This is a genomic window from Pseudomonas sp. GM102 (assembly GCF_000282555.1).
Lineage (GTDB): Bacteria > Pseudomonadota > Gammaproteobacteria > Pseudomonadales > Pseudomonadaceae > Aquipseudomonas.
In genome coordinates this window covers 1-57,671 of sequence record NZ_AKJB01000059.1, presented here as the reverse complement: position 1 = coordinate 57,671, position 57,671 = coordinate 1, and the positions used below count along the sequence as shown (strand labels likewise).

The window sequence follows — 57,671 nt, the reverse complement described above, 5'->3', positions numbered from 1 at the left end:
CAGACTTCAATGGCCAGCGGCAGTTCGGCTTCGCTCAGTTCGAAACTGTCGTGGCTGGCCATCGCCCGTTCGACAAACAATTGCAGCGCCGAAAACGTCAGGGCCTGAGCGCGGTCGAGCACGGCGATGGGCGGTGGGCAGTCCAGCGATTCCAGGCGCTGCACGAACTCGCCTTCGGCCCGCAGGCTCTCGCGGCTGGTGGCCAGAATGTGCATTTGGGGCGCCGCGCGCAGGATGCTTTCACTGAGCAACGCAATGGCATCGATCAAGTGTTCGCAATTGTCGATGACCAGCAGCATCTGCCGTTCGCGCAGGAACGTGGCGAGACCGCTCATGGGTTCGGCGTCGTGCAAGGATAAATCCAGCAGCGTTGCCAAGTGCGTGGTGATCATCAAAGGGTCGTTGATCGGTGCCAGGTCCAGCAGGCGAATGCCGTCTCGGTAGCGGCCGATCAATTGCTCGGCGACGCGCAGCGCCACCGTGGTCTTGCCGATTCCGCCGGGGCCCACGAGGGTGATGAAACGCTGCCGCGTCAATTGCGTTATCACGCTGTCGACCAGAGCCTGACGACCGATCATGCGGGTCCGACGGATTGGCAGGTTATGCCGGCTCGATCCATTTTCGGCGCTTTTCGGGCTTTGCTCGATGTGCTCCACAGAGAACGGCGCGACAAAACTGTAGCCGCGCTGAGCAACGGTGATGATGTAGCGCTGGCCGGCCTGACCATCACCGAGGGCCTTGCGCAGCGCCGCCATGTGCACCCGCAGGTTGATGTCTTCCACCACGCTTTTGGGCCAGACCCGGGCGATAAGTTGCTGCTTGCTCACCACCTGCCCGGCGTGTTCCAGCAGCATCAACAGAATGTCCATGGCTCGCCGACCCAGGCGCAAGGGCTGGTCGGCCTCCATCACCAGGCGTTGTCCGGGGTAAATCCGGTAAGGGCCGAAATGGATGGCCTGTTCGGGAGAAAGGGTCAACGGGTCACTCCTGCTTGCATCCGTCTATCGCACGGTATCGGGGCATATTCCTCAGGTTTTTTCGGCAGTGCAATGCTCTGTCGTGCACCTCGTCGGTGTGTGCATCGGCTGCTGGATTCCCGTCAGCGCTTGTCGATCCCGTATTTATTGGGTGCGGTGTTGGCCGGGTGCGTGGGCGCCCCGTTGAAAATTAACAACGTTTAACTCGTCGTGTGTCCGGTCTACGCTCAAAAATCCATCCCTTCAAGTTCAACCGAAGGCACCGGCCTTCTTGCACCAAAAAGCGTGCCGCAAAAAGGATGAACCCTTCTGGAGGAACCGGAATGAGCAACGTGGTGGTGGTCTATCACAGTGGCTACGGGCACACCCGGGTCATGGCTGAGGCCGTGGGCCAGGGTGTGGAACGGCACTTGGGTAGCATCTGTAGGCTGATTCCGGTCGAAGAAGTGGACGATCACTGGGAACGCTTACACCGTGCCGATGCAATCATTTTTGGCGCCCCGACCTACATGGGCAGTGCTTCGGCAGCCTTCAAGGGCTTCATGGACGCTACCGCCTCGTTCTACCTGGCCCAGCCCTGGCGCGACAAACTTGCCGCCGGCTTCACCAACTCAGGCTGCCTGTGCGGCGACAAGCTCAACACCTTGCAGCAGATGGCAGTGTTCGCCGCCCAGCACTCGATGATCTGGGTCGGCCTCGACCTGCTGCCGGCGCGCAGCAGCATTGGCCTGTTCGATGGGCAGTTGAATCGGCTCGGCAGTTCGCTGGGGGCCATGGCCCAATCGAACGTCGAACAGTCCCCCGACCTTGCACCGCCGCCCGAAGACCGCCGCACTGCCGCGCATTTGGGCGAGCGGGTGGCACGCCTGGCTGAACGAATGGTCCGCACCTCTTATTAACCGCCACAAAAACCATGCATGAGGAGACATCGCCATGAGCACCTTTACCACCCGAGACGGCACCGAGATTTACTACAAGGACTGGGGCACAGGTCAGCCAATCGTCTTCAGCCACGGTTGGCCATTGAACGCTGACAGCTGGGAGTCGCAGATGATCTTCCTGGCTTCGAAAGGTTACCGGGTCATTGCCCATGATCGCCGTGGTCACGGTCGTTCGAGCCAGCCATGGTTTGGCAATGAGATGGACACTTACGCCGATGACCTGGCGCAGCTGATCGAGCATCTGGACCTGCAGAACGCCGTGCTGTTCGGCTTCTCCACCGGCGGTGGCGAAGTGGCGCGCTACATTGGTCGCCACGGCACTGGACGCGTGGCCAAGGCCGGGCTGATTTCCTCGGTGCCGCCGTTGATGCTCAAGACCGAAGCCAACCCTGGCGGCTTGCCGCTGGAAGTGTTTGACGGTATTCGTCAGGCGTCCCTGGCCGACCGTTCGCAGCTGTACAAGGATCTGGCCAGCGGTCCGTTCTTTGGTTTCAATCGCCCGGGTGCCAAGCCGTCCCAAGGCATGATCGACTGGTTCTGGCTGCAGGGCATGATGTCCGGCCACAAGAACGCGTATGACTGCATCAAGGCGTTCTCCGAAACCGACTTTACCGAAGACCTGAAGAAGTTCGACGTGCCGACCCTGGTGGTGCATGGCGACGACGACCAGGTCGTGCCGATCGAAGCCGCCGGTATCGCTGCGGCAAAACTGGTCAAGGGCTCCATCTTGAAGGTCTACCCGGGAGCACCCCACGGCCTGACCGACACCCACAAGGATCAACTCAACGAAGATCTGCTGGCGTTCATCAAGGGCTGATCAAGATCAAAAGATCGCAGCCTCCGGCAGCTCCTACGCGGTTATGTGAACGCCCGTAGGAGCTGCCGAAGGCTGCGATCTTTTGATTGTGAGAGGGGGAAGAGAACGCACCGTTCGGCAACGCCAGGCGAACGGTGTGATGCCTTCGCTGCGGGTGAAGATATGGGAGAAATGTGCCTGATCGCAGAAGCCACATTCCAGGCTGATTTGCGTCAGGGTCATGTCGGTGTTCTGGATCAAATGCTTGGCCCGGGCGATGCGTTGCTGTCGGATCCAGTCCTGCGGTGAAACACCGATGCTGCACTTGAATGCACGGGAAAAATGACTGCGCGACAGGGCACAGGCCCGTGCCAGTTCGGTCACTTCCAGGGGGGCGTCGAGGTGGTCGAGGATCAGTTGCTTGACCAGAGTTTCACGCCAGGGGCTAAGGCCGCCCGTGGTTTTTTTTTGCGTTTCAATGGCACACGCCTTGATCGCGTTTTGCTGAATGAGAGCCATGGCCAATGTCCGTGTCGATGGGCGCGCGCGGGTGCACTGCACGGTGGGTCAGCACGTTCCCTTGTCTGAAAAACAAGTCTGCGTAGAAGGCTTCATTCTTGGTCGCGAGGGCTTTGGCTTGCGAGTTAAACGTTGTTAATTCCTCGATCCGGGCGGGCCGTCTCGAGTAAAGTCAGATGCTCGTCAACCTTCGTGCCTGGCCGAAAACACCATGGGATTGTGCATATGAACCGTAACGATCTGCGCCGCGTCGACATGAACCTGCTGGTGATTTTCGAAGCTCTGATGTTCGAAAAAAACCTGACTCGCGTCGCCGAGAAGCTGTTCATGGGCCAACCGGCGGTGAGTGCTGCGCTGGGACGGCTGCGTGATTTGTTCGACGATCCGTTGTTGCTGCGCAATGGTCGCGGCATGGAACCGACGGCGCGGGCGCTGGCGATTCTCAAGGAGTTGCAACCGGCGATGGACACCATTTCCGGAGCGGTCAGCCGCGCCAAGGAATTCGACCCAACGACCAGCTGCGATGTGTTTCGCATCGGGCTGTCAGACGATGCCGAGTTCGGTCTGTTCCCTCCGTTGTTACGGCAACTGCAAGAAGAAGCGCCGGGAATCGTGGTGGTCGTGCGCCGCGCCAATTATCTGCTGATGCCGGCGTTACTGGCCTCCGGCGAAATCTCGGTAGGCGTCAGCTACACCACCGATCTGCCGGCCAACGCCAAACGCAAGAAGTTGCGCGACATTCCCTGCAAAGTACTGCGCGGCGACGATCGTCCAGGGCCGCTGACCCTCGACGAATATTGCGCACGGCCGCACGCGATGGTGTCGTTCTCCGGTGACCTGAGCGGCAACATCGATATGGATCTGGCCAAGGTCGGCCGCTCTCGCCGCGTTGTATTGGGCGTGCCGCAATTCAGTGGCTTGCGGGCGTTGTTGGCCGGTACCGAGATGATTGCCACGGTGCCGGATTACGCTGCGTGTGCGCTGGTCGAGGGATGTACCTTGCGCGCCGAAGATCCGCCGTTTCCTATCGACGCCGCGCAGTTGTCGATGGCGTGGAGCGGGGTGCATGACAACGATCCTGCGGAGCGCTGGTTGCGTTCGCGGATCAGTCAGTTCATGTCGGTGGCGCTGGATATTCCGGTGGTTTAAGGCTGCAAATACAGGTTTCGAAACTCCTCAAACACTGTGGGAGCGGGCTTGCCCGCGATGACGTCGGCACATCCTGCATTGATGTCGACTGGCAGACCGCTATCGCGGGCAAGCCCGCTCCCACAAGAATCTGTGTCTGTCTGACAGATTTGTTGAATAGTGTTGAAGATGATTTCCGGGAAGCTACAGATCCTTGCGCCGTTGCCTACGACTGCGCCAGAATCCGCCGGCTTGTGTGCCTAATGGCCGGGCTCTATTGTTTCCCGGTCGCTGACGAATCAGCGATCGGGTTTAGCGACCCGAACCTTTGTAGGCGCAACAGCGCTCCAAACTCTCTTGCAGATTGTTCATGTCTGCGATTGATGTCATGGCGGCTGTGCGCGGGAGATCTTCGGGTCTGCCGGGCGCCTACACCCGGTTCGCTAACCTGCGTGCAGCCGCCACCCTTACCTGTTTAGCGACAGGTCTTGGTGGCTCCATTTCTTGTAGGAGATTCACCATGTTCAAAGCCACACCTAACCCGCCAGAAACCGACGACGTTTCCCCCTACGATCCCCTCGATCCCAAAAAACTCAACGAAGCCGCCGAGCGTGCTCTCGATCACTACTTCAAACCGTCCGACCCCGACGGCGCCAATCAGCCCCCGCGCAAACCGAGCACGATTTACACCGTCGCCCCGGGCATCGACATCGAAGAGCTACTGGCCAATGCCTGCGAATCCTTTGCCTCGGCCAAGGTGATCGCCAGTGACTGTGCCGGGTTTCTGGAGGGGCCGCAGCGCAATACGATACTGGGCGTCGCGCAGCTCATCATGCTGGGTGAACTGGCTGTGAGCCGGGCGCTGGATAGTCTGGAATTGAAGGCAGCCCCGGCCGTCTGACCGGATTCAATACGAAACGGCCTTCGGGCCGTTTTTTGTGCTTGAGCAGTAAGTGAACACGCACAAAACCCTGTGGGAGCGGGCTTGCTCGCGAAGGCGGTGGTCCAGTCGACAACACCGTTGAATGACACACCGCCTTCGCGAGTAAGCCCGCTCCCACAGGGGAATGTGTGTTGATTCGAGGGCTGTGTTTAATGGTGTTTAGCGTTACTTCCTGAAAGCTACAGATCCTTGCGCCGTTGCCTACGACTGCGCCAGAATCCGCCGGCTTGTGCGCTTTGGGCCTGGTCTTTATCGTTTCCGCATCGCTGCCAATCAGCGATCGGGTTTAGCGACTCGGACTATTCAAAGTGCATCAGTGCTCCAGACTTCATTGCAGACTTTTGACGTCTGCAATTGCGTTATGGTGGCTGTATGCGGGAGACCCTCGGGTCTACCGGGTGCCTTTGACCGGTTCGCTAACCTGCATACAGCCGCCACCCTTATTTGTTTAGCGACAGGTTCTGGTGGTGCTATTTCCCAAAGGAGATTCACCATGTTCAAAGCCACACCTAACCCGCCAGAAACCGACGACGTTTCCCCCTACGATCCCCTCGATCCCAAAAAACTCAACGAAGCCGCCGAGCGTGCTCTCGATCACTACTTCAAACCGTCCGACCCCAAGACCCCGCGCAAACCGAGCACGATTTATACCGTCGCCCCCAATATCGACATCGAAGAGCTACTGGCCAATGCCAGCGAATCCTTTGCCTCGGCCAAGGTGATTGCCAGTGACTGTGCCGGGTTTCTGGAGGGGCCGCAGCGCAATACGATACTGGGTGTCGCGCAGCTCATCATGCTGGGTGAACTGGCTGTGAGTCGGGCGCTGGATAGTCTGGAGCTGAAGGCCAACCCGGCCCTATAACCTGAGGTCAAACGCTGATCCCTGTGGCGAGGGAGCTTGCTCCCGCTCGGCTGCGCAGCAGTCGTAAACCCTGTACACGCGGTCTACCTGATGTAATTGGGTCGAATGGTTTTGGGGCCGCTTCGCAGCCCAGCGGGAGCAAGCTCCCTCGCCACAGATGCCCGCGGTACAAAGAGAGCACGTACATTCAATTTTTCCCTACCCCTTGGCGGCACTATTCAATCCAATGATTGAACAGGGGTGAGTCATGAACGCTTCGCAATGGGATGAACAGGCGCGGGAAATCGGGCTGCTGTTTCTGCGGGTCAGTGGCGCGCTGTTTCTGCTGGGCGTGCATGGCTTGCCGAAGTTGCTCGATTACAGCGCCGAATTGCAACGCATCGAAGACCCGTTCCACCTCGACGCTCACCTCACGCTAATCCTGGCAATCTTCGCCGAAGTGCTGTGCCCATTGCTGATCGTCGCCGGCGTATTTGTGCGTCTGGCGTGCCTGCCCATTTTGTTTGTGCTGCTGGTGGCGCTGTTGATCGTGCATCCGCAATGGAGTGTGGCCGAAGGGCAGTTCGGTTGGCTGCTGTTGATTCTGTTCACCAGCATTTTCATCGCCGGGCCGGGACGGCTGGCGCTCAATGCTCGTCTCGCCGGAGCCCTCCGTTATGCCTGATTCCAATCGTATCGATGAGATCGTGACACTGATCGTCAAGCACCGGGTCAAGGCCGGTTTTGAAGCGGACTATGAAGCCTGGCTGCGCAACATCGTCAGCGTGGCCGGGCAACGCGAAGGACACTTGGGTGTGGATGTGATTCGCGGCAAGAGCGGTGGCCTCGACCTGTTCACCTGCGTGCTGCGTTTTTGCTCCACTGAGGCGATGCAGCGCTGGCTCGACTCGCCGCAACGCCAGGCGCTGGTCGATGAAGCCGCGCCGATGCTGGCCGACGGCGATCAGACCGAGGTCAATCCGGTCAATGAATTCTGGTTCTCGCCGCTGGTTGAGGCCGGCTCGCCACCGCCGCGCTGGAAGCAGGCCGTGGTGACGCTGTTGGTGATTTTGCCGCACACCTTGCTGGTGCCGCTGCTTTGGGGGCCGCTGTTGCAGCTCAATGCCTTTCTGTCCAACTACGTGGTCGCCACTTTCCTGATCACCCTGACCATCGTCCTGTCGGTGGTGTACGTCTTTATGCCACTGGCCACGCGTTTGTTCGCGCCCTGGCTGGAAGCCGGCCAGTCCCATTCCACACAGCCTTAAGGAAACGCGATGAACGCCGATCTGATTCTGTTCAATGGCCAGTTTCATACCGTTGACCGTGAAAACCCCCTCGCCAGCGCCGTGGCGATCAGCGACGGCCGCTTCGTCGCGGTTGGTACCGATGCCGACGCCATGGCCCTGCGCGGTTCGGGCACGCAGGTCATTGACCTCAAGGGCCGTTGCGTCATCCCCGGTCTCAACGACTCGCACTTGCACCTGATCCGCGGTGGTTTGAACTACAACCTCGAATTGCGCTGGGAAGGCGTGCCGTCCCTGGCCGATGCGTTGCGCATGCTCAAGGATCAGGCCGACCGCACGCCGACGCCGCAGTGGGTTCGGGTGGTGGGTGGCTGGAACGAATTCCAGTTTGCCGAAAAACGCATGCCGACCCTGGAAGAACTCAACCAGGCCGCGCCCGATACACCGGTGTTCGTGCTGCACTTGTACGACCGCGCCTTGCTCAACCGCGCCGCGTTGCGAGTTGCCGGTTACACCCGCAACACGCCGAACCCGCCGGGTGGCGAGATTGTGCGTGATGCCAACGGCGAGCCGACCGGCATGCTGGTGGCGCGGCCCAACGCGATGATTCTTTACTCGACCCTGGCCAAGGGGCCGAAGTTACCGCTGGAATATCAAGTCAACTCGACCCGCCAGTTCATGCGCGAACTCAATCGCCTTGGCCTGACCAGTGCCATCGACGCCGGCGGTGGTTTCCAGAATTATCCGGACGACTATGCGGTGATCGAGCAGTTGGCCAAGGACCAGCAACTGACCGTGCGCATCGCCTACAACCTGTTCACGCAGAAGCCCAAGGAAGAACTGACCGACTTCAAGAACTGGACCGGCAGCGTCAAGTTGCATCAGGGCGACGACTTCCTGCGACACAACGGCGCCGGGGAAATGTTGGTGTTCTCGGCGGCGGATTTCGAGGACTTCCTCGAGCCGCGTCCGGACCTGCCGCAAACCATGGAAGACGAGCTGGAACCAGTGGTCCGGCATTTGGTGGAGCAGCGCTGGCCGTTCCGTCTGCACGCCACTTACAACGAATCCATCAGCCGCATGCTCGACGTGTTCGAGAAGGTCAACCGCGACATTCCCTTCAATGGCTTGCCGTGGTTCTTCGACCACGCCGAAACCATCACCCCACAGAACATCGAGCGGGTGAGGGCGCTGGGCGGCGGCATCGCGATCCAGGACCGCATGGCGTTCCAGGGTGAGTATTTCGCCGAGCGTTACGGCGCCAAGGCTGCCGAAAACACGCCACCGATCAAGCGCATGCTGGCCGAGGGTGTACCGGTGGGGGCCGGCACCGATGCGACTCGAGTATCCAGCTACAACCCTTGGACCTCTTTGTACTGGATGGTCAGCGGTCGCACCGTCGGCGGGCTGGAATTGCACAGTGAAGGGTTGACCCGGCAGACCGCGCTGGAGCTCTTCACCCACGGCAGTGCCTGGTTCTCGTCGGAGCAGGGCAAGAAAGGCCAGATCAAAGTCGGACAACTGGCCGATGTCGCCGCCCTGAGCGCCGACTTCTTCAGCGTCGAGGAAGAAGCGATCAAGTGGATCGAGTCGGTGTTGACCGTGGTTGGCGGCAAGGTGGTGTACGCCGCCGGTGACTTCGAAAAACTCGGCCCGGCCAGCGTGCCAGTGCTGCCGGACTGGTCACCGGTGGTCAAGGTGCCGGGTCACTGGCGTCCGGCTTCACCGATGCAGGCGCAGGTTCACCAGTGCAGCGGGCCGTGCGCGGTGCATTCCCACAGCCATGAGCGGGCGCGTTTGTCGAACGCGCCGGTCAGCGATTTCCAGGGGTTCTGGGGCGCGTTTGGCTGCTCGTGTTTTGCCTTCTAGTGATTAAACAATGCGCCGGTCTGGTGTGTCGGCGCCCCTGAGGTAAGTCCATCCCCCGAGGAGTTTCACATGAGCAACGTTCCTTACAAACGTCTGAACAAAGATGATGCAGTGGTATTGCTGGTTGATCACCAGACGGGCCTGATCTCGTTGGTGCAGGATTTCTCGCCTAACGAATTCAAGAACAACGTGCTTGCCCTGGGCGACATCGCCAAGTTCTTCAACCTGCCGACCGTCCTCACCACCAGTTTCGACAGCGGCCCGAATGGCCCGATCGTGCCGGAGCTCAAAGAGCAGTTCCCGGACGCTCCGTTCATTGCACGCCCGGGCCAGATCAACGCCTGGGACAATGAAGACTTCGTCAAAGCCGTGAAGGCCACCGGCCGCAAGCAGCTGATCATTGCCGGTGTTGTAACTGACGTGTGCGTGGCGTTCCCGACGTTGTCGGCACTGGCTGAAGGTTTTGAAGTGTTTGTGGTAACCGACGCTTCCGGCACCTTCAACACTACGGTGCAACAAGCGGCGTGGGCTCGCATGTCGGCTGCCGGTGCGCAACTGTTGAACTGGTTCTCCGTGGCTTGCGAGTTGCAGGGCGATTGGCGCAACGACATGGAAGGCCTGGCCAACCTGTTGTCCCAGCGCATCCCGAACTACCGCAACCTGATCAACAGCTACACGACGTTCACCGCGAAGTAAGTGGTATGGCTGCCGGTCTCGGCCGGCCGCTTTAAAAGATCGCAGGCTTCGCCAGCTCCTACATGATTGGGTACACCCGTCTGTACTCAGTTCCCGTAGAAGCTGGCGAAGCCTGCGATCTTTTGATCTTTAGATTTGGGGAGTCAGAAACGAAAAAAACGGCTATAAAGCGTTTGGCTGTCAACCAGGGCGCGACAATGAACCCGTTCGAAGATATGCGTATGTTTTGCCAGGTCATGGACTCCGGCAGCTTCACCGCGGCGGCTGATCAACTAGGGTTGTCCAAGCAGTTCGTCAGCCGCCGCCTGATGCAGCTGGAAGAGCGCCTCGGCGTGCGCCTGCTCAACCGTTCGACCCGGCGGTTGGACGTCACGCCGCTGGGGCAGAGTTATTACGAATCAGCCCTGCGCCTGCTCAGCGAAGTCGAGCAAGTGGAGCAGGGCATCGCCGGCCAGACCACCGAGCCTCGCGGCACTATTCGCTTGAGCGCGCCGTTGTCGTTTGCCGTGGCGCATCTGGGTTGTCTGTTACCGGAGTTTTTGCAGCGTTATCGCGATGTCACCGTGGAAGTCGATCTGAGTGATCGACCCGTGGATTTGCTCGGTGAGGGTTATGATTTGGCATTGCGCATCGGCGTGCTGGAAGACTCGACACTGATCGCCCGACGCCTCGCCTCCATCGAGCGGCTGTACTGTGCCAGCCCGATGTATCTTGCCGAGCGTGGCACGCCGCTTAAACCTGAGGATTTGCACACCCACGATTGCCTGCCTTACGGCCACGGTCGTCAGGTGCAATGGCGTTTCGAGGGGCGGGGAAAGCCGCAGAACGTCAACGTCACTGGGCGGATGCGGGTCAACAATGGTGAATTGCTCAAGGACGCGGCCATCGCCGGCATGGGCATCACGTACTTGCCGACCTTCATCGTCGGGTCGGCCCTGGAAGACGGCCGACTCGTGCCGGTGCTGGATGATTTGCGCCCCGAGGCGCTGACCTTGTCGGCGGTCTACCCGCAGCATCGCCAGAGGTCACGACCGGTGCAGGCGCTGATCGAGTTCTTGCGTGAGCGGTTGAATCAAGGCGAAGAGGGTTCGCATCACCGGTGATTACAAGATCGCAACAAAGCTCGAATGGTAGTTTTGTTGACACTGATCCAGACTCTTGCCGGCCAATCAAAGGCCCGAATTCTGGAGCGTGCAATGGAAATGCCGACAAAAGAAAAAGCCATCGCCAGCAATCGCGATGCGTGGAATGACTCCGCCCAACACCACAAAGACGCCCCTGAGTGGCGGGCCTGTTTGAGTGCCGTGAGCCATGGCGATTTTTCCTGCCTGGATGACACCCTCAGCGGGTTGCTTCAACAGGTCGGCGTCGCCGGCAAGGATGTGGTGCAGCTCGGCTGCAACAACGGACGCGAAAGTCTTTCACTGTTTGCGCTGGGGGCCCGCCGTGTCGTGGGCATTGACCAGTCGGAGGCCTTTCTCGATCAGGCCCGGGAGCTGGCATCCCGTTCGCCCCATGAGCCCGAATTCATCGAGGCGGACATCCATCATCTGCCGACTGATCTACACCAGCGCTTCGACGTGGCGCTGATTACCATCGGCGTCTTGAACTGGATGCCCGACATCAGCGAATTCTTGCGCCATGTCGCGCAAACCCTCAAGCCCGGCGGCAGCCTGGTGGTGTACGAAACCCATCCGTTCCTGGAAATGTTCGACCCCGAGTCAGCCGATCCCTATCGCCCGGACAGCTCGTATTTTCGCAGCGAACCTTTCGTCCAGAACCAGCCGATCGTTTACGAGGGCAAAGTCGAACAGCCGGCCTCAGCCTCCTACTGGTTCGTCCACACCCTGGGCGCCATTCTCACCGGTGCCGTCGAGGCGGGGTTGCAAATCAGCCACTTCAAGGAATACCCGCACTCCAACCGCGAAGAACTCTACGATCGGTATCAGCAGCAAAAGGCGCAGTTGCCGTTGTGTTACACGTTGGTGGCGGTGAAGCGCTGAGTGTCGGATCTGAGAAATGAGCTGCACTGACTGACGCTATCGCGGGCAAGCCCGCTCCCACAGGGAGGTGCGGTCAAATGTGGGAGCGGGCTTGCTCGCGAAGAGGGCGTGTCAGTCGATATTAATGTTGTCTGGCAAACCGCTTTCGCGAGCAAGCCCGCTCCCACATTGGTCTGAGTCGGACGCAAAACCCATCACGCCTGCGCCGCAGTCACTGTCTGCTGTTCCGGTTTGCGCAGCGCAGTCAGCCGCGAGCCGCTGTAGTAGGTTTCGCGGAAGAAGCGAAAGCGGCCGAACAGGTCGTAGACGTGGGTGATTCGCCCCTGTTCCTGGTAGTCCATGCGCAGGTGCATTTTCATGGCCTGGATGTTGCGGACATCGCAGACGTCCATGACCTTGTCGCAACCTTGGTCCCGCATCGCACCCCAGATATTGTACTGGGCGTCCACCGACAGGCTGGAGCCGAAGTAGAGAGGGATCATTTCACCGCCGAACTGGAAAAACTCACCGGGTTTGACCCGGAACCAGCAGCCATAATAATGCTGGTCAAAGTAGTCACTGAGGCTGCCCCAGATGAATCCGATGGCATCACCTGCCTCGTCCACATACATGTGCCCGGTGTGACCTTCGGAGGCGATCTGGGCCATGGCCTTGACGCGGTTACCGTAATACTTGGTGAAAGCGATGGCGTTCTCCCGGGTAATCGTCACCCGCTTCAAACCCGTATAGGGCCGTAGTTTGTGCGGCGCCACCGGGGTGACCAGATCGCGCCCCAGCCACAACAGTTCTCGGTGAAAGTACACATAGCGCTTCCAGAGCGTCTGGAGCGTATGCAGCAGGCCTTTTTGTTTGATTCGTTCGCGAAGCTTGGCGATGGCGCTCATGAAGTCCTCCGTGGCTGAAGCCAGGGTTGGGTGGGGAACGTTTTTTTCAATGGCGGTTAATCAAGGTTGCAACGTTCGTAGGTCAATCGAGTACTGCGGTTCCTCTTCGAACGTCCTAGGCACTGCGGCATAGGACACCCTCGGAATGCCCGGAAGACGCAGCTCCAGCATGTGAGCCAGAGACTCTCCGGGGTTTAAATAGATATCGCCAAAATCGGCGCCGATATGGGTCGGGTGGACGACGATTTCCAACAGGCCGTCGATCGGCATCGCCACGTTGCGCAGGTCTACCGGGGTGCATACGTACTGGGCAGTCGCTCCGGCCAGGCGGTTCAATCGATGGTTGAGCAATGTCTTGAACATCCGCTTGGGCACACTCAGGTTATTTCCCAGATGGCGCGCCAGTCGCACGGGCACCCCTTGGTAGGCGGCAAAGCGCGCGACGATTTCGCCGATGGGCCAGATGTTGTGCACGTGCTGATGGGAATCGATGTGGCTTGGGAGAAGGCCGTTATCCAGGCAACGTTGCCATTGAGCCTGGAGTTCCTCCAGCACCGCTTCGCGATCCAGGCGGTTGAGCCAAAGGCTGTGGCGGGGCAGGTCGAGATCGAACATGCCCTGGCTGTCGCAGAACGTCGAACGCGCGAGAATCGACGGGCTCAACGGCCGGCCATAGGTGAGGTTGAAGTGCAAGCCGATTCGCCCCTGGAGCAACGGTTGCCGGGCCAGGACGCAGGCCTCCTCGAACGCCGGCATGTTGGCCATGGCGGTAGCGGAACTGATGACCCCAGCCTGGAAGGCACCGAGGATCACCGCGTTTTCGCTCAGGCTGAGGCCGAAATCGTCAGCGTTGACTATGACTTGGCGAGGCATGTTCACCCTCCTTGGTTTTTTCAATGGGCGCAGGGCCTTTGTCGGCGGGCGCGGGAGTAGGAGTGGTGACAGGAACAACCAGCGCCGCTGCACGCCAGTCCCGCCATTTTTTCAGCCAGGGTTTTACCCGGTGCCAGAGCCGCATGGCTAACCCCAGAGCGAGGCCACTGGGGCGCCAGGAGTAGAAGCTCCAGCGCCAGTGCTCCAGTTGCCCGGTCATGCGCTCCTGGAGTTGATGGCTGGAGTTCATCAGGCTGACCCGCGAAGCGTCGATCCAGTGCCAGTTGTCGTCCAGGCCCCAGCGAATCCACTCTTCGAGCAACACACGACCGCTGCCCAGATCGGCATATTTGGGCAGGAACGCCAGGTTATAGTCGTACAGCCGGCCCTGTTCCAACAACCCGAGTCGGTAGCTGATGCAACGTCCGTCCAGCTCCAGCAGTACCACTCGCATCAGCCCCTGTCTGGCGAGGGCGGTGAAGGCCAGGTTGATCCATTGTCGGCTTCGGTTGCTGGTGAAAATCCCCAGGCCTTCGACACCTTTCCAGCTCTGCGCTTCGACTTCGCTGAGGGCCTGCAATAAAGGCCCGATAGTGGCCGCGTCAGGGGTGACGCGTCGGACCTGGGCACCATAAGCCAACATGCGTTTACGCGCCCGGCGCAGTTTGTAGCGCGGGTCGCCGGAGACTTCCTGGCGGTCGATATCGCTGATCAAATGCACCGGCACCCGGCAACTGATGCGACGCTCGCCGGTGGAGCTGTGAGCCATCCATGCGGTCAGCGTGCTTTCTTCGCCGATGGGTTCGGACAATTCGTTGAGTTGCAGCATCGCATGGGGCAAGTGACGGCGGATGATCACCAGCGCCTTGCGCATGCTGTCGGCATCGAGGCAGGTGAGCAGGGCCAGGCGATCGGTGAGGGGATAACCGAGGTGACGCAAGACCCGAAATGGCAGCTTTCCAAAGCGCTCCACGGATGCTACCAGCGGCAGGCACAAGACCAGTTCATCACCTTGCCAGCCCAGCAGAACGTGCAAACGTTCCCCGGCGGTCAGTGCCTGTTCCGATGCGCACAGCCAGGCGAGGGTGTTGAACGGCGTATGGTCCGTCACGCGCCTGCGCAACCCCTCATAAGCAGCTGCCGGAAAGTCCGGGGCGCACAGCGAGGTGCGCCATTCGAATCGAGCCATCATATTTTCACGCCACTGACTCAGGAACAGGTGAACGGGACGGTTTGCGTAGCGCATCCAGGCGTGAGTCGCTGTAACGGGTCTCATGGAAGAAACGCCAGCGACCGAATAATCGATAGACGTGCTGGATGCGTCCTTGCTCTTGATAGCCCATGCGAATATGCAGTTTCAGCGCCGGTACATTGCGAGCATCGCAGACATCCACGACCGTGTGGCAACCTTGGGCCTGCATGGCTTTCCAGAGTCGCAGTTGCAGGTCCACCGAGAGCGTGGTGCCCCAATACGCGCGAGCCAGTTCGCCGCCGAATTCGAAGAATTCGCCTTTTTTTACCGGGAACGTGCAGCCGTAGAAATGCCGGTCGTGGTAATCCCGGGTGCTGCCCCAGATGAAAGCCACCGCGTCGCCTTTGCCATCCAGATACATGTGTCCGGTGTAACCCTCGGTGGCCAGCTCTTCCATGATGTTGACCCGGTCGCCAAAGTGACGGGCGAAGGCTGCGGTGTTGTGCACGGTGATGGTCTTCAACTGTAGCGGTGGGTAAGGCTTGAGCTGATGGGGCGGGACCGGGCTGACCAGGTCACGCTTCATCCACAGAAGTTCCCAGTGAACGAACATGTAGCGCCTCCAAAGGAGCCGGACCGTTGCACGCAGGCCTTTTCGTTTGATGTGTTGGCGAAGTTTTTCCAAGGCATTCATATCATTGCCTCCTGACAGAGACCGGTCATCGCGGGCGTGGTGGAACGCGCGGTCGAGAGCGGCACGGTCGTGGTGATGCAAGTTGGCGGCGTTCATGAGGCGCTCCAGCTCAAGGCGAACAGGGTTTCGCCCGGTAGGTCGAAGCTGACACGACCGTCGTGACAGGTGAACTGAGCGCTGCGACTGCGGTTGTCGGCACCGAAATACACCAGCGCTCCCTTGGCCAGCGGGCACGTCGCCCCGCCCAGATCGACACGCTGCAAGCGCACCCCCTTGTTGACCCCCAGTAAACTTCGCTGGCGTTCGGTGGCCATGGCCAGCACATCGACTTCGAAAGCGTCGTTGTCCAGGCGCATGACGTTTTTCAGCCAGTGCTGCTGGATAAATTGCTGGGCCAGGCCCACCGGCTTGAGTTCGAAACGATCCCCGCCCAGCACCCGCACCATGCCTTTGGGGTAGGTCGGCTCGTCGGCGGCCTGGAACCAGTTGAGCATGTCCAGCAACCCATCCTGCGCCGAATTGATGACCACCGAAGTCCACCACATCGAGGCAAAGTGGGTTTCCTGATCATAGGGGCTCAGGCTTGAACCGCTGGACAGGTTGGTCTGATCCAGCAGCAAGGCTTTGCGTGGCCGGCCTTTGGCATCGAGGCCCACTAGCTCGGCGGCACGGCGCACGCTGTCGCGGTAGACCCGCGTCGCCAACAGGTCGCGAATCATCCATTCGTGCCAGGCGAGGGCGTCGATCTGCTCACCGGATTCGGCCAATAGGCGCCTTGCCCAATCGATGCCGCGCTTGTCGGCGGCGTTGTCGGCGAACGGGCCGTTGACGAAGCGCGACGTGGCGGGCATGGCGATGCGCACACCGGCCTTGGCGTTGGCCGGATCGCTGCGCACCTGCCGGGCCATGCTGTTGAAAATCGACTGGTAGTCGGCGTAGCTCGGGTAGTTGAGGTTCGGCTCGTCGGCGAACGCGATGTAGTGCGTACCGGTGCCGCCGAGGGCGCGAGTGGCGGCGAGCCAGGCGTCGAGGCCGGCGTTGCTTTGAGTGTCGGCGCGCAAATCCGCCTGACGCTGGCTGCCGGCCAACAGCGTGAGGTCCTGCGTGATGCCGAAGCGGTTCTGATAGAGCTGGCGGAACGCATCTTCGTGGTGCGGATTTTGCGCGGTGACGTCAACGAAACTGTAATAGGTGCCCGCCTGAGGCTTGAGGGCGTCGAGCGCTGCGAAACTGGATTGAGGGGGCAGCACGTAGGGCAAATAAATGCCCAGGTTCGGGGTAGGGCCGAGCATCTCTTTGTGCAGGGTCAAGCGGGTCTGGCCATCGTCCTCGCGCAGCGGTTTGAGCTGCTGCGGTTTCTGGGCAAACAGATTCGCCGTGCCATCGAGCCAGAACGCGACCTTGCCGCTGCCTTGCAGGCGCAGGCGCCAGACCTGTTCGTCCTGAGTGACGGGCAATGCCACCTGATCGAACTGCCAATAGGCGCGATGGGGTTTCAGCGCCAGGGACAACTGTTTGTTGTCGCTCACGCGCTGGGCCTGCAGGGCGTTGATCCCACCATGAAACTTGCCGGCCAGTACAGCGTGTTCCCTGGGTGCGACCTTGAAATACAGCTCATCGCCGCCACGGGTTTCGGCGCTGAAATGCACCTTGGCCGGGGCGAACAACGCCACGGTGTGTTCGTCGTGTTCGATCGTGTAGCGGCGGAAACTGTAGCCCGGAATTTCCAGTCGATAACTGGCGGCACTCGGCGCTAGTGGCCAACTCTGCTTGCCTCGGGTTTCACTGGCGGCGATCAGGCGCTCGCCCTTGAGGTTGCCGTTGCCGTCGAGCAGGTACAGGCGTTCTTCGTTGGCATCGGCCTGCCACGCCGGAGCCCAGCGAACAGTCAGCGTGTCGGGGCGATCCGTTTGCAGGTACAGGCTGCCGTCACGAATATCAGCCCAGCGCATGGGCGCCGCCTGGGCGCTCAAACCCAGGCCCAGGCTCAACAGCAGCATCAGGCGTTTCATGCCGATTTCCGTTGCAGCATCTGAAGCATCGGCGCCACATCGCTGGGCAGGATGATCAGGGTTTGCCAGACCGGTACGCCACTCAACCGGCAATACATCACCAGCAGCGCGAGGGTAACCGCCAGGTAGACGATGGACGATGCAGTCGCGGCGCCGACGATGCCGTAAATCGGGATCAGCAACAGGTTCAGGGCCAGGTTCAGCAACGCGCCGAGGCCCATCAACAGCGAAATCGTGCCGGGGCGGTTTTTGCCCAGCAAGTCCAGGCGCAGGATGCTCGCATAGCAAAGGCCGAGCAGCCCGGGCAGCAACGCCAGCAATGCCGGGTAAGCCGGCTGATAGGCAACACCAAACAGCGTGACGATCAGCCATTCACCGATCACCGCCATGGTCAGGCAGGCGCCGAGCATCACCGTGGCGGTCAGGCGCAGGGCCAACGGCGTCAGGCGATCCATGCCTTCGTCCTGTTGCAGCAGGCGTTTCATCAGCGGCGTGGTCACCGCTTCCGGGACGATCAGCAGCAACTCGGCAGCGGCGCTGGCCATGGCGTAATGCCCCAACGCGGTGCTGCCGAGCAGGGCGCCGATGAACAGGTAATCGGAGCGCAGAATCACTTGCTGGAATAACAGGTCCGGATGGCTGCGAGCGCTGTAGCGCAGCAGTTCATTCTGGCTGGCACGGTCCCACTGCAACTTCAAGGGCTGAGCGCGCTTGAGCCAGAACCACCCGGCCAGCACCACCAGGCTGAGGCCGGCCAGCCAACTGATCAGCGCCGCTTCCAGGGCTGCGTCTTTCCACATCCAGAACAAGGCCAGAAACAGCAGCAGTGGCGCCAGGGATTCCACCAGCCGCAAGGCATTGAACGCCACCACACCGCCCGACGCATTGTGCAAGGTCAGCAGGCCGCTCTTGAGCACGGTCAGCGGCACCGCCAGCAGTAACAGCCAGGCGAGCAATCCCAGTTGCGTGGTGATGTCGAGTTCACCACCGAATTCCCGCACCAGCGCCACCACTAGCAACGTCAGCAAACCCGCCAGCAGACAACCGAACACCAGCACCTGGCTCAACAACAATCCCATGGGCCGTTGCTTGGCCGCCTGATACCCCACCGCCGAATTCAGCCCGCCGCTGGTGGCGGCGCTGATCAAATCGGGCAGGGTACTGAGCAACGCAAACAGACCGCGCTCGCTGGGCCCCAGAATCCGCGCCAGCAATACGTTGCGCAGCAGCCGCAGGCCGATCATCGCCAGTTTGGTGCCCATGCTCAGGGCCAGGTGTTTGAGGTAATGACTGCGACTCATGGCCTGGCTCCGCGGTAGATGCGCCAGGACAGCAACTCCGGATTGCGCGCCGTGCGATGGCTGATGCCGATTCGCGGCAAGGCCAATGGATCGCTGATACCCCGATAAATCCCGAGGTCGGTGCCCAGGGCAAACGGGAAGTCGTGGTCCGCCACGTGTTCGCGCACCCGCGCATCATGGTCGCCATTGGGGTAGCAGTAGACCGGCAGCGGTCGGTTGCAACCGTTGAGCAGGGCATTGCGGCTGCGGCTCAGTTCTTCATCCAGACGTTGGTCGTCCAGGTCGGTGAGAATCGCATGGCTGGCGCCGTGTGGACCGAAGCGGATCAACCCGCTGGCTTCCAGCGCGCGTACCTGATGCCAGTCCAGGGCCTGGGGCAACGACTCTTCAGGGCATTGATCGGTGAGCCGATTCAGTTCGCCCGACGGCAGATTTTTCAGACTTTGCAGAAAATGCAAAAGCGCCAGGCTACGGCGCTGCACATCCAGATCATCGAGCAGTACCGGTAACGGTCGCCCGATCTGTTGCAGGCAGTCAATCAAATGCGTCCGGGCTTTTTCACCGTGGCTATGCCACAGGGTTTCCCCCAGGCTTTCCCACCAGAAGCGTTGTCGGCTGCCGATGAAATCGGTGGAGAGAAAAATGCTCGCCGGCACCTGGTACTTTTTCAGCAACGGGAAGGCATTCAGCGCGTTGTCGCGCCAGCCGTCGTCGAAGGTCAGCGCGATTTTTGGTCGTCCGGTCCTGATGGCGCCCGGTTGCAAGATCTCCATCAGAGGCACGCAGTCGAAGTTCTTTTTCAACCAGGCGAGCAGATGTTCGAATGCCTTCGGCCCCACGCACAGTTCATTGCGATGGGGCAGGTCGGCGGCACGGTCATTGGCCAGCACCCGATGCAGCATCAGGATCACCCCGGCACCGTGCAGTTGATGACGGCCTACGGGCGAGTTGAGATAAAGCCAGCCACTGGTGCGTTTTAATAATTGTTTGATCGCCATGGCACGGTCCTTTCAACGATTTTGCTCGGGGTTCCATTGCGCGTACCGCTGGCCGCGCAAGAACTGCCAAAGACCGATACTCATCCCGGCCAGGGTCACCAGAACAAACGCGGCGAGGCGAAAGGGTTTGGGCAAACGGTGTTGCACATCCAGCAGGCCGACAATGGCCATCGCGTAACCGAGCAGCTGCGCGATCAGGCTCAGGCGATAGAAGCCATGTACATTCCACAGCCAGACATTGCTCAACAGCAACGGCACCAACAGGATCGGCGCCAGGCGTCGAATCAGCTTGTGGCTGATCAGGGCAATCGCATACAGGCCATACCGCCAGGGGTTCAGCATCTCCCGGCGCTGGGCCAGGCTTTGCAGGCCACCGACGGTGACGCGCTGGCGACGACGCCATTGCTTGGCGATTTCGTCGACACCCTGGTCGCTCACTTGTGCTCCGGGCACATAGACGATGCGTTTGAACGCCACCGGCGCGCAGGTACTGATAAAGAAGTCATCATTGACCTCCGCCGGCACGTGCTGAAACAACTCGCGGCGCAGGGCGAGCAGGGCGCCGTCGGCGGAAACCATGCAGCCGGTGCGATTTTCCATCTTGCGCAACCAGCCTTCGTAATGCCGATAAAGGCTGTCGCCCAGGCTCAGGCCCTTGCCTGGCACCGGGATCAGCATGTGCCCGGCGCAGGCCCCGACCTCCGGGTCGGCCAGGGGCGCGAGCAACTGGCCGAGGGTGTCGGTCGACCATTGGTTGTCGGCATCGGTGAACACCAGAATCTCGCCCGTGCTCAGGGCGACGCCGGCATTCAAGGTGGCCGCTTTGCCCTGGCGGGGCAGGTCGAGCACGCTGATGCGCGGGTCGATGACCTTGTGCGCGCAGGCCACGGTGTCGTCGGTGGAGCCGTCGCTGGCCAGAATGATCTGTAGCGAGCGCGCCTGATAATCCTGGGTGAGCAGGGTGCGCAACTTCTCTTCGATGTATTGGGCCTCGTTGTGCGCGGCGATGATGATGCTGACATTCATGGGGGGGGCTGGCGCATGACGCCGCGCACGGAACAACGGCGCGATCAGCGTCAGCAGCAGCGGGTAGCCGAGCCAGGCATACACCGGCAATAGCAGGCACAACCAGAAAATGAATTCAGCCACGGGCCGGCCTCCTGGCATTCCAATGACACAGGCTCAAAATGAGCGCGGCACCGGCCAGGTGCAGGCGCACCCAGTGCAGGCCCCACAGTTGCAGCATCAGGCGAAGGTCACGGTGTTTCAGGCTCTGGCGCAGGCTCTGGGCGAGCGCTGGCAGGCTGGTGATGAACAGCGTGAATACCGCCAGCAGGGGGGAACCGTTGAGGAGGGCGGATAGTGCAATGAAATCCAACACCCAAGCGATGATTGACAGCATCGGGAAACGCAGTAAACGCATATTTATGCCGTGGCTGCGCAGTAATTGCAGGTGACTTCCCTGACGCCAGAACTCCTTGCCCATCCATTCGCGCCAACTGCTTTCGTAACCCCAATGCAGGGCAACGCTCTGGTTGACGGACAGCAGGCGTGCGCCAGAGTGGGAAAGGCGCATGGTGAAATCTTTGTCTTCGCCGGTGCGCAGGTTTTCGTTGAAGCCGCGGACCTTGTCGAACCATGGACGACGCATCAACAGGTTGGAACTGGGCAGCCATCGCACTGTTTTCAACGTTTCATCGTTCGGGCGCAACGTGCGGCGTTGCCAGGCATTGGCATACCACGGGGCTTCGGCCGGGGTGTGCAGGTCCAGTCCCAGGACGTCGACCTGAACGGCGGGTTGGATGCTCAACAACAGCGTGAGCCAGTCCTCGGGCACTTCGATGTCGGCATCAATGAAGGCCAGCCATTCGCCTGTGGCAACGGCGGCGCCGCGATTGCGCAGGGCGCCGATCAGCAAGCCGGGCTGCACCAGCACCTGCGCACCGAATTGGCGAGCGATGTGCGGGCCCTGATCGTCGGAGCCGTTATCGACCACAATCAACTCGCATTCCAGCCTGGCAGCCTCGACGGCCTTTTTCGCGGCAAGCAATGTACGGCCGATGTGTCGGGCCTCGTTGTACATCGGGATGACGAGGCTGATGCGGCTCATGCGCTGGCCTCCGTCGACGGACGTTCTTCAGCCTTGAGGCGCAACACGAAGGTCAGCGCGAGCATGATCCACAGGTATTTGTGATTCGGTGCGCTGAGGAACATCAAGAACAGCAGCAACGACACATAGCTCATGCTCAGGTGCGTGATCAGGTCGGCCTGTTCCCAATGTCGTCGCAGCATCCAGGCGTGACGGGCGCGGACCAGGTTGTACATCCCCAGGCCCAGCATGCCGACGAACAACAGGCCGGCGGGAATCCCCACTTCGCTGAAAATTTCCAGGTAAGTATTGTGCGCGCGGCGGTACAGGTCGCCGGGCTTGCGGTTGGCGGAAAACACCTTGGCGTAACCGGTGGTGGCGTAGTGCAGCGGAAAGGTGCCGGGGCCGGAACCGAGTAACGGGTGCTCCTGGATGATCTTGCTACCGACCACGATGTATGACGCGCGACGGCCGAGGGATTCGTCCTGGCTCTTGGCACCGGCCTTCAAGATGCTCAAGGACTGGATGCGCGCGATGTAACCGGCCGGCATCGAGTAAATCGCCAGCGGGATGACGATCGCAAGGCCAAGCATGGCAAAACCCAAGTGGCGCGGACGGATGCGCGGCAGCTGCGCACGGTAGTGCCAGGCGCCGATCATCAAGCTGAGAAAAAGTACCACCAGCCCGGAACGGGAATCGGTCTTGGTCATGCCGCCCAGCAGCAAAATGCAGCAGCCACCCCAGAACAATCGGTGCAACAGGTTCGGGCCGCGGATCACCAGCAGCAGCGCCAATGGCACGGCGAAAGCGATCAGCAGGGCAAACGAGTTCGGGTCTTCCAGCAGTCCTGCAGCGCGGCCCTGGTCTTGATACTTGGTGGAGAACATGGCCAGCGCGCTGGTCGCGCTGACGCTGAGGGTCACCAGCCGGGCGAACATATCGAGGTTCAACTCACGGCCGATCAGCAAGGTGATCACAAACAGCACCAGGCCGACGCTCAGGTCCCGCAGATGACTCTGGGACATGTCCAGGTTATCGGTATTGATCATGCTCAACAGGTACAACACCATGAACCAGATCAGGAAGCGCCATATGTTGCTGCGCAGGCGCTCGGACGGAATCTGGTGGATAGCCAGTTGCAACATCACGATCAGCGCCAGTGACGCACCGATGAATTTGGTGCCCGATAGCGCGCTGCCCTTGAAGAAACCTTCGAACGGCACCAGCGCCGCAATGCCCAACAAACCCCAGGCAGGTTTTCGGTATAGCACCGCGATAGCCACCAGGCCCAGTACGGCGCCTGGCGCCAGATAGGGATAAGGGCTGGCCAGCAAACCAAGGCAGACCAGGGCGAGCAGACTGACGATCGAGAGCGGAAAGATCACGCGCGTGCCTCCCGTGCAGTACGGATATAAAGCTGCGACCAGCGTTCGGCCAAGGCCTTCAGGTCGTAACGGTCCAATTGCGTACGTCTTGCGTTGTCGATCAATTCGCGAGCCAAGGCCGGCTCATTCAGCAGCATATCGATCTGCCGGGCGAGAGCGGTGGTGTCGTTGGGTGTCGCCAGCAGGCCGTTGTGCCGATCCTCCAGCACATCAGGAATCCCGCCGACGCTGAACGCCACCACCGGCACCCCGGCCTGCATGGCCTCCAGCAAAATCATCGGCGTGCCCTCGGTACGCGAACTGATCACCAGCGCATCGAGTTGCTGCCACCACCGGTTCATGTCGGTTTGATAACCCGGCAAGGTGATGCGTTTGTGCAAGCCGGCAGCGTCAATCCGCGCCAGCAGGGTTTCCTGTTCCGGGCCGTCGCCGAGCATCACGGCGTCCAGTTGCGGGTGTTGCTGACAGAGCGGAATCAGCGCATCGAGAAACAGGTCCGGGCCTTTTTCATTGCTCAGCCGACCGACGTAACCCGCGAGCCAGCGCGGGTGTGTGGCAGTGTGCGGTAGCAGGCCGCTGGCCTTTGGCAGACCATTGGGAATCACTTGCAGTTTCTCCGTCCGGACACAGGCCTTGCGGTGCAGCACGGCGATGCTTTCGGCCACGCAAACCACGCGGTGCACCGACGCCGTGCGACACAGTTGCAAACTCAGCCAGCCATAAACGCGTTGCTTGCGACTGCGCGGGGTGAAACCGTGTTGGGTAATCACCAACGGCAAGTCCAACAACGTGGCGGCCACCCAGCCAAATAACAGACCCTTGAAATTGTGCGTGTTGATCAGCGGCTGTTCAGCCCGCCGCTGACGTAAATGACGCAGCAATCCCCTCAAACCCGTGAAGCTGCAGCAGTCGACCCCAGCCCCGCGAAATCGCGCGATCAGCGCTGGCGGCGCATCGAGAAACAGCACTTGGTGCCGCCCCGGCGTCGCCAGGCAATGGTCCAGCAGCATCCGCTCAGCCCCATAGAAGCCGCCGCTGCTGATCAAATGCATGATCGGCAGAGCGCTGGCGCTGAGCGGCCCGTTCAATGGCGCACCCAATGCACGAAGCTATCCACGGTCCAGTTTTTGTGCGGGTTGTTCGGCATGACGTCTTGCTCGTTGATCACCAACAGCACCGGCAAGCCCAGTTCATGGGTGATTTGCGCTGGGTGTTTGAAGCGATGATCGAAGAACTCACGCACGTAGACGAAGGCAATCGCCAGCAGCAAACCGGTCAGCATTCCGAACGGAATGATCAGCATCGGCTTGGGAAACGCTGCATCGGTCGGTTCATACGGCGGGCTGAGTACCCGGGCGTTGGACATATCGTTGTCCAGCAAACCGGCGGAGCTGCTTTCGGCAAAGCGCTGGGCGTAGGTGGAGAACGCCGCGTGCAGGGCATTGATCTCGGTGTCCATCTGCTGCAACTTGCTCTGAGCCACTTGCAACTGATGAATGCGGTCCTTGAACGCGGCGATGCGCGCGGTTTTTTGCTTGATCACCGAGGTAACAATCGCCAGGTCGTTGGTGCGCTCCTGAATCCGGTTGCTGACGATTTTCAGGAACTGCTGACGGGTGCGGGAAATCTGCTCGCGGGTCAACAGCATCGGTTCACTGCCCGGCTGGAAGACCGCCAGGTCGTTCATGTAGCGGCTGACCTGAGTGGTCAGTTGTTCACCGAGCTGTCTGATCTCCCGGTCTTCGAAGGCAATGTTGTCCACCGTGGTGGTGAAGGTGAAGGGGAAGGTGTAATCGCTGAGCCGGGACGTATTGGTGGCTGACGTCAGGGCGGTTTTCAGGTAGTCGAGCCAGCGCTGGCTTTGCAGCAGGCGATCCTGATACAGGCTCAGGGCCTGTTCCTCGGTGTTGATGGCATTGAGGCGGAAGGTGATTTCTTCCTTCGGATCGGATGAAGACACGCCTTCGAGCAACGTCAGTCGAGTGCCTTCCAGGCCATCGAGACGCACCTGATATTGCTTCTTCTTGGTTTCGTAGAAGCTCTGCGGCAGGTCGATCGATTGCAGTTCCTGACGGTTGACCAGGTAGTTTTGCAGCAGCGCCGCGACAAACCGTGTGCCCTGAGCCGGATCGCCAAAGCTGTAGACAATGGAGATCACGTTGGAACCCGGCAGCGTTTCGATCTTCAGGTCTTCGATGGCCTGCTGGGTGAAGACATCCAGGTCGGTATCGCGCACCGGATCGGTGTCAAGCCCGAACGCATCGCGCACCGGATTGATCACGTATTCACGCAAGGGAGTGGTCACAAAACGTTTGATCGGTTCGGTCACCAGTTTGTTGAAGATCCCGGGGTTGGGCGCGTACTCGCCTTTGTCCCGCAGGTCGCTGATGGTCTGACGGATCAGGGCCGGCGAACGCAGGATATTGCTCTCGGTTTCCATGTCTGCCAATGACGGCGGAATGAACGAGGCATCACCTTGGGTCAGGGACGTGGTGGCGTCTCCTTGGGAGAGTTTTTTGGATTGCACGATCACCTGCGCGGTAATGTCGAAGCTCTGTTTGAGCATCAGCGGCAAGATCAGGGCGATCACTGCAAAGATCAGGAAGACGCGTTTCACCAACTGCTTGTTGGCGAAAAAGATCCTGAAGAACTCATGCAGGTAGTTTTCCTTTGGGTTCATGGTCGGTCACCTGAGCGTTAGTTGTCGCTGTCTTTGTTGTCGACGCGGTAGGCGAATCCGAAGCCCACCCCCTGGAACAACACCACGTCCGCCAGTTGCCGCGCGAGCTCACCGGCGCTGGCCAGTTTGGTCTTGGGCACGTAGAGCATGTCGTCCGGTTGCAGGTAAGCAATCTGCGACGCATCACCGGACAAGGCTTTTTCAACGTCGTAATGCACGGCCTGCACGTGGTTGCCGGTGCGGCGCATGATCACCACCGAATCGAGCCGCGCCTTGACGTTAGTGCCACGGGCCAGGGTCAAGGCTTCGAGCACCGAGACCGGCCGGCGAATCGGGTAGGAGCCCGGTTGTGCGACTTCACCCAGCACATAGATTTCGTTACCCGACGTGGATTTGAGCATGACGTCGACCTTCATCCGCCCCGGCAATTGCGCGTAGCGTTGATTGAGGAACGTTTCCAGTTGATTGACCGTCATGCCTTGCAGCGGCACAGAGCCGATTTCCGGGAAACTCGCATAGCCGTCGTTGCCCACAACGATCTCCCGGCTCATGCCGGTAGCGGGGTGGCTCAGGTTGCTTTTGAGGTTTTGCTCGTCGCTCAGCGGGCTGGTCACCAGCACCGTCACCTGATTGCGATTGGGCTGAAACAGGGATTTGCGCTCATAGGCACGCTGGATCTCCTGCCGCGCTTCGACAGCTGTAAGCCCGGCGATTTTCACCGAGGTATTGGCCCCCGGCAGTTCGATGGTGCCGTCGGGCAGCACCCGTTGGGTGCCGTTGAGCTGGCTGGCCGCGGTGAAGTTCAGGGCGACCTGGTCACCGGACTGAATGCGGTAAGCGCCCGAGCTACTGGTGCTGATGTGAAAGATCACATCCAGCACGTCCTTGGGCCGCAGGGTCTGTTCGACCTTGGGCATGTCGGTGGCCTGGGCATTGGCCGGTTCGGCCGTGAGGATCTGCACCGGCATCTGCTGGGTTTCACTGGTGCTGGAGCAACCTGCAAGCGGCAGCAACAGCAGGAGAAGCATTTTGGCGTTCATAGCGTCATCCTTTTCTGCGGTTGCTTACAGGTTTTTGTAGAGCCATTTGGGCATGTAGTACTTGCGCCGGTTGAAGACGCTGCCCACCAGTTTTGCGCCCGCCTGGGTCAGGCGCTGGACCGCGGCCTGGGCCACTTCCCAGCGTGTGTCTTCGGCGCGCACCACCATGATCACGCCGTCCACCAAGGTGCTGATGACCAACGTGTCGGCGGCCGAATACACCGCGTCGCCGTCGATCACCACGAAGCGATAGCGATCGCCCAGTTGGTTGAGCAACGGCGCCAGTTGTTCAGTCGTCAGGTGCTCGGCGCCGCGGATGTGCCGCCCGTTCGGCAGGATGTGGAAGGGCAGGCTGGAGACGTTCACCAGACAGTCCTGCAGCAGCGGCGGCGAGTCGTTGAACAGCAGGTCTCGAAAGCCGCGTTCTTTGGTCAGCCCCAGCTGTTGCGTGAGGTTGCCCTCCGACTGGCTGGCGTCGACCAGCAGCACTTGGCCGCTGCTCATTGACGCCAGTTGGCTGGCCAGCGCCAGAGCGCTGGTGGTGGTGCCGGCGCCCGGATTGGCAGCGGTCAGGAACAGGATCCGCAGATCCAGGTCGAGCACGGTCGAGGTCAGGTTGGACTCGCTCGGGCTGGCGATGGTCAGACTTTTATTCGATGAACCGTCCATTTAACTCGCTCCGTGGCCGCTGAATACTTTGAAGGGGGTTTTCAACAGGATCTTCAGATCAAGCAAAAGGCTCTGCTCGGCGATATAGCTGAGGTCCAACTCAACGCGCTGGTCGAAGTCGATATTGCTGCGCCCGGATATCTGCCACAGGCCGGTCATGCCGGGGTAGATGCTCAGGCGTGCAAGGTGGCTGTCCTTGTAGCGATAAGCGTTGAACGAGGTCGGTCGCGGACCGACCAGACGCATGTCGCCGCTGACCACATTGATCAGGTTGGGCAACTCATCAAGGCTGCTGCGCCGCAGGAAGCTGCCGATAGGGGTAATCCGCGGGTCGTTGTCGATCTTGAAATCGATGGCGTCGGCGCCGTGCTTGTTCAGATGCCGCAAGGATTCCTTGAGCTCTTCGGCGTTGGTCACCATGGTGCGGAACTTGTACATGCCGAACAGGCGGCCGCGGTAACCGGTGCGCTTCTGCACGAACATCACTGGCCCCGGGCTGCTGAACTTGATGACCAGCGCCAGGCCCAGCAGTACAGGGGACAGCAGCAGCAGAATCACCAGCGCGCCGAGGCATGCAACCACTCGGTTGGTGCGTGACAGCGTCCAGGGACGACCACCGTCACGGCCGGTCATCCAGCCGCGGCCCTGCATGTGGATCGCCGTGTCCAGGCGCATTCGGTGTTCGGGGTCCAGGCGTTTGTCACGCTGCATGTGATTGAGCAACACGCCTTTTTCATGTCCAGTCATAGAGTCCTCCGCTAAAGCCCTTGCGCGAGTGGCGAGTGGGCGTTGCGCAGTGAGTAGTAGTCACGGAACCAGGCGATGAATCGTCCGAGTCCTTCATCCAGCTCGATCCGTGGCTGGAAACCGGTGGCCTGGGCCAGATCGCTGGCATCGGCGCAGGTGTTGAGCACGTCGCCCGGTTGCAGGGGCAGCAACTCGACGAGGGCTTTTTGTCCGAGGTGTTTTTCCAGCAGCGCCAGGTAGTCCTTGAGCTCCACTGGCTGTTGTCCGCCAATGTTGTAAATGCGCCATGGCGCCATGCTGCTGGCCGGGTCCGGTTGTTCGCGGTTCCAGTGCGGTGCTGCTTGGGGCGCGCGCTCGATCAGACGGGCGATGCTTTCGATGATGTCGTCGATGTAGGTGAAATCACGCTGGTGCTGGCCGTAGTTGAACAGCTTCAGCGGCTGCCCTTCGGCAATCGCCCGGGCGAACTGGATCGGCGACATGTCTGGCCGGCCCCAAGGCCCGTACACCGTGAAAAAACGCAAACCGGTGCAGGGAATGCCGAACAGATGGCTGTAGCTGTGGGCCATCAACTCATTGGCTTTTTTGGTCGCGGCGTACAGCGACAACGGGTGGTCGACGCAGTCCTTGACCGAGTAAGGCGTGTGCTGGTTGGCGCCATACACTGAACTGGACGAGGCATAGATCAAGTGTTTGACCGGGTGGTGGCGGCAGCTTTCGAGGATGTTCAGGAACCCGCTCAGATTGCTGTCGACGTAGGCCCGGGGATTTTCCAGGGAGTAACGCACCCCGGCCTGGGCCGCGAGGTGAATCACCACCTCCGGTTGTTCACGAACAAACAATGCGTCGAGGGCCGTGGCGTCGGCCACATCGACTATCGCGAGCTGGAAATCGCCGACTTGCTTGCGCACCCAATCCACGCGGTCGTGTTTGAGTTGCGGGTCGTAGAAATCGTTGAAATTATCCAGGCCGAAAACCTCATGCCCGTCGCGCAACAACCGCAACAGGCAATGGGCTCCAATGAAACCGGCCGCTCCGGTGACGAGTATTTTCATGGCTGTGGCGCCTCGGGAGCGATGTGCCGAAGCCCGATACCGCTGTAGTGCAAACCGGCCGCCGCCACGTGCTCCGGGTTGTAAAGATTGCGCCCGTCGACAATCACCCGCGCGCGCAATTTGCTCGCCAGCAGATCGAAATCGACCACGCGAAAGTTCTTCCACTCGGTGCAGATCACCAGCGCGTCGGCATCTTCCAGGGTGTCGTCACGGGTGGCGCACAGGTGCAGGTCATTGCGGTAGCCATAAATGCGCCGGCACTCGGACATGGCTTCCGGGTCGTAAGCCTGGACGCTCGCACCCTCTGCCCACAGCGATTCCATCAGATAACGACTGGGGGCCTCGCGCATGTCATCGGTATTGGGCTTGAAGGCCAGGCCCCAAATCGCGATGGACTTGCCGCCCAGCCCATCGGGAAACAGCGCCTGCAGTTTGCTGAAGAGGATGTGCCGTTGGCTGTCATTCACATCGGTGACGCTGCGCAACAGACGCAAAGACATGCCGTGATGTTCGGCGGTGTGCAGCAGGGCGCGCAGGTCTTTAGGGAAGCATGAGCCGCCGAAGCCGCAGCCGGGGTAAATGAAGTGGTAACCGATGCGTGGGTCCGAGCCGATGCCTTTGCGCACCGCCTCGATGTCGGCCCCCAGCAACTCGGTGAGGTTGGCCAGTTCGTTCATGAAACTGATGCGGGTGGCGAGCATTGCGTTGGCGGCGTACTTGGTCAGCTCGGCGCTGCGGTTGTCCATGAACATGAGCTTTTCGCGGTTGCGGCAGAACGGCGCATAGAGTTCGCTCAATTGGTTGCGCGCTTCTTCGTCATTGGTGCCGACGATGATCCGGTCCGGGCGCATGCAGTCGGCCAGGGCGCTGCCTTCCTTGAGAAACTCCGGGTTGGACACCACCCGCACGTTCAATGCCTCTTTGCCACGGCGTTGCAGTTCTTCGTTGGCGGTGCTTGCCACCTGGTCCGCGGTGCCCACCGGCACGGTGGACTTGATGATCAGGGTGCGATCGGACTCCATGAAACTGGCGATCTGCCGAGCGACATTCAGCACATGGCTGAGGTCGGCGGAACCGTCTTCATCGGCGGGTGTACCCACCGCGATGAAAATCAGTTCGGCGTGTTCGACCGCGTCACTGGCCTGATTGGAGAAGAGCAGGCGACCGGCCTTGATGTTGTCTTCCAGTGTGCTGGACAGTCCCGGTTCGCTGATCGGGGGCACGGCTTGTTGCAGTTGCTTGATCTTGTTGGAGTCAATATCAACGCACAGCACACGATGTCCGACATCGGCCAATGACGCGGCTTGTATCAGACCGACGTAACCCGTACCAAATACGCTCACGTCCATATTGGCGTGCCTCGTAAAACGGTGGATGTAACTGAAATGAGACTGTCAAAAGGGGTATAGCCCAGCCATGGGAAAGAGAGTCAGCAAAATGACGGGTAACGCGACCGGGAAAACCCCGATTTCACGGGCTATTTGCCATCAAGTGCTTGCCACTGCTGGATTTGCCGCGGTTTTGAGGGGTTTCTGAGGGTTTGAAGAAAACGATAAACGGTCGTAAGGCTTGAAACACAAGGGTTACAGACGTTTGTGGGTGTCAGATTTGAGGCAACGTTTTTTTGACGCTTTTGGCAAAAAACCGGCATTTCTTGCGCTTCGAGGGCTCGGTGCTAGTGTCAGAAAATGGCCAATCATCCCTTGGCCACGGAGACGTTGTAATCACCATGATCCGATACCTCAAGGAACTGTTGCTGGTTCTGTATTTACTCAAGAGTTACGACGACTACCTCGATCGTCTTGACGCGCTGGGCATCGGTTTTCCTATGCTGCTGTATGGCGCAATGTTCGTTGTGCTGACAGTGGCGCTGTTCATGACCGCGTACATCCGTCAGACGCTGATCCGTCATCTGTTCGCGTTGGCGATGTTTGGCTCGGCGGTGTTCTTCGACGTCTATACGCAAGTGACTGCCGGTTACATGACCTACAGCAGTTTTGTGTCGCTGGTGTATTCCGGTGGGTTCATTCAGGAGGCCGCGTACCAGTACCGCGATGCAATCATCAGCGCGATGGTCAGTGGTTTGTTGCTGCTGTTCGGTATCGGCCTCAAGCCGCGGCGACGGGCGCCATTACCGGGTGCACTGTTGGTGGCGGCGCCAGTGTTCGGGGTGTTGATGCTCAGCATTGTGCTGTTCATGCGGGCCGGCGAGGGTGCCCGTGGCTTGCCGATCATGTACACACCGTTGGCCTATCTGAATCTGTTCACCTATGAAGCGCTGCACAACACCGTCGGCCCGCGTGAGCCAGTGAGCCTGCCGCGCATCGATCAGCCGGTGGGGCACGACATTGTGCTGATCATCGACGAGAGCATTTCCGGCAACTACCTGGACATCAACACGCCGTTCGGTGTGCACAGCAATCTCAAGGAACCGCGCCCGGGCGTGGACATCTTCAATTATGGCTACGCGGCGTCCATCGCCAATTGCAGCGCCGACACCAATGTCACCCTGCGCTACGGTGGCACCCGCGCCGACTACATGCGGATCAACAGCACATTGCCGTCGATCTGGCAGTACGCAAAAAAAGCCGGGCTGCGCACCGTTTACATCGACTCCCAGCGCACCGGCGGCAACTTGCAGAACCTGATGAACGCTGCCGAGCAAAAGGACATCGACGAGTTCGTGCAATTCGACCGCACCAGCGTGCGTGACCGCGACATGGCAGCGGCGGCCAAGCTGATCGAGCTGCTCAACGACGGTAAGCCGCAGCTGGTAGTGATCAACAAGGTCGGTGCGCATTTTCCGGTACACGACAAGTACCCGGACGCCTTTATGGCTTACCGCCCGACATTGCCCCGTGGGCAGTTTGTCGAGGTGACGGACACGGGCACACGCGATGGTTTCAACGGTCAGCCGGATGATTGGTTGCTGTACCGCAACGCCTATAAAAATACCGTGCTGTGGAATGTCGGCGAGTTCTTCGCACGGGTATTTGCTCAGGCGGATCTGAGCCATGCGCTACTGATCTACACCTCTGATCACGGGCAGGATCTCCACGAGCGCGGTAACCCGGGGCTCAATACGCACTGCGGTGATGATCCGGTGGAGGAGGAAGGGTTGGTGCCGTTGGTGGTGATTTCGGGCAGCGGTTTGCAGACCCTGGACTGGCAGGCGCAATTGCCGGCCAACAAGGATCGCTCCAGTCACTACAACATCTTCCCGACGTTACTGCAGGTGATGGGTTATGACCTGGCGGGGATCGAGGCGGTGTATGGCAAACCGCTAAGTGTGCCGACGGCGGATGAATTCACCTTCAACTATCGGTTTAATGCGCGGTTGGGGGCCAAGCCGGAGTGGAAGCACATTGACCTGAACAGCATTGTGACGCCGGGGCGGGTGGTGCCGAGTGTGGCGGTGGGGCAGTGAGGTTTTGAGTAATTGAGCGGGCCTCTTCGCGGGCAAGCCTCGCTCCTACAGGTATGCGTCGGTGCGGGATATTGCGATCCGTAGGAGCGAGGCTTGCCCGCGAAGGCGTCAGACCGTTCAACCCAAGATTATCGGGTGTACTCTCTACCCTTGCCCCATTCATCAAAAGAGTTTCCCCTTCATGCTTCACGTCCAGGGCGTCTTCAAAAGCTACGCCACCCCCCAAGGCCCGCTGCCGGTATTGCAAGGCGTCGACCTCACGTTGAAACCCGGCAGCAGTCTGGCGCTGATGGGGGAATCGGGCAGTGGCAAGAGCACCTTGCTGCACCTGATCGCCGGGCTGGACAAGGTCGATCGCGGCAGCATCCGCAGTGGCGAGCATCGGCTGGAACAGATGAACGAAAGCCAATTGGCGAACTGGCGGCGAACCGAAATCGGTCTGGTGTTCCAGCAGTTCAACCTGATCGGCAGTTTGCGCGTTGAAGACAATCTGGCGTTTCAGGCGCGCCTGGCCGGGCGTCACGATCCGCGCTGGCAGGCGCATCTGGTGCAACGTCTTGGGTTGGGAGATTTGCTGCGGCGCTATCCGGAGCAACTGTCCGGCGGGCAACAGCAGCGGGTCGCCTTAGGTCGCGCCCTGGCATCGCAACCCAAACTGCTGCTGGCCGACGAGCCCACCGGCAGCCTCGATGAAGCCACCAGCGATGAGGTATTGAAGTTATTGCTGGAACTGCTCGACGACAGCCCGACGACTTTGTTGATGGTCACTCACAGCCCACGGGTCGCCGCGCGGTTGGCGGAAAAAGTGGTGCTGCACGGTGGCCGTCTGGCTGGCGCGGACGAGCGCTGAGGTGCGGGTTTTCCGCGAGACGCTACGGGCGCTGCTCAGCCATTGGCGACAGCACCCGGTGCAATTTTTCAGTGTGCTGACCGGGCTCTGGCTCGCCACCAGCCTGCTGACCGGCGTGCAAGCGCTGAACAGCCAGGCGCGAGAAAGCTACGCCCGGGCCAGTCAGCTGATCGGCGGCGAACCGCAAGCCAGTCTCACGGCACTCAGCGGTGGGGTGTTTTCCCAGCAAGTGTTTGTCGACCTGCGTCGTGCGGGCTGGCCGGTATCGCCCGTGTTGCAAGGCCGGGTGACGCTCAAGGGCCATGAAGACCAGCGCTTGCAGTTAATGGGGATTGAGCCGGTGTCGCTGCCGACCGGTTCCGCAGTGGCCGGGCGGTCGTTGGCGATCGAGCAGGTTGTCGAGTTTTTCACCCCGCCGGGTAGCACCTGGATTTCGCCGCAGACCTTGCAGGCGTTGGGCTTGCGCGAAGGCGAAACCCCGATGGCCCAGAGTGGAGTCACCTTGCCGCCGCTGCGTGCCCAGACCGACATGGCACCCGGTGTGTTGCTGGTGGACATCGGCTTCGCCCAACAGATTCTGCAATTGCCCGATCAATTGTCACGGCTGCTGCTGCCCAAGGATTTCACCGCGCCCCTGCCTGATGAGCTCAAGGGCCAACTCCAGTTCAAAAGCAGCGGCGAAGAAAACAACCTCGCGCGCCTGACCGAGAGCTTCCACCTGAACCTCGATGCCTTGGGCTTTCTGTCGTTCGTGGTCGGCCTGTTCATCGTTCACGCGGCGATCGGCCTGGCGCTGGAGCAACGCCGAAGCTTGCTCAGAACCCTGCGCGCCTGCGGGGGCAGTGCGCGCCTGTTGATTGCCTGCCTTGCCGCCGAGCTGGGTGCTCTGGCGCTGATCGGTGGAATCGCCGGCGTTGTCAGCGGTTACCTGCTGGCCGGCGTGCTGCTGCCGGACGTTGCCGCCAGCCTGCGCGGCTTATACGGCGCCGAAGTGCCGGGGCAGTTGAATCTAAGTCTGTTGTGGTGGTTCAGCGGTATCGGCCTGAGCCTGTTCGGCGCCTTGCTGGCCGGCACCAACAGTTTGCTGAGGGCGGCGCGGCTGCCGTTGCTGGCGCTGGCCAATCCGCAAGCCTGGCACCTGGCGCACGCGCGCTGGTTGCGGCGCCAGGGTTGGGTCGCCGCCATGGCTGCGGTGATCGCGTTATTGGCGTTAAGCTTCGGCGACAGCCTGAGCAGCGGCTTCGTGTTGATGGGCGCGTTGTTGATCGGCGCTGCACTGGCCTTGCCGGTGGTGTTGAATATCGTGCTCAACTGGGTGCTTGGGCGCAGTCGTTCGGTGCTTGGCCAATGGTTTCTCGCCGACTGCCGCCAGCAACTGCCGGCCCTGAGCCTGGCCTTAATGGCGTTGTTGTTGGCGCTGGCGGCAAACATCGGGGCCGGCAGCATGACCGCCGGTTTCCGCCAGACGTTCAGCAACTGGCTCGAACAACGGTTGACCGCCGAGCTGTACCTCAATCCGCAAAATCCCGCCCAGGCCCGAGAGCTGCACACCTGGCTCAAACAACAACCCCAAGTCAGCGCAGTGCTACCGAACTGGCAAGTGTCGATCCAGTTGCAGGGCTGGCCGGCGGACGTCTTTGGCGTGATCGACCACCCGACTTATCGTCAGCACTGGCCGCTGCTGGAAGCCTTGGGCGACAACCCTTGGGAGCGACTGGCCAAGGACGACGCGCTGATGCTCAGCGAACAACTGGCCCGACGGTTGAAGGTACGGCTCGGTGATCACCTGACAATCCCGACGCCGAATGGCCCATGGTCGCCGCGGATCGTCGGGATCTACGCCGACTACGGTAATCCCAAGGGGCATCTGCTGGTCAACATTAATCATCTGCTGCGCGGCTGGCCGCAGTTGACGCCTAACCGTTTCAACCTGCGCATCGAACCGGCATCGATCCCTGGGTTCCTGACCGCGCTGCAAGCACGCTTCGCCCTGGACGACAGCCGTATCGTCGATCAGGCCCGGCTCAAGGGCTGGTCCACGCAAGTGTTCGAACGCACCTTCGCCGCCACCGCCGCGCTCAACAGCCTGACGCTTTGTGTCGCGGGCGTGGCGCTGTTCATCAGCCTGCTGACCCAGAGCCAAAGCCGCCTTGGGCAACTTGCACCGCTGTGGGCGTTGGGCGTAACCCGTCGCCAATTGATGCTGCTGAACCTCGGGCAAACCTGGTTGCTGGCGGTGCTGACGCTGGTGCTGGCATTGCCCTTGGGCATCGCGTTGGCGTGGTGCCTGGACACGGTGATCAACGTTCAGGCCTTCGGCTGGCGTTTGCCGTTGCGGGTGTTTCCGCTGCAACTGTTGCAGTTGATGGGCCTGGCGTTGCTCGCGACATTGCTCGCGTCGGCGTGGCCGTTGTATTCACTGTATCGCACACAACCGGCCGATCTGCTGAGGACGTTTGCTCATGAAGATTAAGGTCGGTGTGTTGTTACTGGCCGCGCTGCTGAACGGCTGCGACAACACGCCTGCACCGGAAAAAGGCTTCGCCGGCCTCGGCCATCAGGCTGAGGCATTTACCCCGGTGGTGCCCGGCCGGGTATTCAGCTTCCCGGCGGATCACGGCCCCCACGATGGTTTTCGCATCGAATGGTGGTACGTCACCGCCAACCTCAAGGACGATCAGGGCCAGGAATTCGGCGCGCAATGGACACTGTTTCGTAGTGCCTTGAAAGCGTCCCCCGAACAATCTGGCTGGAGCAATCAGACCATTTGGCTGGGCCATGCCGCCGTGACTTCCGCCACGGTGCACCATGCCGCCGAACGCTACGCCCGTGGTGGCGTCGGCCAGGCCGGAGTGAGCCTGACGCCGTTCAACGCATGGATCGACGACTGGCGTTTCAGCAGTCAGGCCAGCAATGAAGATCCGCTAGCCGACCTGCAACTCAGCGCCCGCGACAAGACTTTCAACTACCAGCTTCGACTGACCTCCACACGCCCACTGGTGCTTCAGGGCGACAAAGGCTTCAGCCAGAAATCCGAACAAGGCCAGGCCTCGTACTATTACAGCCAGCCGTTTTTCCAGGCCAGCGGCACATTGGAAATCGATGGCAAAACCTACGCAGTCAGCGGCCCGGCCTGGCTCGACCGCGAGTGGAGCAGCCAACCCCTGACCGCCAACCAGACCGGTTGGGACTGGTTCTCCTTGCACCTGGACAGCGGCGAACAGGTCATGCTCTATCGCATGCGGCAAAAGGACGGCGCGCCATACCTCACCGGCACCTGGATCGATGCACAAGGGCAGACGCAGTTATTGCATGCCGACGACATCAGCCTCACCCCTCAGGGGAAGACCAATGTCGCTGGCCGTTCGATGCCTGTGAGCTGGTCGATCAAAATCCCCGCCAGGCACCTCGATATCACCATCAGCGCACTCAACCCGAAGGCCTGGATGGATTTGCGTATTCCCTATTGGGAAGGACCGGTGCGCCTGAGCGGCAGCCATGGTGGGCAGGGGTATCTGGAGATGACCGGCTACTGATCCGGAACTCTCGGCGCCACGCCGTTTTCCTACGTAGTGAAGCCCATTCATGGGAGCCCGCCATGAGCAACGACCTCAAACCGCCCACCCTTGCCACCTGGCAGCGGCTGTTCGACGACAAAGCCTACTGGCAGCAATCCCCCGACGCGCATTACAGCGAATTGCTGCGCATCGCCGACGATCTGCTGGGGCAGGGCGCCATCGATCTCGATCAATGGCAGATCCTCAAGACCAAGGCCGATCAATCCCACAAAGACTCGCCTGCCGTGAATGTCGCCCACGAAGTCGACGATCCCGAAGCCTGAGGAACACGTCGAACCTTCGAAAACCCGGCCGGCCAATCCAAACCATCAACGTCGAAAAGCGTGAAGTCCAGGCGAAATTGAAAGATCTGAAAGTGGGGCAGAGCGTTGTGGTGAGCTATACCGATGTGCTGAAAGTGACCAGCCAGCACCCAAGCTGATCATTACTTGTACGGATTGATTGTTCTTCTGCGGATAGTTGTATAAGAACAGTCAGTTTTAATGGTCGAACTGGTGAGTTTTAGAAGTTTGTACCCGGTTTTTTAGCAAAGACTTACGAAATGTTACGTGCATAAATTTCATGTTTATACAGAGGACATATCGGCCAAATTCTATTAAAATCCTTCCCGTTCGCCCGGTGTCAGGGCTCTTTACCGGTGCATGGATTGCCAGGCCATTACACTGGGCGAACACCTTCTTTGGGAGGCGGAGTTTAAAAGTTCTGGATATAAAAAATGGGCGACCTTGGAGTCGCCCATTTTTATTGGCTGGGGTAAAGCGGCGGCGCCGGACACCCTACCCGGGGGCTGTAATGGCGTTTGTAGCCTGAGTTCATTTCAACCCGAAACTGTATCCATTATCGGAGTGCTGGCCTGGAACTGCTGCCGGTAGTTGGTCGCACGCTGTAGCACGCGGGTCAAGGCCTGAAAATTTGCCGGTTTGGTCAAAATATCATTGGCACCGGCGGCCCTGAAACGTTCTATCTCGCTCGAAAAAGCACTCGCGGTGAAAGCGACGATGTAGCAAGTATCGCCCAGTGCCAGTTTGCGGATGTTATGGATGGCCTCCAGCCCATCCATAACAGGCATGTTGATATCCATAAAAATGATATCTGGAGTCGAAGTCATGCACTGATTGACCGCCTCCAAGCCATTTGACGCAAGGTCGGGCGCATAACCCAACTCTTGTAACATCGCCATGGCAACTTTCTGACTCACGGGATGGTTTTCCACCAGCAGAATATCGAGCGGGTAATCCTCGGCAAAAGATGAGTCGAAACCAACCGATGAATGATCATCCCGGATGGGTAGTTCCGAGACTGAAAAAAGCTCCATGGGGAGTGAGAAGGAGAACGTCGATCCGACGCCAGGCTGACTGGTAAAGGATAAAGTCCCCTGCTGCGCCTCGACCAGGCTTTTGCAGATGGAAAGACCGAGCCCACTCCCGGTAAAGCGTTGACTGGCCGGTCCTTTAAACTGAGCAAAGGGCTTGAACAGGCTGTCTTGCCGTTCCATGGGGATACCTATGCCGGTATCGCGTATGGAGAATTCGAGTCGGGCTCGAGTGCCGTAACCGCTAGTCGTGACCATGAGCGATACCTTTCCGGCCTCGGTGAATTTAACCGCATTGCCCAGCAAGTTGATCAATATCTGGCGCAGGCAATTGGTATCGGTTTTGACCAAGGGAGGTACGTCTGGTGAGACCTGGGCCTCAAGTACAATTGGCTTGTCCTGAATGTTTTGCCGGATCATTTCAATACTGGATGAAACCAGAGCTCTGACTTCGAAGACACGAGGCTTCAATTCAAGTTTGCCTGCTTCGATTTTTGCAAGGTCGAGAATGTTGTCGATAAGAGACAGCAGGGTTCGTCCGCTTGTATTAATCGTTTGTAGCAGACTGCTTTGCTCGCGGTTCAGGGCAGACCTCGCCAGCAGCTCCGTCGCGCCGATCACACCGTACATGGGCGTGCGAATTTCATGGCTCATGGTGGCCAAAAATCTGGTTTTTGAACGATCAGCGTCCTCGGCGGTATTTTTTGCCTGATTCAATACTTCTTCGTTTATTTGCATTTGCTGGAGATGAGCGCGCATGCGTATAAGGCTGAAGACGAGAAATACCAAAATGGCCAGGATGATATGGTGCAGGGAGTCTTGATTAAGTTGCTGGTAATAATCCGCCAACGTCATTTCAGCACCCGCAATATAAATCGTACCGTCCTGCGATTTCATCGGGACGAAGACGGCGCGAAAATCTCCCCAGTGATCCGAGTAGTCAATCCAGGTGGGTTCGGTGCGTTCAAAGCTGTCGAGCAAAGCCTGACTGGCATCCGGGTAGGGATCGAAAAAGCGTACAAAATTCTTCTCCTGTATCTCTTTTTTCGATGCGCTGGAGCTGACCAGATAAGCCTCGCCCGAGCGTTTGACCACACTGTAGACAAAAGCAGTCCCCATGGAGTCGTTGAAGCTGGAGAGCCGTTGAATGGCATTCCAGTCCTCCGCCTCGGATTTGGACTGTTTGTCGATCAGATTGTCATGGTAGCGGTCGCCAAGAATGGCCGAAGCGCCCAACGCGGCATGCAGCAGCTTGTTATTAATATTGTCAGTGAGGATCCCTTGAGTCTCGACGTAGAGGTAGTAGATATAGCCACTGACACCTACTATGTAGACCAAGAGAAAAATCCACGTTTTCCGTTTGAGTTTGAACATAAATCACAGCCTCCATACTGTAGGGCCAAGCATAATTTGAAGGCGGGCTGAAAACCATTGTTTTGTTTTTTGCTGTTTTCAGGTGAGACGTTACTTGACCGAAGAGCCAGTTTTTTGGTTTTTTTGCTCACGATGTTGAGTCGATTTTTTTGGATTGATCAGAAATTTAAAGACGGTTTTTAACAAACTCTTGCGAAGTACTGCGTGCATAAGTCTGGGAGGCGGAATTGACAATTTCGGATATAAAGTTGCGCTCGCAACCGCCGTCCGACCACATCCAGCAAATCGCAGCCATCGCGCAACGGGATGGCCAACACCCGCGCAAACTCTTGCAACAGCGCAGCATCACCACCAATCGCTTCGCCCAGGGAAAGCGTTTCCAACAGTTGAGTGACACTGCGAATGCGATACGCCGCCGTGTCATGCAACACATCGACAGGCGCTTCAGTGTCGATCAGCAGCGAAGGGATCGTGCAATCGATGCCGGTAATCGGCATGTATCGAGTCATGGTTGGACCTCCTCAGCGTCGGATACCTCACCGGGTGGATCGAGATTGTCCAGCGCCCGGTTCACCAATAACTCGCCCAGTACGGCCAATTGCTGAATCGATAGCGCCAGGCTGCGGTGCGAGCCTTCGAGTTCGCAGGCAAAGTCAGTGGCCAGCACGTTGAGCGAGGCGAGGGTTTCGCAGGCGTGGCTTAGCAGGGTTTCGGTGTCAATGTTGGGGAGGAGGGTGAAAACGTGGCTGATGGGGTCGGGATTTTGTGGGTCGCGGAGACGGGCGCTGATGGTGCGTTGGGTTGCATGGCTGAGTTGATTGGGGTCGAAGAAGTCGGGTGGAAATTTTTTCATCGTGAAGCTCCTGAAACAATGGAGCCGCAAAGCGGCATTTGCATGCCTTGATCGAGTTCGGTCTGTCAAAACCGGTCGCTGAGGTTGCAGCGGCTGGGGGAGGTTATCTGGGGAGGAGGGGGTGTACAAGTTCATTGGGAGCGACGGGTTTTGTGGGAAATGTCCGATGCTTTTGTCAGGCGTCCCGAGGGGCTGAAAAATTGAGTCAGATTTGGTTTTAAGTGAACTCGGGTTTTTTATCGTTCATATAAACCGAGGGTCCACAAAGTAGTGGAGATTTCGTTGTGAATTAAATTATCGAACTATTGTTCGAAGCGTGAATCGTGAATCGATTTTCGCTCTGAGTGATTCTTATGCTAAGTTTTTCTTTTGTAGGTATATTTTTGATCATCAGGTTGCTGATTTCGCTGCAGTTTAAACCGATGCGACATGTATTGAATTCAGCCTTTCTCCATTTTGCGGGAGGAGCGTCAGGGAGCTCTTCGATGTAAAATTCCAGTATTATCGTTGGTCTCTTGTTTTCGATGTTTATTGTGAAAAGTTCAATGAGGCCAATTGCTACGGGGGTTTTGAAAATCTGGTTGAAAAAAATGCTGCCATCGATATCGTTCCAGAACTTCATTTTTGCTTCTTGTGGCCAAACTTAGTGGGCAGATTTGTTTTTATGAATGCGTAAAAATAGATCCATTCTCTTTTTTTGTTGTGCTTTTTTTGATTTTTGGTTAAGGCTTCCAGAAATCAATATTCTTCATGTGTCTTTCTATGTCGTCCATATCGTCTTTGCCAAGTGTGTTGTCAAAGCTCTCGCTTAGTATTCGTCGTACCTTGGCGAGTTTTTGTGTGATTTTTTCGTTGTCTATGAAGTTGGTTGTCGCACGTTGGTAGTCAGCAATAGATTTGTCACTATAATAGCTACCCATTTTATGTAGAGATATTAAGATGAACTATATCTTTGCTAGTGCTTCGAGTGCGGAGTCTCCCTGGATTATGATTTTTTTGTTTGTGTCTAGCATTTGTCATTTTTCCAGTTTGTTTAAAGTATTGGAAATTGCTTTGTTTAATTCTGTCCAGCTTTTTGCTTTTTCGCTAAAAATCGGGTGCTCCCAGTCATAGGCTTTAATTAAAGAAATTCTAAATGTGCCGTTTTCACAGAACTCAGGGTGCCAGCCTATGTCAATAAGCTGATCATTAGGGAGGACGGCTTGGAATAGATCCTCCTTTAAGTCATCAACGATCATCGAAGTATCAGTAAGCTGATTGAGGCGGGATATATCATCAAATGATATTGTTCCACCAAGCTCAATTATTTTTTTAGTGTCCATTCAATTTCTCTTCGTCTTCGCCCAAGGTGGCAGAGTTGACTTCATGAGCGAGTAGAAAATAAATCTGACCTGCCTTCGTTTTCATAGGACTATTTTCCGATTTTTTTTAGTAAGAAAATTTTGGATTGAAGATCGTCTGGCCTTTGCACGGAGCTAGCTCGCCAACCTCAAGTTTAGATTCCGATCGCAGATGATCTAGGGCTTCTTGTGGAGTAAAAAGATTCTTGGATTCTTCCTTTAAATATTCTTCCATGGTTATTTTTTGAGTCGTAGATTTCGCTTGAGTATGTTTTATATTTTTCTTCATGCTTTTGTATTGCAATCGAAAGCCAAAGGACGTCATTTTCAGTATCTAGCTTTCCTCGGCCCCCCCACCTGTTTGCCGGCCTCTATCCAGCTGATAATTTTTTCATCCGTATTCATGTTGCCTTCCGAGTACTGATGACGATTTTGGGGGGCATGAGTGCGTAGAAAATAAATATATCCCCTTTTCTTTTCTTTCTCTTCTTTTTTTCGATTCGCCTTTCAGTCTAGCGGATAGTCACATGTCCAAGGTGGAGTGAATAGCTCTGGATCGATGTTGTTCTCTTGAAGGTAGTCATTTATCTCTTCTTCGGTTTCTAACGTTTGACACTTGATAATGGTAGTGTCACTGCTTCCAATGCTATCTCTTGTTTCAATTATTAACTTAGGTATTGTGAAGTCTATTGCTACATATTTTGAATTTTTTGCGTCTTCCAAGAACTTATAATAGAGTTCTCCTGGGTATCTGTTTGTAAAATTCAAATGGTATACCGCGTATATAGCAATCCATCTGCGTAAGGAGTCGTCGTTTGTAGTGAGTTCTTGCGCGATTTCTGTATACGATTTCGCTTCCAGACCCCACCAGACTTTTCTTGGAATTATTTTTGGATTGCTCATTTTTGACCTTTAAATGGATTTGGCCAGTAGATTCGAATTGCTTCACCTTTGACAGGGTGTAGTTGTAAGTGTGGGCGATCACCATGAGGATCATTGGGGTCGTGGTTTGCCATGGTGACTTTCCTTGCAAAAAAGGGGACACCCATTAGCCGGTCTCAAGTCAAGGTTAATGGGTGTCTCCTTTCTCAATGTTGGCGGTGCTAGTCCGTGAATTCTAAGTGAGAGCGCCCCAATAAAATTTAAAAAAACCTGAATTTTAAAGGGCGAAAATCTAAATGTGAGGTTAATTGGACTTTTTTGATTGTGTAAAAAAATATAAGTTAGAGGTGGAATTGTCTATTTTTTTAACCATATTTTCTTGGATGTATTGGTTTAACTCTGATTCAACTGTAGCGAGGTTTGTGTATTTTGCATGTTTCTCTGGGAATTCGCATGCATAGTTATACAAGCGCCATGCGTCGAATCCATCGGTTCTTCCATTTGGCCCGAAATCGAAATCCACACAGTACTCCGGGTATTCGATCATGCATCCGTTCCCATGTAATTGATAGCTTACACCCTTAAAAATCTCTCCTCTTTGAGCTATTTTATTGTCATGCCATAATTGGTGTAGTGATCTCGAGCCGAATTTGTCTTCAAGCAACTGTAGTGAGGTTTCTACAGCGCCTAAAAAATCAAAAATTAATAATTTCAGATTTTTGTTAATCATCTTCTCAGCCAAAAGGGGAGCAGCCAAAAGGAACAGATTTATTTTCATGAGTGCGTAGAAAATAGATCTGTCGCCTTTCTTGTTATTTTTTTTTGGTTGCTAAGTTACTCTGAGTCCATAAGTGTTTTGTATTTCGCAAATGTGGTGATAGCTTGCTCGTCGCCATCAATTAAGTTTTCATAAAAGCTAATGTTTGTGGCCCATTCTTGGAATATAAGCGAGCTTTTGTATTTGTTGTTTTCTTGGGTTCGAAAGCTAAGTTTCCAATGAGAGGAAAGTCGCTCATCAATAATATCAAAGACATCAGCTGCATATGGTTTTGGATACTCATCATCTTCTTCTGCGCATATATAGAACCAAGGGCAGTTGTCTCGAAACTCGATGCCGTAAACCGTGTATTCCATTCCCAGTTGCAAGTCTAGCTCGCCGTCAGGCATGAATATGTAACGCTTTAAACGCATGACGGTTTCTGGTGCTGATATGTCATTCAGATTGTTGATTTTGCATACGACTTTCATTTGTCGATGGCTCCGGGTGGCACTGATGGGTCATTACCCCAAGGTTTTATATCATCGGTGCTGTGTTTTTTGAATTTGAAATCCATGAGCTCTCCGGTCTGCGGATTGCGTACATAATGTACTACGGAGTCATTTCCGTTCTTCGATTTTATCTTGAGCTCAATTTTATCCATTCCTTTAAAGGCAGGATCATTGAGGTTTTCGATAATAACGACGCCTCGACCTTCTTTAGCTGCCTGTAATGTCATCTGATCTTGAATGCTTTTAGGTTCCCGACTCCACTTGTCCGGTTTTGGAGGGGCTGGAGGGGGAGGAGATCCTTCATTTACGGTCGCTTTAACTGGTGGATCTTCCAGTCTGATTTCCGGCTTGCTACCACCCGCTCCAGGACAGCTTGTCAACCCCATCGGATCCACCCACCCCGTAGGGTTAGGCACGTATTGGTAGTTGTTCAACCCACCCGCCAGCTTAATCGGATCCGGCGTCAGAAACCGTCCAGTCCCCGGATTGTAGTAGCGATGCCGGTTGTAATGTAACCCTGTCTCGGCATCGAAGTACTGGCCCTGAAAGCGCAACGGGTTGTCGATTTCGGCGACGTCCAGCGCAGCGAGATTGCCGTAGGCGCGGTACTTGGCCGACCACATGATTTCGCCGCTGTAATCGGTGAGTTCCTGCGGGGTGCCGAGGTGGTCGAGTTGGTAGTAGAACGGCGCGGCCTTCAGCGGGCCTTCGCCGTCGAGCATGGCCAATGGGCGGAAAGTCCCCGGCTCGTAGATGTAGCTGCGATAGCGATTGTCGGCGCTCTCGGCGATGAGGCGTTCGTCTTGCCAGAGGAATTCGGTGGTATGGCCATCGACGGTCTTTTCGATGCGTCGACCGAAGGCGTCGTACTTGTAGGACGCGACGCTGCCGCCCGGCAGGCTGACGCCGATCAGGCGATGTTGGCAGTCGTAACGGTACTCGGTAACGAGTTTCTGCCCGGCGCCACGACGTTCGTGGATCAGATTGCCGTAGGCGTCGTAGTCGTAATGACGGTCGCCCTGCATCAGCAGGCGGTTGCCTTTGACGTTGGCCAGGTTCGCGGTCGGCTCGTTGTTTTGGCCGAGGAGGTTGCCCGCCGGGTCGTGGGCGAAGCTTTCCGGCGAGGTGCCACGGACGTTGATCAGGCGGTCAAGCGGATCATAGTGATAGCTGCGGTTGCCTTTGCGGCTGTCGTCGATGCCCGCGAGGTTGCCATTGGCATCGTAGGCGTAGCGACGGTGGAACAGGTTGCGTTCCTGTTGGCTGACGGTGTGGGCTTGCAGTCGGCCTTGTTCGTCGTACTGATATTGGCTGAGCAGCAGGCCTTGTTGGCGCTGCTGTTCCCGGCCGGCGTTGAACTGGTGCGTGGTCAGGCGCGAGCCGTTGAGGTCGATGCTGCTCAGGCGGCCGCCGGATTGGTGGCGGTAGTCGAGTTTGCTGCCGTCGGGGAGGCGGCAGTGGCTGAGTTGGCCGAGGTTGTCGTACTCGTAACGCAAGGTGCCCCAGCCTTGGTGTTCGGTGATCAGGCGGTCTTGCAGGTCGTATTCGTAGGCGAGGGGCCAGTGGCTGTCGTCAACGTTAACGAGGCGACCGAGGGCGTCATAGCTGTAGTGAATTTCTTCACCGTCAGCCAGGGTTTTCACCAGCAGACGGCCAGCAGCGTCGCGCTGGTATTCGGTGATCAGCTCGCTGCCGTCGTCGCCGAATTCGGTTTTCTTCAGCAGTTGGCCGTTGAGGTCGTACTCGTAGGCAGTCCGGCGACCATCGAAGCCAGTTTCCTGTTGGATCAGGCCGTTGGGGTAGTAATCGAGGTGGTAATGCTCGCCACGTTCGTTTTCGATCTCAGTGAGCAGCAAGCGAGAGTTGTCGTAGCGGTAGCGAAGCTGACTGCCGTCTGGATTGATACGACGGCTGACCAGGTGCAGGCCATCGGCGTATTCATAGCGGGTGACGCGGCCTAGTTCATCACGCTCGGCCGTGACACGTCCGTATGGGTTATAGGTGAACGCGCGAGTCGCACCACCGGGCAGGGTAATTTGAGCAAGGCGGTTGGCGGCGTCCCATTGGTATTGGGTGATAGTGCCGCTTTCGTCCTGGCGAGTGATCTGCCTGCCCAATGCGTCATAGCGATACTTGCGCTGACTGCCATCTGGCAGTTGCTCTTCGATCAATTCGCCTAGATTGTTCCAACCCAGTTGATGGCGACTGCCATCGGGATGGCGGATTTCCAGCAGCCGGCCTTGGCGGTCGTAGCTGTAGAGGGTGGCATTACCGTCCGGGTCGATCTGCTGAGTGATGTCGCCCTGATTGTTTCGTTGATACTTCCAGGTGGCTTTGCCTCGGCGTGCAGAGGCATTCACCCGGCAGTAGCGGGGTTTTGGATAGCCAGACCTGTGGATTGATGTCTTCAGATGTCACAACAGCCGTCCTTGATGAGTGAATCTAAAAACTCATATCCGCTTCAATGTTTTCTTCGTAAGTCGAGAGTAACTTCTCAACGCGTTTCCGGAGTATTTTTCTTTCAACTGCTTCAGCTGCTGGTCGGTGCCCTTGCAATATTTATTTATCGCTGATGACACGATCGAGATTTTTCGGGGCGGCGGGGCCCCGTTCAGGAATATCTCCGCGCAAAGAATCACAGTTGTCTCTGTTTTTGATGTGGCCGGAGACGTCGGTCGGAACGGACTCAGTATTTTCCGTTTCGCAAGAATTTGACGTTGGCTCTGCATCGTAACCTAGGCTCAAATACAAGTGACCGTTCAAACTCCCATTTTTTCTCGAGAAGAGATGAACGCCTTCTTGACTCAAGCAGGTGCTGATAGTTGTAGCTTGGTCCTTGATCTCAACGGCTGAGACGCCGCTTTCGGTTGCATTTTTACCAACTACAGCTATGCCGATGAAAGGCGCTGTGTATTGAATGTCAAGCCCATAGATGTGCATGTCGGATTCGTTGAGCAGGTCCATTGCATCGCCCTGCTGCTGTTTTTCCCCAGTTGTCTTTGTTAACTTGCAGCAAGCAACGGTTCCATCCTGAGGGAATTGGACTGAAATGACTTCGTTGCTTGAAATGTTCTGGGCTGTATATAAATAAGTTTGCCCGTCTGGATTGTTTTTAACGAATCCAAATCCAGTGTCTTGGGCGAATACTGACCCTGAAAAAATAGTCAGAATGATGGAAAGTGTATGTTTAATGTCCATCGGTTGACCAGTGTAGAGGGTCGGAAACAAGCTTTTTAACTCCATATGTAGTACCTGCTGGATTCAAGCCGCTTATAGCCAAAAGGGGAAAGATTTATTTTCCACGCCATGAAAATAAATCTGTCCCCTTTCTTTATATTTTCGCTTTGAAGCGTTGAGGTGAGTTTTGTTGATTTTTTAGGCGGTTCTCTTGGTGCGAGTTGATTTGGATGTTCTTTTGCTACACTGCACCATAGTTATGGTATGCCTTAATATTTGCTATGGTAATGTTTTTTGCATTGCATGTGGCTGTACATGAACTTCCAAATCCAAGTGTGATTTTGTAGTTTGAGCTATCTTGAGTAACGGTTATAGTAGTGGGGCCGCTGAAATTGAAATTTTCTACATTGAAATTTTCTACATTTATTATGTAAAGCTGGAATTCGTACTCGTTATAATCTTTTTCCAGCCATTTCTTAGGGGCGACTGCTTGTTCTACTTGGCTGCATAGTTTTAAGCATATAGAGTTTCCGTCCAGCATGACGTAAGAAGTGCGCATGCAGGTAGGGGAGTACTCTTCTCCAAAAATAGAAGTCCACTGTTTTTTATTTGATATTGATGATGTCCACATTTTAGTTTACTCAAACACGTAATGATTGGCCACACTTTTGAGGTGGAATGTTTTAGTTCGATGAGCATCTCCTGTTTCGGGATTGTACTCTCTAACATTGAAGTGTGGTTTGTGCGATGCATGTGTAGAAGGGAAGTCTTCATGTCCATACGAATGTTCTTGAATGACGACACGTTCATTGTCAATGTTTTTATAATGGTACTCTCTGGTCATAACAGTATTTCCTTCAGCATCACGTACGAACTCGGTACCACCATTCTCAGCTTCCTTGGTAAGAGGAATCCGCTTCACATCAGTTGGTTCTGCTGTCGTAGGAATTCTCGCATCACGTTTTGCATCTTGGAATGCGGCTCTACGGGATCCATAGAATTTATCACCCCTTTTAAATTTCTTTTGCCCCGGGCATCCAGTCAAACCCAGCGGATCAATCCACCCCGTCGGGTTAGGTACGTACTGGTAGCTATTCAACCCACCGGCAAGCTGGATCGGATCCGGCGTCAAAAACCGTCCAGTGCCCGGATTGTAGTAGCGGTGACGGTTGTAATGTAAGCCCGTTTCCGCATCGAAATACTGACCCTGGAAGCGCAATGGGTTGTCTATTTCACTGACGTCCAAGGCTGCAAGGTTGCCATAGGCCCGGTACTTGGCCGACCACATAATCTCGCCGCTATAGTCAGTCAGTTCCTGCGGTGTACCGAGGTGGTCGAGCTGGTAATAGAACGGAGTGGCCCTGCGCGGACCTTCGCCGTCGAGCATGGCCAAGGGACGGAAGTTACCTGGTTCGTAGATGTAGCTGCGGTAGCGGTTTTCTGCGCTTTCGGCGATCAGGCGGTCGCCTTGCCAGAGGAACTCTGTGGTGTGGCCGTCCACGGTTTTTTCGATGCGGCGGCCAAAGGCGTCGTATTTGTACGATGCGGTGCTGCCACCGGGCATGCTCACACCGATCAGGCGATGCTGGCAGTCGTAACGGTATTCGGTGACGAGTTTCTGCCCGGCACCACGGCGCTCACGGATCAGGTTGCCATAGGCATCGTAGTCGTAATGGCGGTCGCCCTGCATGAGCAGACGATTACCCTTGACGTTGGCGAGGTTGGCCGTGCCTTCGTTATTCTGGCCGAGCAGGTTGCCCGCCGGGTCGTGGGCGAAGCTTTCCGGTGTCGCGCCGCGAACGCTGATGAGGCGGTCGAGTGGGTCGTAGTGGTAGCTGCGGTTGCCTTTGCGGCTGTCGTCGACGCCTGCGAGGTTGCCATTGGCGTCGTAGTTGTAGCGACGCTGGAACAGATTTTTATCCCGCTGGTTAACGCTGTGAGCTTGTAGTCGGCCCTGTTCATCGTATTGGTATTGGCTGAGTAGCAGACCTTGCTGGCGTTGTTGTTCGCGACCAGCGTTGAATTGGTGGCTTGTCAGGCGTGAACCGTTGAGGTCGATGCTACTCAGGCGACCGCCGGACAGATGGCGGTACTCGAGTGTGCTGCCGTCGGGCAGGCGGCAGTGTTTGAACTGGCCGACGCTGTCGTATTTGTAACGCGTGGTGCCCCAGCCCTGATGCTCGGTGATCAGGCGATCCTGCACGTCGTATTCGTAGGCGAGCGGCCAATTGCCGTCGTCGACGTTTACCAGACGACCCAGTGCATCGTAGCTATAGTGAATATCTTCGCCGTCGGGCAGGGTCTTGACCAGCAGACGACCGGAGGCATCGCGCTGGTATTCGCTGACCAGTTCGCTGCCGTCGTCGCCGAATTCAGTTTTCTTCAGCAACTGGCCGTTGAGGTCGTACTCGTAGGCGGTGCGGCGACCGTCGAAGCCGGTTTCCTGTTGGATCAGGCCGTTCGGGTAGTAGTCGAGCAGGTAGCGTTCGCCGCGTTCGTTCTCGATTTCGGTGAGGTTGAGTTGCGAGTTGTCGTAGCGATAGCGCAGTTGGCTGCCGTCCGGATTGATGCGGCGGCTGACGAGGTGCAAGTTGTCGGCGTATTCGTAGCGGGTGATGCGTCCGAGTTCGTCGCGTTCGGCGGTGACCCGGCCATACGGGTTATAGGTGAAAGCGCGGGTGGCGCCGCCGGGCAGGGTGATTTGAGTCAGACGATCAACGGCGTCCCATTGGTACTGGGTGATCGCGCCGAATTCGTCTTGGCGAGTGATCTGCCGGCCTAATGCATCGTAACGGTATTTGCGTTGACCGCCATTAGGGAGACGTTCTTCCAGCAACTGACCCAGGTTGTTCCAGCCCAATTGATGGCGACTGCCGTCGGGGTGGCGAATTTCGAGCAGGCGCCCCTGACGATCATAGCTGTAGTGGGTTTCGTTGCCGTCGGGGTCGGTTTGTTGGGTGATGTCACCCTGACGGTTACGCTCGTATTTCCAGCGGGCTTTACCACGCTGTACATCGATGAGTTGGCCGTTGAAATAGTTGTAACGGGTCGGCACACCTTCCGCTGGGATCACGGCAATCAAGCGTCCAGCGTCGCTGTATTGATATTCAGTGATCGCTCCCATCGCATCTTTAACCGCGACCAGTCGACCTTGATCGTCATAGGCGTTTTGCGTTTCACCGCCATCGGGTGCGGTCTCGCTGATCAAGCGTGCATTTTCATCATGCACGTAGACCTGCGTGCTGCCGTCCGAGTTGTAAGCGGTGACCGAGCCCTTGTCATCCCATTCGTATCGCGCTTCCAGTTGCGAGTAGTTGGCCCAGTGACGAACGCAACGGGAGAGTTTGCCTTCTCGTTCCCATTCCCAGAAGAAGCTGGCGCCGCCGGCCAGTTGCCGTTCTACGATGACGTGTTGGTCGTTGTATCTGTAATGCTCGGCTTCGCCTACCGCATTGATCGCGCATACGAGTTGATTGCGGGTGTTGTAGCGATAGGTAACCAGTGTCTGGATGGTCAGCCAGGGATCCTGACGTTCACCGCGTTCGTTGTACTCAGGACGCAGTTGCTGTTGATCGACTGCCACGATGTGGCGATCGTCATAACGAAGCAGAAGGGATCGCCCAGCACCATTGTCAATGCGTTGAATTCGGTCAACAAAGTCATAGCTGAGGTGCAGGCGATTTTCATAGGCGTCACTAATGGTCATCAGTCGCCCGGCCCGGAAATGGTAGTACCGTGCTTTTGACCCGGCCTGCGTTAGAATGAGTTCGCCAGGCGCATCACCCAAGAAGATTGCCGCTTGTGCCAAGCTATTTGTAATAGATGGCCGCTGCTCAGTCGGCATTGGGAAGCGGGTTTGGCGATTTTCATTGTCGATCCAAAGAACGCCTTCACCGTCGAGTTGCAAACGATGAGAGAGCGAGTGACTCCAGCCATGGCCGAGACGGCTATCTATTTCAACTGCACTACTGCGGTATAGGCGCGTCCACTCCAGAGCCAGTGAACCCGAAAGTTCACCGTCAGTCAGGGTCAACAATTCCTCGCCGGTTACCATCGAAATGGGGTCATCTTTGGTGCAGGTATCGTTGGCACACTTGGATGGTTGATCTGCTGGATTTTTCGACTGATCGGGAGCGTTGTCGACCGGTTCTACTTGCTCGGCACGCGAGGCAGGCTCATCTTTTTTACGGGCCTGAACCTGCGCATCGGATTTTACTTCTCCGCCGCTGGCAGGTTGTTTTTGTTTCGGGTGCGTTGCAGTTTCAGCGGGTTTGGGAGCTGCAATCTGAATGTCAGCTTTGCGCGCCGGGTTAAACGCCGCATCTCCATTAAGCAGTAATGGCTTCGACGCCTCGGTATGCGGCGCCGCCTTGGATTTGCTGACCTTCATCAGCATGCCAGTAAAGTCTTCAATCAGTTTTATGACTTTACCGCTGCTTTGCACACCCTTGATTGCCTTCGTACCCACACGTACGGCCAGGCCCAGACCACCAGTCAGAACCACACCGACCAGAATGTTCAGCAAGAATTCTGTGCTCATTTGCGCCAGCACTTCCGTGCAGGTCTGTGGCGGCAGCATCTTCACCCACGCCACGATGGCAGCGACATAGACCCACATCAGCGGCTCATCGCTGGCGATCAGCAAGGCTGTGTGGATGGCCTCTGTTGAGGCGTCATAAATCTTCTTGATCTGTTCTTCGGTGAAGAAGTTTTTCAGCTTCTCGTAGTTCTTGCGAGGGTTTGCGACCAGATCATAGAGGCTCTTGATATCGCCCCACAAACCCATGATCGCTTTGAGGAAACCTTCCCACGCGGCTTCCAGCTCTTGCAGGGCACGGCCGCCTAGCGATGCATCGGTATGCGCTTGCCACAGTGGTAGGAAACTGGTGCTCCATTCAGTCTGCAACCAGCCGCTCAAATCGCCGATCACGCCCTGATAGGAGTTGAACAGGCTGTCGATCTGCGCGCGAGTAGGGTTCGGGAAGAACGTGATTTTGTATTGCTGATTAGGCGTGAGGCCGGTGACTTCCAGAATCCCGGTCGAGTCGATTGTCTTGTTGATTTCCGGTCCGGCTTCGTTCTTGCCAATGAACCGGCCATCCACCACAGGCACCAGACGGACCGGCGTATTGCCGATGGGGACAAATCGCGCAGACTCGAAGCTATGCACAAGCGTGAGTTTGCCGTTTGCCGGGCAGTTGGCATAAAGGGTGTTTTCCTTTTTGCTGTCCTTGTCCTGAGTGTGGACCTCATCACCGACCTTGAATTGCTGTTCCGCGTCCAGGACTCCGCCGTACCAGGCCTCGGCATGCTCACGGTAATCCTTCAGGCACTTCTTGAAGTCACTGACGATGACCTGAGCATCTGGTTGTTTCGCTGTCAGGTTCCCAACGATCTCACCCATCAAAATGCTCATACAGCCACCTCATTTTCCAGATGGGCCTTCAACAGCCCGGTGAAATTTTCTTCCGTGAGCGGCGTGCGTTTTACGAAGCGCGCCACTTTTGTTCGCAGGTTGGATTCGGGGAACGAGAAGTACAGGTCGGCGTGATCCTCCTTCAACCACTGCATCATGTTGCCGACTACAGTCGATGGGTTTTGCTTGGTCAGGCCATCCAGCAACGCCTTCGGCACTTCCCACCACGGCCAATCCTTCGCCGGTGGTACCCCCCTCGGCCCAACCTCCAGGCTTTTGCCATTAATCAGATACCGATCAAACACCGGCAGCACCTCACCGGCGGCATCGCCGAGGCCTTCCAGAATCGGGTAGATATGCCGCCCATCCCAAAACCGGAAAAATACTTCGGTCCCATCCGGCATCCGAACCTGAGTGAGGCTACGCAGGTGTTCGAACACCACGTTCGGTTCGCTGCGGGAAACGGCCAGCCACCCCCAATCGAGGGCGTCGGTTTCGGCAATCCATGGCAGGAAGCTTGAATTGGGTTTCAACTCGGTGAGGTAGGGCATCACTGGCTGCCAAGCCGCGTAGGGTGTACCGCCCCAGATCGGGATCGCCTGGGTTGTCGGTTCATTTTGGTAAAGCGTCTTGAGCGCTTCGGCATCACTGGCCGCGCTGACGATCAAGTACAAACGCTCGCCCGTCTGCAACGGCCGTTCAGCCAGCCAAGCCTGTGGAGTCATCGGATCAGATCGCACAAGCACCTGCCTTACACTTCTCGCACTCTTCACAGAACGGCGCATTGCGCTTCAGCGTATTAATCTGCGCCGGCGTCAGCACCGCACCAGCCTTATCCGCATCCGCCTGCTTCAACACCCCCGGCAACAACGGCGCAGCCCCCGTCCCACTTCCCGGCCCACCCCCGGAGTTCATGTTGATCACCGGCCCGCTCAGCGTCACGCCGCTGGCGTCGATCTTGATGAAGCTGCCGCCGCCCTTGAGGGTGAGTTCGCTGCCGGCTTCGAGCACGACTTTCATGCCGCTGCTCAGGTGGATTTCCTGGCCGGCTTCGATGAACTGGCCGGTGCCGACCTTGATGTGCTGGTTGACGCCCACGGTCAGGTGGTCGTTGGCGCGGGCTTCGACTTTGCGGTCTTCGTAGACGGTGTGGTGTTCTTCGGCCTTGAATTCGCTGTAGCTGTTTTTCTCGACGGTGTCGTGGCGTTCGTTGCCAACGCGGATTTTCTGGTCGTGCTCGATGTTTTCATCCCAGTCGCGCTGGGCGTGCAGGTAGATCTGTTCCGCGCCTTTTTTGTCTTCGATGCGAAATTCGTTGTAGCCCTTGCCGCCCGGTGAGCTGAGGGTCTTGAAGGTGCTGCGGGTTTTGTTCGCCGGCAGGTCGTAGGGGACGACGTTTTCCTTGTGGTACAGGCAGCCGCTGATCAGCGGTTGGTCGGGGTCGCCTTCGAGGAAGCTGACCAGCACTTCCATGCCGATGCGCGGAATGGCGATGCCGCCGTAGTGGGCGCCGGCCCAGGCGGAAGAGACGCGCAGCCAGCAGCTGGTCTTGTCGTCGGCCTGACCTTCGCGGTCCCAGTGGAATTGCACTTTGACGCGGCCGTACTGGTCGCAGTGGATCTCTTCACCTTTGGGCCCGGTGACCACGGCGCTCTGGCTGCCGAGGATCCGTGGTTTGGGGTGGTTCAGCGGCGGGCGGTTCGGCACGTCCCAGGGGGTGGCCTGGAAGCGGTTGCGGTAGCCCTGGTGGAAATCGTCCTTGAGGTTAGTCGTGCTGCTGGTGACCGACTCTTCCAGCACTTGCGGCTGTTTGCCTTCGTGGAGGATTTCGGTCAGCAGCCACAGGTCGTTCCACTTAGGCTTAGGGTGTTGGGTCAGGGCCAGGAAGTGGCCGCTGACCAGCAACGGCTGATCGCTTTTGCCTTCGACGAGCTGGAAATCGCTACGGTGACGCTCGAGGGCCCGTTTGGCCAGATGCTTGCCGCGTTCGCGGTCGATGAAGCGGCCGGGGTAGTCGTAGTCTTCGAGGTCGGGCAGGGCGTCGCCACGGTGTTCGCTTTCCAGAGTCAGGCGCGGCTTTTCGAAGTCGTAGTCGCGGCGGGTGGTGCGGCTGGTGCGGGTTTCCAGGCGCAGGTCGAAGCGCTTGATCACCGGGTCGTTGGCGACCATGCCGGAGTCTTGCTGGTAGGCCACGGGCGTGAGTTTCGGGAACACCGTCTGGTCATCGCCGAACACCAGCTTGTGGGCCGTGGCGCTGTGCTGGAAGTGGTAGTGGATACCTTCTTCCTCGCACAGGCGCTGGATGAACTGCAGGTCCGATTCATCGTACTGAACGCAGTAAATGCGCTCGGGATAAATCGCCCCGACTTTGAATTGGTAGGCGTTGCTTTGGATGCCGTGCTCTTCGAGGACCATACCAATGATTTTCGGCACGCTGAGGTTCTGGAAGATGCGTTGGTTGAAGCGGTGCGCCAGGTAGGACAGCTGCGGACGCAGCGTCACGGCGTAGCGGGTCAGGCGTTTACCCGAATCGCCTTGGGCGGCGCGATAGATCTGGCCATGAATGCCGCTGCCATCAGGCGAGAGCTGCAAAAAGGCCGGTTTGTGCAATAGCGTTTCGAGGTCCAGGGACGGCTGTTCACTGACCAGCTCCACCTCAAACACAAAAGGCTGGCTGATGGCTTCCCGACCTTGCAGGGAAAGGACCTGGAGATCGTTTTCCAGACCTTCGATAGTCAGGGCAAAGTGAGTCTGATTGGCCGGCGCGAACATCCCTTGTTCCTCGTGCAGTGCTGCGGCGCACGCCGGCACCCAAACGGGCGCTGCGGACGCGAAAATTCCTGGAAGGCGCAAATGACATCGACCAGCAGAGCTGGCCGATGTTTGGAACCGTCAGCCGCGATTAAGCGACCGGAACGCGCCAGTCATCGGAACCCGAAGTACCGGATACTTCGTGGGTCCAGGTGATTTTGCGGTAGGTGAATTGCACTTCTTCCAGGTGCGTGAAGTGCGAGTTCGACGGATCCTGGCAGTTGTGCATTTTGTTGTTGATGGCGACGATGATCGCGTCTTCCAGTTTGGTGGTGTAGTAGTGCTCTTGGGTACCTTGAGCCGAGGTGCGGTACCACTGGATAACGATTTCGCTCATGCGCTCGCCGGAGGTCAGCGCCGCTTGCAGCAGTGGCGAGGACTTGTCGTAGACCTTGGTGATCACGACTGGCTTGTGTACACGCTGACCGGTCGGTTGGCCGGACTGTGGGTCACGCGGGATGATCACGTCGTGGCTGAAAGCCTGGACCATGACCTGGTCTTCGTGACCTTCCTGGTAGGTGTTGCCAACGGAGTCGGCGGTGAACGCGCCGGCAGTGATCAGGCCTTGTTTCTCGCCGGTAACGGACATGTACGCTGGTGTAGCCATGGATGTGCTCCTTGCTAAAAGTTAGGGTGCCCGGGAGGCGGTATCGCCCGGTGGGTGCCTGACTGTTATCAAGGAGCGTGCCAGAAATGATTAAAGCTATATAAATCAGGTGGTTGACGAGATTTTTTGAGCGTCGAGAAGGTTTTTGGCAAAGATCAGCTGAAAAAGTGCGCAAGAAGTTGCGCACCACTGCGCAACTTCTTGCGCACTTGGCTGGAGGGCTTGATAAACCTGACGTCCAGCCTCTCTAGAGGACTTTTCACCGACACAGTTGCGCAACTTCTTGCGCATCAAGGCCATGAGCCGTTATCCCCGACAATGGGCGCAACGAACAGCGCTGTCCGATGGTCAAACCCAGCGCCGAGATCATTGAGTAACCCTGACATCGACTGGAGAACGACATGAAAATCCTGATGGTTTTAACGTCCCACGATCAATTGGGTAACACCGGTAAGAAAACCGGCTTCTGGCTCGAAGAATTCGCCGCGCCGTATTACACCTTCAAGGATGCTGGCGCGCAGCTGACCCTGGTTTCACCCAAGGGCGGCCAGCCACCGCTGGACCCTAAAAGTGATGAGCCAGACGCGCAGACTGCGGCCACCGATCGCTTCCGCAAGGATTCCGCTGCCCAGTGCGCATTAGCGTCTACCGGATTGCTGAATACCGTGAGGGCCGAAGACTACGACGCTGTTTTCTATCCAGGCGGGCATGGCCCATTGTGGGATCTGGCTGAAGATCCCTTTTCAATTGCGCTGATCGAGGCGTTCTACAACGCGGGCAAACCCGTGGCGGCGGTCTGTCATGCGCCGGGGGTGTTGCGCCACGTCAAGGATGAGGATGGCCAGCCGTTGGTTAAAGGCAAGCGCGTGACGGGATTCACCAACTCCGAAGAGGCCGCTGTGCAGCTGACGGATGTCGTGCCGTTTTTGGTGGAGGATATGCTCAAGGCCAACGGTGGCCTTTACTCCAAGGCCGATGACTGGGCGAGTTACGTGATCGCGGATGGTCTGTTGCTGACCGGTCAGAACCCGGCGTCTTCTGAAGCGACCGCCAAGGCGTTGTTGGCGAAGCTGGGTTAAGCGATGAAGCCTGCGGGTCGACACTTTTTATGTGGCGAGCGAGCTTGCTCGCGCTGGGCTGCGCAGCGGCCCCAAAACTCTGCGTACAAACGGAGATTTTGTGAGTGCTACGCACTC

General features: G+C 57.6%; 50 protein-coding genes and 1 pseudogene (1 of these 51 running past the window's edge). 17 read left to right on the top strand and 34 right to left on the bottom strand.

Annotation, left to right across the window (positions count from 1 at the left end; all coding sequences use genetic code 11):
- Positions 1–977 carry the start of an ATP-binding protein gene (locus tag PMI18_RS14970; protein ID WP_007900792.1) on the bottom strand. 1,828 nt of this gene lie to the left of the window's left edge, so the window shows 977 of its 2,805 coding nt (coding positions 1–977); the start codon lies at positions 975–977; its stop codon lies off the left edge, out of view.
- Positions 978–1,300: 323 nt separating this feature from the next.
- Between PMI18_RS14970 and PMI18_RS14975 the strand changes: the two genes are divergently transcribed.
- Both PMI18_RS14975 and PMI18_RS14980 read left to right on the top strand, forming a co-directional pair.
- Positions 1,301–1,876, top strand: a complete 576-nt coding sequence (locus PMI18_RS14975; RefSeq protein WP_007900790.1) for a flavodoxin family protein — start codon at positions 1,301–1,303, stop codon at positions 1,874–1,876.
- Between the two features lie 34 nt (positions 1,877–1,910).
- Positions 1,911–2,735, top strand: a complete 825-nt coding sequence (locus tag PMI18_RS14980) for an alpha/beta fold hydrolase (protein WP_007900788.1) — start codon at positions 1,911–1,913, stop codon at positions 2,733–2,735.
- Between the two features lie 33 nt (positions 2,736–2,768).
- On the opposite strand, the gene PMI18_RS14985 is transcribed toward PMI18_RS14980, so the two are convergent.
- On the bottom strand, positions 2,769–3,233 hold the full coding sequence (locus tag PMI18_RS14985; RefSeq protein ID WP_007900787.1) for a helix-turn-helix domain-containing protein: 465 nt from the start codon (positions 3,231–3,233) through the stop codon (positions 2,769–2,771).
- A 225-nt stretch (positions 3,234–3,458) separates the two neighbouring features.
- On the opposite strand from PMI18_RS14985, the gene PMI18_RS14990 reads away from it, so the two are divergent.
- From PMI18_RS14990 to PMI18_RS15030, 9 genes are all read left to right on the top strand, one after another.
- Entirely contained in the window at positions 3,459–4,382 is a 924-nt protein-coding gene (locus tag PMI18_RS14990; protein ID WP_007900786.1) for a LysR family transcriptional regulator, read from the top strand.
- A 499-nt stretch (positions 4,383–4,881) separates the two neighbouring features.
- Positions 4,882–5,262, top strand: coding sequence for a DUF6124 family protein (locus tag PMI18_RS14995; protein ID WP_007900783.1), 381 nt, complete (start codon positions 4,882–4,884; stop codon positions 5,260–5,262).
- A 535-nt stretch (positions 5,263–5,797) separates the two neighbouring features.
- Positions 5,798–6,166 (top strand): DUF6124 family protein, encoded by a 369-nt coding sequence (locus PMI18_RS15000; protein WP_007900782.1) that lies wholly within the window; start codon positions 5,798–5,800, stop codon positions 6,164–6,166.
- 247 nt (positions 6,167–6,413) lie between these two features.
- Positions 6,414–6,830, top strand: a complete 417-nt coding sequence (locus PMI18_RS15005) for a DoxX family protein (protein WP_007900779.1) — start codon at positions 6,414–6,416, stop codon at positions 6,828–6,830.
- On the top strand, positions 6,823–7,413 hold the full coding sequence (locus tag PMI18_RS15010) for an antibiotic biosynthesis monooxygenase (protein ID WP_007900777.1): 591 nt from the start codon (positions 6,823–6,825) through the stop codon (positions 7,411–7,413). Before PMI18_RS15005 ends, PMI18_RS15010 begins: the two co-directional genes overlap by 8 nt.
- 9 nt (positions 7,414–7,422) lie before the next feature.
- Positions 7,423–9,261: an amidohydrolase gene (locus PMI18_RS15015; RefSeq protein WP_007900775.1), complete on the top strand. Its 1,839-nt coding sequence runs from the start codon at positions 7,423–7,425 to the stop codon at positions 9,259–9,261.
- A gap of 69 nt (positions 9,262–9,330) precedes the next feature.
- On the top strand, positions 9,331–9,957 hold the full coding sequence (gene ycaC, locus PMI18_RS15020) for an isochorismate family cysteine hydrolase YcaC (RefSeq protein WP_007900772.1): 627 nt from the start codon (positions 9,331–9,333) through the stop codon (positions 9,955–9,957).
- A 197-nt stretch (positions 9,958–10,154) separates the two neighbouring features.
- Positions 10,155–11,060: a LysR family transcriptional regulator gene (locus PMI18_RS15025; RefSeq protein ID WP_007900769.1), complete on the top strand. Its 906-nt coding sequence runs from the start codon at positions 10,155–10,157 to the stop codon at positions 11,058–11,060.
- A gap of 93 nt (positions 11,061–11,153) precedes the next feature.
- Positions 11,154–11,960: a class I SAM-dependent methyltransferase gene (locus PMI18_RS15030; protein ID WP_007900767.1), complete on the top strand. Its 807-nt coding sequence runs from the start codon at positions 11,154–11,156 to the stop codon at positions 11,958–11,960.
- 194 nt (positions 11,961–12,154) lie between these two features.
- On the opposite strand, the gene PMI18_RS15035 is transcribed toward PMI18_RS15030, so the two are convergent.
- The 17 genes from PMI18_RS15035 to PMI18_RS15115 all read right to left on the bottom strand — a co-directional run bounded on the left by PMI18_RS15035 (position 12,155) and on the right by PMI18_RS15115 (position 30,928).
- Entirely contained in the window at positions 12,155–12,844 is a 690-nt protein-coding gene (locus tag PMI18_RS15035; RefSeq protein ID WP_007900765.1) for a hypothetical protein, read from the bottom strand.
- Between the two features lie 60 nt (positions 12,845–12,904).
- Positions 12,905–13,717 carry a ChbG/HpnK family deacetylase gene (locus PMI18_RS15040; protein WP_007900762.1) on the bottom strand — a complete coding sequence of 271 codons (813 nt, stop codon included), beginning with the start codon at positions 13,715–13,717 and terminating at the stop codon, positions 12,905–12,907.
- The gene (locus PMI18_RS15045; protein WP_033036415.1) at positions 13,689–14,909 is read right to left on the bottom strand and encodes a GNAT family N-acetyltransferase; all 1,221 of its coding nucleotides are present in this window, start codon (positions 14,907–14,909) and stop codon (positions 13,689–13,691) included. The genes PMI18_RS15040 and PMI18_RS15045 overlap by 29 nt, the downstream gene beginning before the upstream one ends.
- A gap of 4 nt (positions 14,910–14,913) precedes the next feature.
- Entirely contained in the window at positions 14,914–15,603 is a 690-nt protein-coding gene (locus tag PMI18_RS15050) for a GNAT family N-acetyltransferase (RefSeq protein ID WP_033036436.1), read from the bottom strand.
- 92 nt (positions 15,604–15,695) lie between these two features.
- Positions 15,696–17,615 (bottom strand): hypothetical protein, encoded by a 1,920-nt coding sequence (locus PMI18_RS15055; protein ID WP_007900756.1) that lies wholly within the window; start codon positions 17,613–17,615, stop codon positions 15,696–15,698.
- Entirely contained in the window at positions 17,612–18,916 is a 1,305-nt protein-coding gene (locus PMI18_RS15060) for a lipopolysaccharide biosynthesis protein (RefSeq protein ID WP_007900754.1), read from the bottom strand. The genes PMI18_RS15055 and PMI18_RS15060 overlap by 4 nt, the downstream gene beginning before the upstream one ends.
- On the bottom strand, positions 18,913–19,914 hold the full coding sequence (locus PMI18_RS15065; protein WP_007900752.1) for a polysaccharide deacetylase family protein: 1,002 nt from the start codon (positions 19,912–19,914) through the stop codon (positions 18,913–18,915). Before PMI18_RS15065 ends, PMI18_RS15060 begins: the two co-directional genes overlap by 4 nt.
- A 12-nt stretch (positions 19,915–19,926) precedes the next feature.
- Positions 19,927–21,063, bottom strand: coding sequence for a glycosyltransferase family 2 protein (locus tag PMI18_RS15070; RefSeq protein WP_007900741.1), 1,137 nt, complete (start codon positions 21,061–21,063; stop codon positions 19,927–19,929).
- Complete coding sequence (locus PMI18_RS15075; protein ID WP_007900738.1) at positions 21,056–22,024, bottom strand: glycosyltransferase; 969 nt, start codon at positions 22,022–22,024, stop codon at positions 21,056–21,058. Before PMI18_RS15075 ends, PMI18_RS15070 begins: the two co-directional genes overlap by 8 nt.
- On the bottom strand, positions 22,021–23,388 hold the full coding sequence (locus PMI18_RS15080; protein ID WP_007900716.1) for an O-antigen ligase family protein: 1,368 nt from the start codon (positions 23,386–23,388) through the stop codon (positions 22,021–22,023). Before PMI18_RS15080 ends, PMI18_RS15075 begins: the two co-directional genes overlap by 4 nt.
- Positions 23,385–24,440 carry a glycosyltransferase family 4 protein gene (locus PMI18_RS15085; RefSeq protein ID WP_443200870.1) on the bottom strand — a complete coding sequence of 352 codons (1,056 nt, stop codon included), beginning with the start codon at positions 24,438–24,440 and terminating at the stop codon, positions 23,385–23,387. Before PMI18_RS15085 ends, PMI18_RS15080 begins: the two co-directional genes overlap by 4 nt.
- Positions 24,441–24,472: 32 nt before the next feature.
- Entirely contained in the window at positions 24,473–26,068 is a 1,596-nt protein-coding gene (locus PMI18_RS15090) for a GumC family protein (protein WP_007900711.1), read from the bottom strand.
- Between the two features lie 17 nt (positions 26,069–26,085).
- Positions 26,086–27,108, bottom strand: coding sequence for a polysaccharide biosynthesis/export family protein (locus PMI18_RS15095; RefSeq protein ID WP_007900709.1), 1,023 nt, complete (start codon positions 27,106–27,108; stop codon positions 26,086–26,088).
- A 24-nt stretch (positions 27,109–27,132) separates the two neighbouring features.
- Positions 27,133–27,777: a CpsD/CapB family tyrosine-protein kinase gene (locus PMI18_RS15100; protein ID WP_007900707.1), complete on the bottom strand. Its 645-nt coding sequence runs from the start codon at positions 27,775–27,777 to the stop codon at positions 27,133–27,135.
- On the bottom strand, positions 27,778–28,524 hold the full coding sequence (locus PMI18_RS15105; RefSeq protein WP_007900704.1) for a sugar transferase: 747 nt from the start codon (positions 28,522–28,524) through the stop codon (positions 27,778–27,780). It abuts the gene before it with no gap.
- A gap of 11 nt (positions 28,525–28,535) precedes the next feature.
- Positions 28,536–29,579, bottom strand: coding sequence for an NAD-dependent epimerase (locus tag PMI18_RS15110; RefSeq protein WP_007900703.1), 1,044 nt, complete (start codon positions 29,577–29,579; stop codon positions 28,536–28,538).
- Complete coding sequence (locus PMI18_RS15115) at positions 29,576–30,928, bottom strand: UDP-glucose dehydrogenase family protein (protein ID WP_007900702.1); 1,353 nt, start codon at positions 30,926–30,928, stop codon at positions 29,576–29,578. Before PMI18_RS15115 ends, PMI18_RS15110 begins: the two co-directional genes overlap by 4 nt.
- A gap of 380 nt (positions 30,929–31,308) precedes the next feature.
- Here PMI18_RS15115 and PMI18_RS15120 point away from each other — a divergent pair, with 380 nt between their 5' ends.
- The 5 genes from PMI18_RS15120 to PMI18_RS15140 all read left to right on the top strand — a co-directional run bounded on the left by PMI18_RS15120 (position 31,309) and on the right by PMI18_RS15140 (position 37,697).
- A complete protein-coding gene (locus tag PMI18_RS15120; protein WP_007900701.1) occupies positions 31,309–33,006 on the top strand; it encodes a sulfatase-like hydrolase/transferase in 1,698 nt (565 codons plus the stop codon).
- A gap of 181 nt (positions 33,007–33,187) precedes the next feature.
- Positions 33,188–33,856 (top strand): ABC transporter ATP-binding protein, encoded by a 669-nt coding sequence (locus PMI18_RS15125; protein ID WP_007900700.1) that lies wholly within the window; start codon positions 33,188–33,190, stop codon positions 33,854–33,856.
- A 1-nt stretch (position 33,857) separates the two neighbouring features.
- Positions 33,858–36,329 (top strand): FtsX-like permease family protein, encoded by a 2,472-nt coding sequence (locus PMI18_RS15130; RefSeq protein WP_007900698.1) that lies wholly within the window; start codon positions 33,858–33,860, stop codon positions 36,327–36,329.
- Positions 36,319–37,392, top strand: a complete 1,074-nt coding sequence (locus PMI18_RS15135) for a lipocalin-like domain-containing protein (RefSeq protein WP_007900695.1) — start codon at positions 36,319–36,321, stop codon at positions 37,390–37,392. The genes PMI18_RS15130 and PMI18_RS15135 overlap by 11 nt, the downstream gene beginning before the upstream one ends.
- A gap of 62 nt (positions 37,393–37,454) precedes the next feature.
- Complete coding sequence (locus PMI18_RS15140) at positions 37,455–37,697, top strand: hypothetical protein (protein ID WP_007900692.1); 243 nt, start codon at positions 37,455–37,457, stop codon at positions 37,695–37,697.
- A 554-nt stretch (positions 37,698–38,251) separates the two neighbouring features.
- On the opposite strand, the gene PMI18_RS15145 is transcribed toward PMI18_RS15140, so the two are convergent.
- From PMI18_RS15145 to PMI18_RS31080, 15 genes and pseudogenes are all read right to left on the bottom strand, one after another.
- Positions 38,252–40,120, bottom strand: coding sequence for an ATP-binding protein (locus tag PMI18_RS15145; protein WP_007900689.1), 1,869 nt, complete (start codon positions 40,118–40,120; stop codon positions 38,252–38,254).
- Positions 40,121–40,299: 179 nt separating this feature from the next.
- Positions 40,300–40,629, bottom strand: coding sequence for a hypothetical protein (locus tag PMI18_RS0129565; protein ID WP_007900687.1), 330 nt, complete (start codon positions 40,627–40,629; stop codon positions 40,300–40,302).
- Positions 40,626–40,973, bottom strand: coding sequence for a DUF6124 family protein (locus PMI18_RS15150; protein ID WP_007900684.1), 348 nt, complete (start codon positions 40,971–40,973; stop codon positions 40,626–40,628). The genes PMI18_RS0129565 and PMI18_RS15150 overlap by 4 nt, the downstream gene beginning before the upstream one ends.
- A 289-nt stretch (positions 40,974–41,262) precedes the next feature.
- A complete protein-coding gene (locus tag PMI18_RS15155; protein WP_007900682.1) occupies positions 41,263–41,595 on the bottom strand; it encodes an Imm50 family immunity protein in 333 nt (110 codons plus the stop codon).
- A gap of 394 nt (positions 41,596–41,989) precedes the next feature.
- Positions 41,990–42,295: a hypothetical protein gene (locus PMI18_RS15160; RefSeq protein WP_007900679.1), complete on the bottom strand. Its 306-nt coding sequence runs from the start codon at positions 42,293–42,295 to the stop codon at positions 41,990–41,992.
- Positions 42,296–43,499: 1,204 nt separating this feature from the next.
- Positions 43,500–43,925, bottom strand: a complete 426-nt coding sequence (locus PMI18_RS31915; RefSeq protein ID WP_033036432.1) for a DUF6896 domain-containing protein — start codon at positions 43,923–43,925, stop codon at positions 43,500–43,502.
- A gap of 104 nt (positions 43,926–44,029) precedes the next feature.
- The gene (locus PMI18_RS15165) at positions 44,030–44,443 is read right to left on the bottom strand and encodes a hypothetical protein (RefSeq protein WP_007900671.1); all 414 of its coding nucleotides are present in this window, start codon (positions 44,441–44,443) and stop codon (positions 44,030–44,032) included.
- A 344-nt stretch (positions 44,444–44,787) separates the two neighbouring features.
- Positions 44,788–46,815, bottom strand: a pseudogene (locus PMI18_RS15170) (RHS repeat-associated core domain-containing protein); the annotation flags it as partial.
- 208 nt (positions 46,816–47,023) lie between these two features.
- Complete coding sequence (locus tag PMI18_RS31540; RefSeq protein WP_007900667.1) at positions 47,024–47,707, bottom strand: hypothetical protein; 684 nt, start codon at positions 47,705–47,707, stop codon at positions 47,024–47,026.
- 175 nt (positions 47,708–47,882) lie between these two features.
- The gene (locus PMI18_RS31910) at positions 47,883–48,272 is read right to left on the bottom strand and encodes an Imm50 family immunity protein (protein WP_081499852.1); all 390 of its coding nucleotides are present in this window, start codon (positions 48,270–48,272) and stop codon (positions 47,883–47,885) included.
- Positions 48,273–48,278: 6 nt separating this feature from the next.
- Positions 48,279–53,057 (bottom strand): RHS repeat-associated core domain-containing protein, encoded by a 4,779-nt coding sequence (locus PMI18_RS15180; RefSeq protein WP_007900664.1) that lies wholly within the window; start codon positions 53,055–53,057, stop codon positions 48,279–48,281.
- Positions 53,054–53,782, bottom strand: coding sequence for a DUF4123 domain-containing protein (locus tag PMI18_RS15185; RefSeq protein WP_007900661.1), 729 nt, complete (start codon positions 53,780–53,782; stop codon positions 53,054–53,056). The genes PMI18_RS15180 and PMI18_RS15185 overlap by 4 nt, the downstream gene beginning before the upstream one ends.
- 4 nt (positions 53,783–53,786) lie before the next feature.
- Positions 53,787–55,829 (bottom strand): type VI secretion system Vgr family protein, encoded by a 2,043-nt coding sequence (tssI, locus tag PMI18_RS15190; protein WP_007900659.1) that lies wholly within the window; start codon positions 55,827–55,829, stop codon positions 53,787–53,789.
- A gap of 130 nt (positions 55,830–55,959) precedes the next feature.
- A complete protein-coding gene (locus tag PMI18_RS15195; RefSeq protein ID WP_007900657.1) occupies positions 55,960–56,475 on the bottom strand; it encodes an Hcp family type VI secretion system effector in 516 nt (171 codons plus the stop codon).
- 105 nt (positions 56,476–56,580) lie between these two features.
- Positions 56,581–56,775: a hypothetical protein gene (locus tag PMI18_RS31080; RefSeq protein ID WP_157221676.1), complete on the bottom strand. Its 195-nt coding sequence runs from the start codon at positions 56,773–56,775 to the stop codon at positions 56,581–56,583.
- A gap of 101 nt (positions 56,776–56,876) precedes the next feature.
- On the opposite strand from PMI18_RS31080, the gene PMI18_RS15200 reads away from it, so the two are divergent.
- Positions 56,877–57,554: a type 1 glutamine amidotransferase domain-containing protein gene (locus PMI18_RS15200; RefSeq protein ID WP_007900656.1), complete on the top strand. Its 678-nt coding sequence runs from the start codon at positions 56,877–56,879 to the stop codon at positions 57,552–57,554.
- Positions 57,555–57,671: the final 117 nt, after the last annotated feature.

Excerpts from the sequence above, each read along its gene's own strand:
- PMI18_RS15085 (WP_443200870.1), bottom strand. The coding sequence starts at position 24,440 with ATGCATTTGATCAGCAGCGGCGGCTTCTATGGGGCTGAGCGGATGCTG.
- PMI18_RS15135 (WP_007900695.1), top strand. The coding sequence starts at position 36,319 with ATGAAGATTAAGGTCGGTGTGTTGTTACTGGCCGCGCTGCTGAACGGC.
- PMI18_RS15105 (WP_007900704.1), bottom strand. The coding sequence starts at position 28,524 with ATGACTGGACATGAAAAAGGCGTGTTGCTCAATCACATGCAGCGTGAC.
- PMI18_RS15090 (WP_007900711.1), bottom strand. The coding sequence starts at position 26,068 with ATGAACCCAAAGGAAAACTACCTGCATGAGTTCTTCAGGATCTTTTTC.
- PMI18_RS15060 (WP_007900754.1), bottom strand. The coding sequence starts at position 18,916 with ATGAGTCGCAGTCATTACCTCAAACACCTGGCCCTGAGCATGGGCACC.
- PMI18_RS15165 (WP_007900671.1), bottom strand. The coding sequence starts at position 44,443 with ATGAAAGTCGTATGCAAAATCAACAATCTGAATGACATATCAGCACCA.
- PMI18_RS31540 (WP_007900667.1), bottom strand. The coding sequence starts at position 47,707 with ATGGAGTTAAAAAGCTTGTTTCCGACCCTCTACACTGGTCAACCGATG.
- PMI18_RS15120 (WP_007900701.1), top strand. The coding sequence starts at position 31,309 with ATGATCCGATACCTCAAGGAACTGTTGCTGGTTCTGTATTTACTCAAG.
- PMI18_RS15025 (WP_007900769.1), top strand. The coding sequence starts at position 10,155 with ATGAACCCGTTCGAAGATATGCGTATGTTTTGCCAGGTCATGGACTCC.
- PMI18_RS15155 (WP_007900682.1), bottom strand. The coding sequence starts at position 41,595 with ATGAAGTTCTGGAACGATATCGATGGCAGCATTTTTTTCAACCAGATT.
- PMI18_RS14980 (WP_007900788.1), top strand. The coding sequence starts at position 1,911 with ATGAGCACCTTTACCACCCGAGACGGCACCGAGATTTACTACAAGGAC.
- PMI18_RS15015 (WP_007900775.1), top strand. The coding sequence starts at position 7,423 with ATGAACGCCGATCTGATTCTGTTCAATGGCCAGTTTCATACCGTTGAC.
- PMI18_RS31915 (WP_033036432.1), bottom strand. The coding sequence starts at position 43,925 with ATGATTAACAAAAATCTGAAATTATTAATTTTTGATTTTTTAGGCGCT.
- PMI18_RS31080 (WP_157221676.1), bottom strand. The coding sequence starts at position 56,775 with ATGGCCTTGATGCGCAAGAAGTTGCGCAACTGTGTCGGTGAAAAGTCC.
- PMI18_RS15045 (WP_033036415.1), bottom strand. The coding sequence starts at position 14,909 with ATGATGGCTCGATTCGAATGGCGCACCTCGCTGTGCGCCCCGGACTTT.
- PMI18_RS15005 (WP_007900779.1), top strand. The coding sequence starts at position 6,414 with ATGAACGCTTCGCAATGGGATGAACAGGCGCGGGAAATCGGGCTGCTG.
- PMI18_RS15030 (WP_007900767.1), top strand. The coding sequence starts at position 11,154 with ATGGAAATGCCGACAAAAGAAAAAGCCATCGCCAGCAATCGCGATGCG.
- PMI18_RS14995 (WP_007900783.1), top strand. The coding sequence starts at position 4,882 with ATGTTCAAAGCCACACCTAACCCGCCAGAAACCGACGACGTTTCCCCC.
- PMI18_RS15010 (WP_007900777.1), top strand. The coding sequence starts at position 6,823 with ATGCCTGATTCCAATCGTATCGATGAGATCGTGACACTGATCGTCAAG.
- PMI18_RS15195 (WP_007900657.1), bottom strand. The coding sequence starts at position 56,475 with ATGGCTACACCAGCGTACATGTCCGTTACCGGCGAGAAACAAGGCCTG.
- PMI18_RS15180 (WP_007900664.1), bottom strand. The coding sequence starts at position 53,057 with ATGAGCATTTTGATGGGTGAGATCGTTGGGAACCTGACAGCGAAACAA.
- PMI18_RS15160 (WP_007900679.1), bottom strand. The coding sequence starts at position 42,295 with ATGGACACTAAAAAAATAATTGAGCTTGGTGGAACAATATCATTTGAT.
- PMI18_RS15065 (WP_007900752.1), bottom strand. The coding sequence starts at position 19,914 with ATGGCGATCAAACAATTATTAAAACGCACCAGTGGCTGGCTTTATCTC.
- PMI18_RS15075 (WP_007900738.1), bottom strand. The coding sequence starts at position 22,024 with ATGAGCCGCATCAGCCTCGTCATCCCGATGTACAACGAGGCCCGACAC.
- PMI18_RS14975 (WP_007900790.1), top strand. The coding sequence starts at position 1,301 with ATGAGCAACGTGGTGGTGGTCTATCACAGTGGCTACGGGCACACCCGG.
- ycaC (WP_007900772.1), top strand. The coding sequence starts at position 9,331 with ATGAGCAACGTTCCTTACAAACGTCTGAACAAAGATGATGCAGTGGTA.
- PMI18_RS14990 (WP_007900786.1), top strand. The coding sequence starts at position 3,459 with ATGAACCGTAACGATCTGCGCCGCGTCGACATGAACCTGCTGGTGATT.
- tssI (WP_007900659.1), bottom strand. The coding sequence starts at position 55,829 with ATGTTCGCGCCGGCCAATCAGACTCACTTTGCCCTGACTATCGAAGGT.
- PMI18_RS15095 (WP_007900709.1), bottom strand. The coding sequence starts at position 27,108 with ATGAACGCCAAAATGCTTCTCCTGCTGTTGCTGCCGCTTGCAGGTTGC.
- PMI18_RS15050 (WP_033036436.1), bottom strand. The coding sequence starts at position 15,603 with ATGAATGCCTTGGAAAAACTTCGCCAACACATCAAACGAAAAGGCCTG.
- PMI18_RS15100 (WP_007900707.1), bottom strand. The coding sequence starts at position 27,777 with ATGGACGGTTCATCGAATAAAAGTCTGACCATCGCCAGCCCGAGCGAG.
- PMI18_RS15150 (WP_007900684.1), bottom strand. The coding sequence starts at position 40,973 with ATGAAAAAATTTCCACCCGACTTCTTCGACCCCAATCAACTCAGCCAT.
- PMI18_RS15055 (WP_007900756.1), bottom strand. The coding sequence starts at position 17,615 with ATGAAACGCCTGATGCTGCTGTTGAGCCTGGGCCTGGGTTTGAGCGCC.
- PMI18_RS15145 (WP_007900689.1), bottom strand. The coding sequence starts at position 40,120 with ATGTTCAAACTCAAACGGAAAACGTGGATTTTTCTCTTGGTCTACATA.
- PMI18_RS31910 (WP_081499852.1), bottom strand. The coding sequence starts at position 48,272 with ATGTGGACATCATCAATATCAAATAAAAAACAGTGGACTTCTATTTTT.
- PMI18_RS15200 (WP_007900656.1), top strand. The coding sequence starts at position 56,877 with ATGAAAATCCTGATGGTTTTAACGTCCCACGATCAATTGGGTAACACC.
- PMI18_RS15115 (WP_007900702.1), bottom strand. The coding sequence starts at position 30,928 with ATGGACGTGAGCGTATTTGGTACGGGTTACGTCGGTCTGATACAAGCC.
- PMI18_RS15035 (WP_007900765.1), bottom strand. The coding sequence starts at position 12,844 with ATGAGCGCCATCGCCAAGCTTCGCGAACGAATCAAACAAAAAGGCCTG.
- PMI18_RS0129565 (WP_007900687.1), bottom strand. The coding sequence starts at position 40,629 with ATGACTCGATACATGCCGATTACCGGCATCGATTGCACGATCCCTTCG.
- PMI18_RS15185 (WP_007900661.1), bottom strand. The coding sequence starts at position 53,782 with ATGACTCCACAGGCTTGGCTGGCTGAACGGCCGTTGCAGACGGGCGAG.
- PMI18_RS15125 (WP_007900700.1), top strand. The coding sequence starts at position 33,188 with ATGCTTCACGTCCAGGGCGTCTTCAAAAGCTACGCCACCCCCCAAGGC.
- PMI18_RS15110 (WP_007900703.1), bottom strand. The coding sequence starts at position 29,579 with ATGAAAATACTCGTCACCGGAGCGGCCGGTTTCATTGGAGCCCATTGC.
- PMI18_RS15140 (WP_007900692.1), top strand. The coding sequence starts at position 37,455 with ATGAGCAACGACCTCAAACCGCCCACCCTTGCCACCTGGCAGCGGCTG.
- PMI18_RS14985 (WP_007900787.1), bottom strand. The coding sequence starts at position 3,233 with ATGGCTCTCATTCAGCAAAACGCGATCAAGGCGTGTGCCATTGAAACG.
- PMI18_RS15040 (WP_007900762.1), bottom strand. The coding sequence starts at position 13,717 with ATGCCTCGCCAAGTCATAGTCAACGCTGACGATTTCGGCCTCAGCCTG.
- PMI18_RS15000 (WP_007900782.1), top strand. The coding sequence starts at position 5,798 with ATGTTCAAAGCCACACCTAACCCGCCAGAAACCGACGACGTTTCCCCC.